The sequence below is a fragment of the Entomomonas moraniae genome (assembly GCF_003991975.1).
GTDB lineage: Bacteria > Pseudomonadota > Gammaproteobacteria > Pseudomonadales > Pseudomonadaceae > Entomomonas > Entomomonas moraniae.
On record NZ_CP029822.1, the window covers coordinates 2,705,545 to 2,763,215 of the forward strand.

Sequence of the window (57,671 nt, forward strand, 5' to 3'; positions counted from 1 at the left end):
GAAAATTGCGAGCATAAAAAGTACGCAGAAAATTACGAGTGCGATGGAAAAGGTTGCCGTGAGTAAAATGCGTAAGGCGCAATCATTAATGGCTGCTGGTCGTCCTTATGCTGAACGTATCTACCAAGTAATCACTCACTTAGCGAATGCCAATGCAGCTGATTATCATCCTCCATTTATGGTTGAGCGTCCTGTAAAACGTGTTGGCTATATTGTCGTATCAACTAACCGTGGTCTTTGTGGTGGATTAAATATTAATTTATTCAAAGAAATTATCAAAGATTACCATAAGTGGCATGATCAAAATGTTGAGGTTGAGCTTTGCGTAATAGGCTCTAAAGGTGTTAGTTTCTTTAATCACTTAGGCTTTAAAGTTGTAGCTGCTGTCACAGATATTAGTGAGCAAGCTTCTATTAAAGAGTTAGTTGGTGCAGTAAAAGTGATGTTAGATGCCTTTGACCAAAAGCGTGTAGATAGGGTCTATTTGGCATGTAATGAGTTTATTAATACAATGACTCAAAAGCCAAAATTATTGCAGTTATTACCATTGCCAAAAACAACAGCAACAGCGGAAGATGAGAAGTTGCATCAGAAATTAGTTAATGGTCATTGGGATTATATCTATGAACCTAATCCACAAGAATTACTTGATGCATTATTGAAGCGTTATATCGAGTCTGTTGTTTATCAAGCAGTGGTAGAAAATGGCGCTGCGGAACAAGCTGCTCGAATGGTTGCAATGCAAAATGCAACGAATAATGCTGATGATCTTATTAGTGGGCTACAGCTCATTTATAATAAAGCTCGTCAGGCAGCTATTACGCAAGAAATTACAGAAATCGTTAGCGGTGCAGCTGCTGTATCGTAAAAGTTTATAAATTCAGAGGATATCCAGCTATGAGTAGCGGACGTATCATTCAAATTATCGGGGCAGTTATTGATGTGGAGTTTCCACGTGATACTATTCCTAAAGTTTATGACGCATTGAAAGTAGAAGGCGTTGAGACAACATTAGAGGTTCAACAGCAATTAGGTGATGGCATTGTTCGTTCCATTGCAATGGGATCTACTGAAGGGTTGAAACGAGGTCTTGATGTAACAAATACCGGTGCGCCAATTTCTGTACCTGTAGGTGTTAAAACCTTAGGACGTATCATGGATGTTCTTGGTAACCCTATTGATGAACAAGGCCCTATAGGTGAAGAAGAACGCTGGAGTATCCATCGTGAGGCTCCCTCATTTGAAGAACAAGCAGGTGGTAATGAACTACTTGAAACAGGTATCAAGGTAATTGACCTTGTTTGTCCTTTCGCCAGAGGGGGTAAAGTTGGATTGTTCGGTGGTGCGGGTGTTGGTAAAACTGTAAATATGATGGAGCTTATCCGTAATATTGCAATGGAACACAGTGGTTTCTCTGTATTTGCTGGAGTGGGTGAGCGTACTCGTGAGGGTAACGACTTCTACCACGAAATGAAAGACTCAAACGTACTTGATAAAGTGGCACTTGTGTATGGGCAAATGAATGAGCCACCAGGTAACCGCCTACGCGTTGCATTAACAGGTTTAACGATTGCTGAAAAGTTCCGTGATGAAGGGCGTGATGTATTATTGTTTATCGATAACATTTATCGTTATACACTCGCGGGAACAGAGGTATCGGCACTATTAGGTCGTATGCCATCAGCAGTAGGTTATCAACCTACATTGGCAGAAGAGATGGGGGCTTTACAAGAACGTATTACAACAACGAAGAAAGGTTCTATTACCTCAATTCAGGCGGTATATGTTCCTGCGGATGACTTAACAGACCCATCACCTGCAACAACGTTTGCCCACTTGGATGCAACGGTCGTATTATCTCGTGATATTGCTTCTTTAGGTATTTATCCTGCGGTAGATCCATTAGACTCTACTTCTCGTCAGCTTGACCCTCATGTTATCGGTCAAGAGCATTATGATGTGGCTCGTGGTGTACAATACGTATTGCAACGCTATAAAGAGTTAAAAGATATTATTGCTATTTTGGGTATGGATGAATTATCTGAAGACGATAAGTTATTAGTAGCTCGTGCACGTAAGATGCAACGTTTCTTATCACAACCGTTCTTCGTAGCAGAAGTATTTACTGGCTCTCCTGGTAAGTATGTACCTTTAAAAGAAACAATTCGTGCTTTTAAAGGTATTTTGAATGGTGATTATGACCATCTACCAGAGCAAGCGTTTTATATGGTAGGTACTATTGACGAAGCCATTGAAAAAGCTAAGACCCTATAATGGGGTATGCCCATAGCATTAATATGGGCATCAATTCGAGGTTATAGGTATGGCAACGATTAAATGTAGCATCGTAAGTGCAGAAGAATCATTATTTGACGGTACAGTTAAGCGTGTAGTAGCACATGGTGGTATGGGGGATTTGGGAATTTTACCTAATCATTCTCCTTTACTAACGAATTTGTTACCCGGTCCTGTACGTATTGTCAAAGAAGATGACACAGAAGAGGTATTTTATATTTCTGGTGGCTTTTTAGAAGTGCAGCCTTTTGAGGTCTTAGTGTTAGCGGATACAGGTATCCGTGCTGAGGATTTAGATGAAGCTGCGGCTAAAGCTGCAATGATTTCAGCTGAGAAAGAGTTGAATAATAAAGTATCTGAGCAAGATTACTCTAAGACTGCGTTAAGTCTTGCTCAAGCGGCTGCACAATTACGAACAATTGCTGAAGTTAGAAAAAAGTTTAAGTAGGCTTTTTGTGGTTTGCTTGTAAAAGGGTAGCTTAGGCTGCCCTTTAATTTTTGGGAGATAAGCGATGTCATTAGAAATCATAATTCTTGCCGCAGGTAAAGGAACACGTATGTGCTCAACATTACCTAAGGTCTTACATAAAATCGCCGGTAAATCAATGTTAGGCCATGTGATCGAATGTGCTAGAAAGTTAACTCCACAAAAAATACATGTTGTTGTAGGGCACGGTGCTGAACTAGTAAAAGAGCAGTTTGTAGCAGACGATTTGAATTTTGTTATTCAAGAGCAGCAGTTAGGAACTGGCCATGCCGTTGCTACAGCAGTGCCATATGTTAACGCTGATAATGTACTAATTTTGTATGGTGATGTTCCATTAATTGAAGAAAATACCCTGAGAGCGTTACTCCAAAAAGTACAAGTAAAATCCCTTGGTTTACTGACGGTGACTTTAACCGACCCAACGGGTTATGGACGAATCATTCGTGATCAGAAGGGAAATGTTGTTGCAATTGTTGAGCAGAAAGATGCGAGTGAGTCACAGAAGCAAATAACAGAAGGGAATACAGGTATTTTGGCATTACCATCAGAACCTTTAAAAAAATGGTTAAGTCAGTTATCGAACAAAAATACACAAGGTGAGTATTATTTAACAGATATTATTGCAATGGCAGTTGCGGATAGTTATACAATTGTAACGAATCAGCCCCAATCAGAAATGGAAGTACAAGGGGCTAATGATCGAATTCAACTGGCGCAACTGGAGCGTTTTTATCAATTAAGGGCAGCACAACAATTGATGAAACAAGGGGTGAGCTTGATAGACCCACATCGTTTTGATTTAAGGGGCGAGATTGTTGTTGGCTCTGACATAGAGATAGACATTAATGTCATTCTAGAAGGCAAGGTTGTTATTGAAGATAATGTATCAATTGGCGCTAATTGTATTATTAAAAATTCTATTTTAAGAAAGGGTGTTGTGATTAAGCCAAATAGTCACATTGATGGTGCTATATTAGGTGAGGAAAGTGATGTAGGCCCCTTTGCTCGATTACGTCCAGGAACAATTTTGCATGAAAATACACATGTTGGCAATTTTGTTGAGCTAAAAAATACGTCTCTAGGTAATTACTCAAAAGTAGGGCATTTAACCTATTTAGGAGATACGGAAGTAGGTAGTTATTGCAACATTGGTGCGGGCACGATTACTTGTAATTATGATGGTGTTAATAAATATAAGACCATATTAGGGAATGAGGTTTTTATTGGTTCTAATAGTTCATTGGTTGCACCTGTGGTGATAGGCGATGCTGCAACGACCGCTGCTGGCTCAACTATTACGCGCGATGTTGCGGCCAATAGTTTAGCCATTGGACGTGCACAGCAAATTCAAAAGGACAATTGGCAAAAACCAAAACCCAATAAATAACAATTTAATATATCCTTCAGCTGATAAGCTGAAGGATATGTTGTAGAGGCTTGAGAGGTTAAGAAATAGGTAAAATAATTTCGACCATAAACCCTTCCTCTTTATGGTTATTGAAGAGAATTGTACCCCCATGGCTTTCGATAGCCCGCCGACTAATGGCTAACCCGAGACCATAGCCTTTAGCGGTTTGCTCAGGCACTCTAAAAAAGGGCTTACTCAGCTCTGCAAGGTAGTTATCAGTAACGCCAACGCCATGATCACGAATGGAAATGTGGACATTATCATCTTCCTGCCATGCAGTTATTTCTATTGCTTTGTCTTCGGGATTAAAGCGTAATGCATTTCGGATTAAATTATCTAGCGCACGCTCTAAACGATCTTCCCATCCGTGCACAATTAAATCATTAGGAATAGATAAGATAATTTTTTGCTGCGGCGCGATAATCTTTGCATCTTCTTGAAGTTTGTTTAATAGTTGATATAGCTGTAGAGTTGTTTTATTACCAGGAACACTATCGAGTCTTGCTAATATCAGTATTTCACTGATCAATGCTTCTAGACGATCGCACTCAAGGGATAACCGATCAGAAAGTTTAGCCCTATCTTGTTCATTTGATCTTTCAAGCAGAGCCGCAGTTATTTTGAGTCGAGCAAGAGGGGAGCGTAGCTCATGAGAAACGTCACGTAGCAATTGACGTTGACTATCAATAAGCGCTTGCAAGTGTTCACCCATCAAGCTAAAGTCTTTGGCAAGTAAACCAAACTCATCTTTTCGATTAGATAGTCGAGATAAACTATTTTTTTGGTATTCTGTTCTGCCCAAATCATTAACAGCACCTCGTAGTTTTTTTAGTGGACGCGTGACAGATAATGTAAGTAAGAAACTAAAAATAGTTAAAACAATAACAGTGATCACAATACCACCCAATGGAAACCAAAGGCTATCTCGTTGCCAATCCATGAGCTCTGCTCTAGGAATCCGGTAAATGAAAAGATAGCTTAATTCCGTTTCAGGGCTTGTATATTCTTGGGTAATTTGGCGCCACGGAGGTATTCTTGAGCCAATAGGTTTTGGTTTATAGTGAGTAGGATGTATATTACCGGTTAAGTTAGTGCCTAGCTCGGTAAATACTTGGATATCAATTTTATATTTTTGTTGATAATGCTTAATTAAATTTTTTGCGGAGGCTATTTCATTTTCTTCATGAAAGCTGACCCATTTTTGTGCAACTCCTTGAATTGGTGGGAAACGATTGATTAGCCATGCGTCCTGATTAAATAAATATCCAAGGAGCATTGAGGAGCCCGCTGCAACAGAGATAGCCAGCCAAAAACTAATAAAAATTCGCCAAAAAAATGAGCGCATATAAATAACCTATATAATAAAAATGCCCACATACAAGGTGGGCACTCTATAATTAAGAAGAGTATTAGTTTTTAGCTTTATTGGCTTTCCAATCTTGAAACTCTTGCCACTCTTTCATACGTTCATCACGTCTTTTTTTGTTTTCATCAAAGGTTTTTTGCTGTTCAGGTGTTAAGATGGCACGTATAGCTTTACTTGTTTCTTCACGTGTTTGGTTGAGTTCATCGCGCATTGCTTTCTTTTCTGAATCAGAAAGTTTATCTAGATATTTTTTTGTAATATCTTGACGTTTTTTATGCTGTTCTTGCATGATTTCTTGCATTTTTGCATGCTGTTCAGGTGTCATGTGTTGTATACCTGCCGCATGGGGACCCATTCTCATAGCAGATTGCATATGAGTACCAGGACCTGACATTCCACATGGCATAGGTGCTGATGAGTTATGAGCTACAGGTGGTTCTGCCATTACTAATAAAGGAATACTGGTGGTAAATAATAGGGCGGGGATAAGTTTTTTCATCATCGTTTCCTTCTGAATTTCTGTTTAAGTAATTTCTTGTGTATCAGTATAACAATTTAAAAGTCAACCACAGTCAAAGTAAAGTAAAGTAAATGTAAAGAATGTTAACCGTTATAATAATAACCGCGGCTACGCAACGATAAAATACGTTGACTGCCATCAGAATGAGGGCCTAGTTTTTTGCGTAGATTACTAATATGCATATCTAAACTACGATCATAAAGCGTGAGTTTTTTCCCTAATGCCAGTTGAGTAAGTTCAGATTTATCTACGGGCTCCCCCGGTTGTTTCAGTAATGCTTCAAGTAATCTGCTTTCTGATACGGTGAGTGTTATTTCTATGTTATCAATAATAGCTACTCCCCGAACAGGGCTAAAGGTTAAATCACCAAGTTCTAATTGCGAGGGAGTGGCCGCTATTGTGTGAGTACGCCTTAAAATAGCTTTCAGCCTTGCGGTAAGCTCTCTTGGGTCACAGGGTTTAGGGAGATAATCATCGGCCCCAAGCTCTAAACCTAAAATTCGGTCAAGGGGTTCGCCACGGGCAGAAAGCATTAATACAGGTAATTCTGGATGATTAACCCTTAATATTTTTAATAGATCAAGGCCATTGCCATCGGGTAACATGACATCGAGTATAACAGCATCAGGTAAGGTTTGTGATAATAGATAATCTTTGGCCTTCTGAGTGGTGTGGCAGGTGTTAACCTCAAACCCCTCTTGTGATAGCCAATGATTTAAAAGTTCACAAAGCTCTTCATCATCATCTATTAATAATAGTGTATTCATTGGCAATATTTAAGGTAGTACTTTTTTAAACGGTTTAATTGTCACATTGGCATAAACACCTGCATCACAATAAGGGTCTGCATTAGCCCACTCTTTGGCTGCCTCAAGAGATTCGAATTCAGCTACTACGAGGCTTCCTGTAAAGCCAGCACTACCTGGGTCGTTGCTATCAATGGCTGGATGAGGGCCTGCTAATATGAGTTTACCTTGGTTCTTCAAGAGTTCTAAACGCGCTAGGTGAGCAGGGCGGCTATTTAAGCGTAGCTGTAAGGTGTCGGGTTTGTCTTGTGCTATGATTGCATAGAGCATATTACTTTTCTCCATTATTAGAAGAGGGTTCTTCTTTTATATGCTTTGATAAATAAATAGCCTGACCAATCATAAAAATAATGGTCATTGCAAGGCTACCGAATACTTTAAAGTCTACCCATATCTTATCAAAAGTAAAGGCAACAAAAAGATTAGCTCCTCCACAGATGATAAAGAAAATCACCCAAGCGATATTTAATTTACGCCAAATAGAATCAGGTAAGTTGATGGCCTTTCCCATAAGGCGTTGAACAATAGGTTCTTTCCCAATAAATTGGCTTCCTAAAAAGGCTAAAGCAAATAGTCCATTGACGATAGGTGCTTTAAGTTTGATAAACGTTTCACTATGAAATACCAGTGTTAAAGTACCCAGTAATAAGCAAGCTACAAGAGTGATGATTTGCCCATTATCAAGGCGTTTTTGTTTAATAAAAAGAGCACCATAAACAATAATGGATACAATAATTAATACAGCGGTAGCACTATAAATTCCACCGAATGTAAAACTATAACCAAAGAGCTCAACAGAACGGGGCGCTATTTTAAAAACAATAAAAAACAGGATGAGCGGAATAAAATCTATAAACTGTTTCACAAAACACAATCCAAATGGGTTTAAAACAGGCATAATAGCAAACTTAACTATATTCTTGATAGATTATAAATATTTTGTTGTTATTTTATGAAGCAAATGATTGATTTACATTGCCATAGTACAGCCTCTGATGGGAAATTGAGTCCCACAGAAATTGTTTTACGCGCAAAAAGTAAAGGTATTAGCCTATTATCATTAACGGATCATGATACGATTGATGGTTTAACGGAGGCTATTGGCGCGGCAAACTCGACAGGTGTTCAACTAGTCAAAGGCATCGAGGTATCTTGTTTATGGAATAACATTAATATCCATGTGCTTGGTTATTGTTTTGATGTTGAACACGAACCATTACAAGCGTTATTGACTACGCTAAAAAAAGCACGATGGACGCGTGCTATAGAAATAGCACAAAGGCTTCAAAAAAAGGGTATTTCTAATCTATTGGATAAGGCCATTACTCACCAAGGTCAGCAGTTTACCAGTAACAATGGACCAGGGCGTCCCCACTTTGCCAAGGCAATGGTCAGTGAAGGCTATGTAAGGACTGAAAAAGAAGCCTTTCAAAAATGGCTAGGCAGTGGAAAAGTTGGTGATGTGAAGCAATACTGGCCAAGTTTGGATGAGGTCGTAAGTGTTCTGCATAGTAGCGGTGCATGGGTAAGTTTGGCGCACCCCCTACATTACGCTATGACGCGTACGAAGCTTTGTAGTTTGTTACGTGAGTTTATCGCTTCAGGAGGATATGCATTAGAGGTTGCTAATGGATTCCAGCCAGCAGAGCAAGTGGGGCGATTAGCTAATTTAGCCAGAGATTTTGGCCTTTTAGTCTCGGCAGGAAGCGATTTTCATTATCCAAATCTTTGGGGCGAGCTCGGACTATATCGATCAATTCCGCAGGATTTAACACCACTTTGGACAAAGTTCAGCGTATAATAAAGGCTAATTAACCATTGAGAGCAATCCCATGAGCCAATTTTTCCAGATTCATGTGGAAAATCCACAACCACGTCTGATTAAACAGGCCGCTGAAATTATTGAAAAAGGTGGTGTTGTTATTTATCCAACGGACACCACTTATGCGTTAGCTTGCGCTATTGGTAATAAAGCGGGTATTGAGCGTATAAGACAGCTTCGCCAACTGGATGAGAAGCACAATTTTACATTGATCTGTCGTGACCTTTCTGATTTAGGTATCTATGCCAAGGTCAATACATCGGCCTTTCGCTTATTAAAAACCTACACACCTGGACCCTATACATTTATTCTTGAGGCTACCCGTGAAGTTCCAAGAATATTAATGCACCCTAAACGCCGTACCATAGGTTTAAGAGTTCCTAATTTTCCTATTACTCAAGCATTATTAGGTGAGTTAGAGCAACCATTATTAACAACCAGTTTAATTATGCCCGGCGACAGCTCACCCATGACAGATCCATACGAAATAAGGGATTTATTAGAAAAGCGAGTAGACCTTATTATTGATGGTGGCATGGGAGGATTTGAAGTTTCGACAGTGGTGAGTTTGGTAGAAGATACACCAGAAGTGATTAGGGAAGGGTTGGGTGATCCAACACCCTTTCAATAGCAATGACGGTGACTAATATCCATTTGGGCAATCCTCAGCTTCCCCTTGCGTTAGTCTATGGTGAAGCAGTAGTTGATGTTCCACAAGATCTTTATATTCCGCCTGATGCACTGGAAGTCATTCTGGATGCTTTTGAAGGGCCGCTTGATCTATTATTGTATTTAATCCGCAAACAGAATATTGATATTTTAGATATTCCTGTGGCTGAAATTACCAAACAATACATGACCTATGTAGAACTAATGCGTGCCACAAAGTTAGAGTTGGCGGCAGAGTATTTATTAATGGCAGCAATGTTAGCCGAAATTAAATCGCGTATGTTACTGCCTCGTCAAAATATTGCAGAAGATGAAGAGGAAGATCCACGAGCGGAGTTGATTAGGCGACTACAAGAATACGAGCAAATAAAAATAGCGGCAGAATCGTTAGATGAGCTTCCTCGTCTTGATCGAGACATAAAAACTATTCAATTAGCGGCACCAGAAGCAAGAGCGCGTAAATTATTACCTGAAGTCACTTTGCAGGAGCTACTGTTAACCGTTTCAGAGGTACTAAAAAGAGCAGAGCTCTTCGAACAGCATCAAGTATCCAGAGAGGTACTTTCTACACGTGAGAGAATGACCGCTATTCTCGAAAAAATAACGGGTAAAGGTTTTGTACCTTTTATCCAGTTATTCCAAGCCGATGAGGGAAAATTAGGAATCGTTGTTACTTTTATGGCCGTTTTAGAGTTGGTTAAAGAATCACTCATCGACCTTATTCAAAATGAACCTTTTGCTCCCATTCATGTGAAGGAAAAAGTTGAGGCGGTACAGTATGAACCTGAATGACCCCGTTGAATTAGCTAAGCTATTAGAAGCCTTGTTACTTGCCCATAATCAGCCCTTAACCATTGAGCGGATAGTGGCTTTGTTTGAGGAAGATGAGAAACTAACCACTAATCAAATTAAAGCGGCATTAACTGCATTGGCTGAAAGTTGTCAGGGGCGAGCCTATGAATTAAAAGAGGTAGCTTCTGGCTACCGCTTACAAGTGCATAGTAGTTTCTCTCCCTGGGTAAGTCGATTGTGGGAAGAAAAGCCACAACGCTATTCCAGAGCTTTACTTGAAACATTAGCACTAGTTGCGTATCGCCAACCAGTGACACGGGGTGAAATTGAAGATATTCGTGGTGTAGCAGTGAATAGCCAAATTATTAAGACACTACAAGAGCGTGATTGGATACGTGTTGTAGGTTATAAAGATGTCCCTGGTAAGCCAGCTATGCTTGCAACAACCAAAGCATTCTTAGATTATTTTAATTTAAAAAGTTTAGAAGAGCTTCCAACGCTATCAAGCATTAAGCCTGTTCAAGAAGAGTTGCCAGTATTAGTTGATGAGTTAACCATGGCACTAGAGCAACAACCAGCATTAACTGAACCAGTAATAAAACAAGAACAAGAAAAGAGTTTTAAAGAATTACTCGATGAGTGGGATGATCTAGAGGAAGGGGTTAAAACAGACTTTTCAGATTTGATTGTGGTAAAGCCAGAAATACCTGAATAAATAAAAAAGCCGATTATTAAATCGGCTTTTTAAGCAACAACAAAAATTACTTACGAGTTGCTTTAGTTAACATACGTGCAGCACGCTCATTTGCTTCGTCAGCAGTTTGTTGAGCTTGTTGCGCAGCACTTAAAGCTTCTTGTGCAGTAGTTTGAGCTTGTTGAGCAGTAGCTTGAGCTTGTTGTGCAGTAGCTTCAACAGCATCAAGGCGTTCTGTAGTTTTGCTTGAACAACCAACAGCTAAAGCAGCAACAAGAGCTAAAGCAGATGCTTTAAGAATAGTATTCATTGTATATCTCCTAGTTTTTATTTATACAGCAATTTTAATTATCATCTATATTATTACTTAATATAAATGATGAATTGTATTATAGCCATAAAAAAAGCCAACCAAAAGGTCAGCTTTTAATTTTTCGCAAATAAATTATTTACGAGTAGCTTTAGTTAGCATACGTGCAGCACGCTCATTTGCTTCATCAGCAGTTTGTTGAGCTTGTTGAGCAGCACTTAAAGCTTGTTGTGCAGTTTGTTGAGCTTGTTGAGCAGTTTGTTGAGCTTGTTGTGCAGTTGCATCAACAGCATCAAGACGTTCTGTAGTTTTGCTTGAACAACCAACGGCTAAAGCAGCAACAAGAGCTAAAGTAGAAACTTTAAGAATATTTTTCATTGTAAATCTCCTAGACTAGAATTAAGTAAACCAATTGTATTATAAACGGCTTGTAGTAAAACTAAAACACATATTTATTAGCAAAAAGCCTAAATAAAAACGTTTTATTAAGACTCCTTGATCTTATAGATTAGATTTTTAAAAATCTATTATCTAAATCTACTAGATTAGGCTATTCCCTTTTAAAAAAGTTCCTAAGGGATGATTAAATGATTTATTAACTCATTAAACTGATCAATAATATATTTAGGTGAATAGTTTTTTAATGAGCTAGTTGGTTGAGCACCATAGCTTACAGCAATGCAGTCTATGTTGGCATTATTCGCCATTTGTAAATCGAACGAAGCATCACCGACCATTATTGCTTCTTTATTGGTAAGGCCAAACTGCGTTAATAGTTCGTGTAACATTTTAGGGTCTGGTTTGCCTGCTGTTTCGTCAGCACAACGGGTTGCATCAAAAAAATCAGCCAGCCCTAGCATATTTAAAATACGGTCTAGCCCTACTCGACTTTTGCCGGTAGCAACCGCTAAAAGAATATTTTCTTCTCTTAATTTTTGTAACGTTTCTATCACATTTGGATACAAATTAGGCGCCACTTTCTCTAAAAAATGAAAGTGTTTTGTGTAGTTTTCTAAAAAAATACGCAATTCTTCTTGAGATAACTCAGGGTAAAGTTGACCAATGGCGGTATCTAAGCGCAGTCCAATGATGTTTTTAACCGTTTGGTCATCCAGAATAGGCAAATTTAAATCTTTTGCAGCACCATGCACGCTGTTAACAATGGTACCGATGGAGTCAAGGATCGTTCCATCCCAATCAAAGATTGCTAACTTATACTTTGCCATTAAGGTGCTCCAATACATTTTCCCACATAGGCTCAACAGGTGCCTCAAGAGAAAGTTTATTATTGTCGGGTAGCGTAATAGTTAAGGCATAGGCATGTAAAAATAAGCGTTTGCCCCCCAAGTTACGAATCATCTTACTAAACTCCTCATCGCCGTATTTCGGGTCACCGGCAATCGCGTGGCCTGCATGTTTAGCATGTACTCTAATTTGGTGTGTACGTCCTGTAATAGGGCTGGCTTCCACCAAGGTGGCTATATCTCCAAAGCGCGTTAATACCTTAAACATTGTTAAGGCTTCTTTACCTTCAGGATTAATTTCAACCATGCGCTCGCCAGAGCGTAAGTTATTTTTTAATAAAGGAGCAGATACTTTCTTTTTGCTGTTTGGCCAATTACCACGGACTAACGCAAGGTAGCGCTTATCCACCCCATCCCCCCTTAATTGCGTATGTAAGTGGCGTAACATGCTGCGTTTTTTCGCAATCATCAAAAGCCCAGAAGTATCACGGTCTAAGCGGTGAACTAACTCTAGTTCTTTGGCATCGGGGCGTAGTTGACGAAAAGCCTCAATTACCCCAGCGCTCACACCGCTACCACCATGCACAGCAATACCCGCAGGCTTATTGACTACAATTAGCCCTTTGTCCTCATACACAATGGCCGCTTCTAATCGTTCTAAAATAGGTTGGGAGAAAGGTTCTTTCTCGGATCTTTCAGCTAAGCGTAAAGGGGGCACGCGAACAATATCACCCGTTTGTAATTTATATTCAGGTTTAATACGACCTTTATTAACACGTACCTCTCCCTTACGCAAAATACGATAAATTAAACTTTTAGGAACACCTTTTAGTTGTGTTCTTAAAAAATTATCAATACGTTGTCCTTCATAAGAAGAAGATACTTCTAACCACTGCACCGCAGTTTGATTGGGTGTAGTCGTTGAGGAGTCTGTCATAACGGTTACCTAAAAGCCAAATTAAAAAAACTATTTTAACAGTTTTTAGCGCATTAGTTTCCTATTTGAGTATGTTAAAATAGATAAATGATAGACGATATTTCTTTTCTTTTAGATTCTTTAAACGATGCACAACGCGAAGTCGTTGCGGCGCCGCTTGGCCAACAACTTGTATTAGCGGGAGCTGGCTCGGGTAAAACCCGAGTTCTTGTTCACCGTATTGCATGGCTAATGTATGTTGAGCAAGCCTCACCCTATTCCATTTTAGCGGTTACCTTTACCAATAAAGCCGCGGCTGAAATGCGAGGGCGTATTGAGGAGCTTTTAAAACAACCCACCCAAGGCATGTGGGTAGGCACCTTTCATGGATTAGCGCATCGTTTATTACGTACTCACTGGCAAGAAGCCAAGCTTATCCAAAATTTCCAAGTATTGGACAGTGATGACCAACTGCGCTTGATTAAGCGTGTTCTAAAAGATTTAAATATTGACGACCAGCGTTGGCAAGCCAGAGAAGTGCAATGGTTTATTAACAACAAAAAAGACCAAGGTGTGCGCCCAAGCAGCATACAAGTCTTTGGTGACCTCTACATATCTACCATGGTGCAAGTTTATCAAGCCTATGAAGAAGCCTGCGCGCGTGCAGGAGTAGTCGATTTTGCAGAGCTATTACTACGGGCACTTGATTTATGGCGTGATAATCCAGAATTGCTAGCTCATTATCAACAGCGTTTTAGTCACGTACTGGTGGACGAGTTTCAAGACACCAATGCGGTACAATATGCATGGTTAAAAATCCTTTCCCACGGTACGAAAAGCCTGATGGTGGTAGGTGATGACGACCAGTCTATTTACGGCTGGCGCGGTGCAAAAATTGAAAATATCCAATCCTTTACCAGTGACTTCCCTCAAGCGGGTACTTACCGTCTAGAGCAAAACTACCGCTCTACTAGCACTATCTTAAAAGCGGCTAATGCCTTGATAAATAATAATCAAGGTCGCTTAGGTAAAGAGTTATGGACAGAGGGTAACGAGGGAAGCGCTATTACCCTTTATGCAGGTTTTAATGAACAAGACGAAGCTCGTTACATACTTGATCGTATACAAAGTGCCCATAAAGATGGCTTTAATTACCAAGAAATAGCAATCTTATATCGCTCCAATGCACAATCGCGTGTACTGGAAGAAAACCTATGGCGTGAGGGCATCCCCTACCGTATCTACGGTGGTTTACGCTTCTTTGAACGGGCAGAAATTAAAAATGCGCTCGCTTATTTACGATTAATTCGCTCACGGCAGGATGATAGCGCTCTAGAGCGTATTATCAACTTACCTACACGGGGCATCGGTGAAAAAACCATAGACCAAGTCAGACAACTCGCTCGAGAGCTGAATGTGTCGCTATGGCAAGCGCTCAAAGAAATTGTGGCTAATAAAGGTGTATCGGCTAGAGCCTGTACAGCCCTTAATAACTTTATGCAGCTTATTAATCGCTTAAGCGATGAAACAGCACCCTTAAAACTCTCTGAACAAATTGATGTGGTAATTAAACAATCGGGTTTATTAACTTTTCATCAAGCTGAAAAAGGCGATAAAGGTGAAGCACGCGTTGAAAACTTACAAGAGTTAGTCAGTGCTGCCAGTGCTTTTGACCATGACCAAGAAATTGACGAAAATAATACCCCCCTTGGCGCATTTTTAGACCATGCGGCGCTTGAAGCCGGCGAAAAACAAGCCGGTGATGGTGAAGATTGTGTGCAGCTGATGACCCTGCACAATGCCAAAGGACTAGAGTTCCCTATTGTGTTCTTAACAGGTATGGAAGAGGGGTTATTCCCCCATCAGCGTAATTTAGGAGACATTGAACGTTTAGAGGAAGAACGCCGATTGGCTTACGTGGGTATTACCCGCGCCATGCAACAACTGACCTTTACTTATGCCGAAACAAGGCGCTTACACGGCAACGAGACCTATAACAAAGTTTCTCGTTTTGTCAGAGAAGTTCCTGTGGACTTAATCCAAGAGGTTAGATTATCAGGCTCAGTTAGTCACCCCATTATGCAGCAAAGCCCCAGTGAAAACACAGGGCTAAGCTTAGGGCAACGAGTACTACACCCCGTATTTGGTGAGGGAGTGATTCTGAACGCTGAAGGCTCAGGCGCACATACTCGTATTCAAGTGAAATTTGATAAAGAAGGCAGTAAATGGCTTATTTTAGCCTTTGCTAAGTTACAAGCGATTTAGAAAGAAAAGGCTAGTTTTATTATAAAAACTAGCCTTTATAAGAAATTGTTTATGAGGCTTTTAATACACTAGATCATAGCGAAAATCATGGGGTACATTACCAGCAACGCCATTGTCATATCTTCGATACTCTGCCAGTGGCGTGCCATCCTCTCCCCAAAATTGCCAAACCCCCTTAAGAAAACCATCTTTATTATGGTCTCCCTGAGCTCTTAGTTGTCCGTTGTCATACCAAAACTGCCAAAATCCTATACGGGAATGTTCTACATCTCCTTCGTATGCTTTTTGACCATTTTCGTACCAGTATGTCTCTCGGCCAGATGTTTTACCAAAAAAAGTACCAATGACATTTTTACAGGGGCTAAAACAAAAAAAATCATAGAAATTAAAATAATCAATGAACGTGTAATATTCTTCTTCACTATCAGTGAAGCCTTCACTGAGTTTAAATGTTTGCTGTTGGCGTAATTGACCATTTTTATACCAATAAGACCATAAGCCATACTGATAGCCATTTCTCATCTCACCTTGTTCTTGTAATTGGCCGTTGTCATACCACAAAGAGAAAAGCCCCTCTTTATTACCTTTATCAAAGTCACACTCAAGATAGGGTTGGCCGCTACTATGCCATTCGATCCAATGACCTGTGCCACAACCATGCTCAAAGATTATTTGAGAACATATGTTTTCAAAAGGGTGATACGAGGAGCAAAGCCCTTGTAGTTTATGCTCTAGAAAAAAGGCCTCTAATCGTGGTTTACCATCGGGGTACCAGACACAAAGCTTACCCTCAGCAAGGCCATGCTGATAAAACAGCTCTGATAGTTTTGAACCATCAGGATACCAACTGACCCATAAACCTTCTTTCTCTCCCTCATTGTATTCGCCAGAGAGATAGAGTTGGCAATTGTCGTGCCAATATTTCCATTCACCGTGGGGTAAGTTTTCTTTGAGATAGCCTTGGTATTTAATCTTGTTATTTGGGTACCAAGTTGTAGTAAGCATTAACCCCTGTTCTTTATCTTCAATAGTTTCTCGAATTTTTTGCCCACTTTCATCCCAGCCTGTTCTTATATCATCCGTGGTTTGATAAGCTATGCGCCCATTTTTATGCCAATCAAATCGCTTATAACTTGAAGGCTTATTTTCGGAACCACTCGTATAATCTAGAATACAACTTATTTGCCCGTCAGGGTAATAAAAGACTTCTTGTTTTATTCTTTCTTCCAGCTTATTACCATTAAAGTAATAATGAGTTGGCGTGGGTAATAAGGTTGACTCAACCGTACCATTTAGATAATAAGCCGTAATTTGATTATCTTTAATTGGCAATGCCTTGTAATAGAATTCTTTTTTTTGATGAGGGTAAAAGTATTTTTTATAGTCTTGTTTTAATAAAAAAGGATCGGTGCGTTTTTCACCGGTGGGGTAGAAGTCTTGAACGAGGTCGTAACCATCGACACTGTTTAGTTGTAAGATTTTCCGTGTAAGGCTGTTATTTTCATTTTTATGACTCATGTTTAAGGCTGACTATTCAGCTAGTGGTGGATAAAAATAAATATTCTATCATCCTAACATATCCAAAGACTCAGCGCTATCAAACCTACTCAAACAACAAATAATCCACAGGTACTCTATCGGTTAGCCATACGTGATTATCGGAGAGGTAAAACTTGTAGCCTGTGTTGTGCATGGCGAGGGCTTTTACTTTTAAGATAATCAATTTACCGTGGCGTTGCCCTACGGCAGAAGCGGTCTCTTCATCAGCGGAGAGGTGGACATGGTGGCGCGAACCGGGTTTTAAGCCTGTTTCTTTGATGGAGTCGATATAGCGTGTAGCGGTGCCGTGGTAAAGATACTCAGGGGGTGTTAGTTCTTTGTATTGAATTTCTACCATGCCGGTGGAGTGGCCTTGGGCAGCTCGAATGCTTAAGCCATCTTCTGAAAGGCTAAAGCGTTTTTTATCGGACGTAGCGACGACTTGTTCAATCAATGCTCGATTAAGTGGTTGGCCGTGTTCGTTGGCTTGGGTAATTAATAAGTCAAGTGCAACCCATCCCTCGCTATCCAAGGTAATGCCTATATCTTCTGGCTTATGGCGTAAAATATAGCTTAGGAATTTACTGGTTTTATCAAGCTGAGTAGACATTCTTTGATCCTTGCTTTGTTTATTTTATGTAGGAGTCCAATACTTTGAGTATCACTTCAAGGTCTTTTTCACGTTGGGCTTCGTCGTTTTCATGCACAATATGCACACTCAGATGGCCTTTGATAACCTCGCGCATTAGCCCATTTACCGCGCCTTTAATCGCCGCAATTTGTTGCAATACCGCAGTGCACTCATGCGGTTCATCTAACATTTTTGTTAGGGCGGCGACTTGCCCCTGTATTTTATTAGTACGGGCTTTTAGTTTCTGTTTATCACGAATGGTGTGTGACATGGTGAGATCTCAGCTAGGTAATGACAAGTTTGATTATAATCGTTTAATTATACCCGGGGGTAGTATATTTTACTGGGGGGGAGTATAATTTTTTCATCTTTACTGACGAAGAATTATTTTTATGAACGAATTCTCAACGCTTCTTCAACAAGGCAATGCATGGTTCTTTATCCCTAGTGCTATTTTACTCGGTGCACTCCATGGTCTTGAACCAGGACATTCAAAAACGATGATGGCAGCTTTTATTATTGCCATTAAAGGGACTGTTCGCCAAGCGGCAATGCTTGGGTTAGCGGCTACGGTGTCACATACGGCAGTTGTCTGGTTGATTGCTGTGGGGGGTATGTATGTTAGCCAAAAATTTACGGCTGAATCGGCTGAACCGTGGTTGCAGTTAATATCGGCGGTGGTTATTTTGGGTACAGCTTTTTGGATGTTTTGGCGGACATGGAGAGGGGAGCGCAACTGGCTACAAGAAATGGAAGAAGAGACGTCTCATCATCACTCCGATGAAGTAAAGCAGATCAATACGGATAATGGTGCAGTAGAGTTGTTTATTTTCGAGGAGGGGCAACCACCCCATTGGCGATTGCGTACACTCGATGGGCATAAATGGTTAGCGGCTGATGTTTCATTGGTGATAGAAAGAGCCGATGCACGTATTGAGGTTTTTCAATTTACCGATCGGGGGAATTATTTGGAGTCAACAATGCCCATTCCCGAACCGCATTGTTTTGATGTTCGTCTTTCGCTGGGTAATAATGAGCAGGCGAAAGTATATGATTTAATCTTTGATGAGCATGAACACTCTCATGATCATTCAGCACTTGAGGGGTTAGATATTCATTCAAAAGAGTATCAAGACGCTCACGAGCTGGCGCATGCCAATGATATTAAGCAACGCTTTACAGGGCAAACGGTCACCAATGGGCAGATTTTACTTTTTGGGTTGACAGGCGGGCTTATTCCTTGTCCTGCATCGATTACCATTTTGTTGATATGCCTCCAGTTAAAGGCTATTACACTAGGGGCTACGTTGGTGTTGTGTTTTAGCATTGGGCTGGCGCTGACACTGGTAGCTGTGGGGGTTGGTGCTGCACTGAGTATTCGTCATATTGCAAAGCGTTGGCAAGGGTTTAATACCATTGCTAAACGAGCACCTTATTTTTCCAGTGTATTAATTGCGGCGGTGGGGCTTTATATGGGCATCCATGGCTGGCTTGGTCTTGTTGGTTGATGTAATAGTTAAAGTAAATTTAAGTTAAACCGTGACGAAGTTTTTTTTAATATTCCTCATCGTTATGCTTTGCTTAAGCTGAGTGAAGCATAAAAACTGGTTTTGTAACGCTACGCTATTTTATAAAAAACTTGCTCCCTTTTATGTCTCCCCTTACAATAAATCCGCTATAGCAAAATCTATAGTGCGAGCTTGGTCGCTCGCCTCACGACAGACTGCCATTAGTTCTCTAATTGGTAGATACATTGCTTTGCCTAAAAAAATGGCGAGCTGTGTGCGGGACACTCTTCGGAGTGTGCCGATTTCTGTCGTGATCGGTCGACCAACCTGTGCACAGTTCCGCCTCCCTCTTTCTATAGCAAGGGGAGGTTTGATAAGGATAGGCAGGTACCGATTATGGTCAAGTGTGAAAAAAAACCTCTTTTTGTTCCATTAAGCCCCGCCTCGCAAGCCGTGGGTGAGAATGTGTTGTTTTTTAATGCTAATGCGTCGATGGATGCGGTGTATGAGTGCGCCAATGCAAGGTTTCAAGCCATTATTAATTTGTTGGATATGTTGCATGAGTTTAAGAGTTCATCACCCAATAATGCGGCGGTGGTTTCTAGTGTGGCCAGTTTTTTGTTGAATGATGCGAATACGTTGTTTGAGGAGTTAAGCGGTTTAGCGTTGAGTTATGATAAATCACAACTTGATGTGTAGGTTGGGCGTTTTTATTGTGTTGTGTATAAAAAAGCCCCAGTCGTTAAACTGGGGCTCTTGCGGGGTGTTTCTATAAAGTTAGGCGGTTGATTAGAACTTGTAGTTTAAGTTTAATTGACCTGCATATTCTTTATATTTGTTGTCGCCCCATGTTCCACCCACTTGTGCAGAAACACTGAATTTAGGTGTAATACTGCCCACTAAACCAACTTTGGTTTCATAGCGGTTATGAGGTACACCATTACTTAATTTCATGCCATTAAAGTTAATATCATTTTTGGCACTGTTGTTAATCCAGTTAAATTCTGCAAAGGGTTCAACAGGGTGTTGTAGTTGTATGTCTTTGGCTTGTATTCTAAGACCTACACGTGTTACTAAACCACTGCCTTTGCTGTTTGTTACATTGAGAACATTAGCTTTGTCGTAGAGGTTATCTGCATGGTAGTAGTTATAGGTTAATTGTGCTTGTGGTGTTGCTGTCCATTGTAGGTTGTCTTTAGTTCCTAACACTAAACCATAGCCAGTTTCAACGGATGTGCTCCATGTATTGCTGTCATATTTTTTGCTACCAGATACGTCTTTACCAGAGGTTTCGTTACGATACCAACCGTATTGGCTCCATGTATCAACATAAAGCCCTTTGTTTGAATCATCGTTTTGGAACCATGTGGCATAAACGCCTGCATTGTAACCTTTAACCTTTGAATCTGCTTTTGAATGAGTGTCTTCTACTGTGCTGGTGTTTTTATAATCACCGTATCCTGCCATTAAACCAACATGGAGGTTACCATCATTAAGTTTCCAAACACCAATATCACTACCCATTTGAACCATGTATAAGCGGTTTTTGTTGTTGATGCTATCACCTAAGCTACGGTAGCTACCATGAGTCATCTTGGTTCTCATCCACAAGGTGTTGAGTTGAGATGTATCTTGGCTAACAGGCATTACCAATAAGCGGTCTCTTAGTTGTTGGCTAAACATTTCTGTCGCTGCTGTTTGGTTAGCTAGGTAGCCACCAACAACAGGGTTGAAGTTGTTGTTTCTTAAGAACCAACTTTGTGAGGCTGCTCCACCCGCAGCATTTCCTTGGTATAGGCCGTATTGGTAAGCCCCATTCATGACTGGTCTACCTAGGGCAAAGGCATTGCTAGATGATGTACCGTTAACTGTAACGACTTCAATACCATTGCCTGTTAAATTACCATAGACTGAGTTGGCTGTTGGGTTCACGTAAACCTTTGTCGCGCCACCTGTACCTGTGGTTGCGTTATCTACAATTAGTCTATCGCTTGTACCTGTAGACCCGTTGAACTGGGTATTAACGATTAAACTCCCACCATTAGATACAAAGTTACCATTGCCACCATTGGTTACTTGAAGTGTGTTACCAACAAATGAAGGTGCACCTTGTGCATTGGTCGTTAGGTTAATAACGCCTGCGTTATCAAAATTAGCTACGTTGTTGAACGTGGCGGTTGTTATGGTACCTGTATTGTTTGTTTCAGCAAAACTAATGGTTCCTTTGTTATTAAAGGTGCCATTGGTACCAAAATTATTATCAATAGAGGATTTAGTGTTTGTTCCATTGAGGTTTTGTAGAACAATAGCCCCATTGTTGCTGAACGTAACAGCACCTGTACCGGTGAAGTTTGTATAACCTGTTATTTTATTGTAGTTGTCAATGGTTGTTGCCGCATTGCTTGTTCCAAAAATAGCTTGGTCGTTATCAGCACTGATGTCAGCGTAAGAGGTAAGTGTTTGATTACCTGTGGTGCTTGCCATATAGACTCCACCACCATTTGCGCCAGTCCCACCTTCAATTTTTGTATTGCCGAGGGTAATGGTATTGGTACCTGTTTGGGTGGTTGCGCTGATTGCTTGCCCGTTACCAGTGGCTTTTACTACATTGACGTTGTCAGAAACAACAATCGATGATGTCCCAGCTCCTGTTACTTGCGAACCGATTGTTTGCACTGAGCCTGTATCTGATTGCGCTGTGACAGAATTAATGTTATCTAACGTAATACTGGAATTAGCACCATTCGTTGCTACAGTATTTATAGCTGCCGCTTTACCTTGTTGGCTGACTGCGTTGATATAATCTGCATTGGTTATATTTACTGTGGCGCTGTTACCTACATTACCTGCACGAGCTAAAATCCCTATTGTTTGTTGGGCTGCTGTATTGCTTGCTGATGTTACGGCAATGTGTTTATCTGCATTATCAACGGTAATGGTGCTACTTCCATCGGTTACATTTGTTAGTATACCAATACCTTGTTTAGCATCAATATCAATATTGCCTGTGGTATTTATGTAAACATTACCTGTTGCGCCATTTTTATTGGCATAAATACCTTCAGTTTGTGCTGTGTCACCGCCTGATGTAGAGATGTCACCACCTTGATTTATAGTGATATTACCACCATTATTGGTATTGAGTGCATTTATACCATCAGCGTTGTTGCCTGTGGTTTGGATAATACCATTTTTAAAGTTGATTTCTGTACTTCCGGTACCACCACTGCTAGAGCTACCTATCGCTATACCATTGCTGCTGTTGATATTGATGGCGCTAATGTTGTTAATATCTATGAGAACATCACCACCTACAGCGTTTGTTTGGAAAAAGCCATTTGGCCCATTAGCACCTTGAGTAGCGTTGTTGCCTGTAACAGAGATGGTGCCGTTGGCATCATCATAGGTAATGATACCTTTTCCTTGAGTTTGGTTGTTTAGTGCAACAGCCGTACCAGCAGAAGCCCCTGTACTATCAAGGGTAATATTGCCTGAAACGCTTAATTTTTGATCATCGGTTGCAGTAGTGTCTGTAGCATTGACTATGATGCCGTTAGCATTCGCACCTGTAATAGTGATATCACCTGTGGATGTTACATCTTCTGTGCCAGCGTTTACTTTTATTGCTGTACCATTGCTACCTATTATATTTATTGTCCCTTGATTGATAACGGTTGCTTTTTTGAGAGAGCTATTGACATTCACACCTACTTTCGAACCTGATGCTTGTTCTGCATTAATAGTAATATTACCATTGTTTTGTAAGAATGCATTTTGTCGGGCATTTAAATTTAGTCCTGACATTGAGTTATTCGATGTAGTGGTGTTATTTAATGTGATTTGGCTATTTTGGTCTGTCGTAACACTAACTTCACGGCCCGCAGCAACGACACCATTTGAGCTACTTCCTGTGCTTACGTTTATGTTGCTACCACTTTGTAAGTTGATATTTACTTTACCGTTTCCAGTAGCTAAGTCTCCATAGTTTTCTGCTAATATTCCGTTTGTCCCAGAGGTGCTTGTGCTAGTGGAATTGATCGAGAGGCTACCTGCATTATTTACAGTGACAGTTGCATTAGGTGAATCTGAGCGTATATAAAGTCCAGTGGCAACACCGGCTGTTTGTACTGAAACAGTTGATTGGTCATCAACGGATAAAGTTAAGTCTCCATAATCTTGGCCCGAGAGACTTAATGTACCATTGTTACCACCGATACTAACGGCTGATGGCCATGATATGCCAGATAGTTGACCACCTGTTACCGATACTTGGGTATTTTTGACTTCTAGATTATTAGTAGCAGTACCCCCTTCTGCTATAGGCGAGGTTACAGTTTGATTTTCATAGACGACAGTATTTGTTGCCGCTGATGAGGTGTTAGTGAAAGTGAGGGGCGATAAAGAAATCATAACAATAGATATTGTTAATTTGTTTAGACTATGGCGCATGTTACTCTCCATCGTGTCGACCACGAATATCCGTATATAATGTAAAAGACTAGTATGATTATACTAAAGTATAAAAAAGGAAAATATTATATCGTTTTTTGTTTTTTGTGTAGTAAAAATTGAGAGTAAAAGGGGCTATTCTTACTTTTTTAAGATACTGGTTTGGCTTTTGTTCATTTTTGAGTTTTTATTAGGGATGATTTAGAGCCATGAATATTAAACTTGTTATATAAGTGCCTAAAGCAAAATAATTGTTTTAGTATTATTAAATAGGGTCTTGTTACGTTTGGTATAACGAGACCCCGCGAGGTTATTATTTTATGCCTTGTACGGCTACCTCTAAGCGATAAAGTGTATTGCTTCCTGTGATATAAGCAACGTTTTTACCATTGGGAAGCTGGTTGAAAATGATATTAGCAACGGTTGTGGGGAGTTTTATGCTGCCTATTTCCTTACCATCCGGCGCGAAAATATGAATATATTCTCCACCCGTTACCCAGATATTACCTTTCTCATCTACTGCGATTCCATCAGGAACACCTGTGGTGATATTGGCCAAGTCTCTACCATTGGAAAGGTTTTTGTTATTGTCTATATCGTAAGCGACAAGGTGATGACGTAGTGAATTGTCGTTAGGGTTGTGACCAAGTTGTGAGTCGGCTATATAGAGTGTTTTTTGGTCTGGACTTAAGGCTATGCCATTAGGTGTTTTTACTTCTGGGGTATTTAAGCGAACAATTTTTTGTGTTTCAGGATTGTAGCGATAACTAAATTCACCACCGGCTACTGGGTTACCACCGTAACCTTCTTCTTTCTTAAGTATGCCAAAGGTTGGGTCAGTAAACCAAATTTCGCCCTCTTTATCAACAATTAGGTCGTTGGGACTGTTGAGTTTTTTATCTTCATATAAGTCAACTAATACACGCCATGAACCATCTGTTTCTTGTCTCTCAATAGCTCTTTTTCCGTGGGATGCTGCAAGGATATGTCCTTTGTTATCCATCGCATGCCCGTTGTGGAATTGAGCAGGGTAGAGCCACGTTGTGGTGCCTTCTTTTTCGCTCCATTGTAAAACACGGTTATTGACAATATCGCTCCAGATAACACTGTTATCTTTTAATACGAGCGGGCCTTCACTCCATTTTGCGTTACTCTCTAATATCTCTAATTTCGCTTGAGCTGGAATCAGTTGTTGCAGTGCCTCTGAAGTTTTAGTTGCTACTTTAAAATCAGCTGTGGGATGAGTTTCTGCGAATGCTTGTGATGATAAGCTGCCAGCTACTACTAGAGCGAGTAATCCTTGTTTAAACATTGTGTTTCTCTCCATTGTCAATTTTATAAAAATAGTATAACGAATAATATTAACAACCTGTTGTTTAATAGGGCTAATTTTATTTCATTATATGATTTTTATAAATGGATACTTCTAATCTATTGGCTATTATAGTACATTAATTAAAACGATCGTTTATTGGTGGGATGTTATGCAAGTAAAACGTAAAGATTTAGAAAAAGCGGTTGAAATAGATATTCTTTCCTCAAGTCAGGCAGAGTCTTTATGGTCTTTTTTAAGAGCTCAAAATAAGGATATTCCTAGTTTTCAGATGACGCATATTCTTTACTATTTTGGTGGTATGATTGCTATTGGTGCTATGTCTCTTTTCATGACATTAGGATGGGAACGCTTTGGTGGTTTTGGTTTGTTTGTTATCTGTGTGATATACGCCATTTTGTTAATTATCCTGACAGAGGTGTTTTTAATACGTCAGCTAGTCATTCCCGCAGGTATTTTTGCAACATTGGTTGTGGTGTTGGTGCCATTAGCTGTTTATGGTTTGCAAGCCAGTTTGGGTTATTGGGACGATCATACAAGTTATCGCAATTATCACCGCTATATTGATTGGCGTTGGGCGATTATGGAGTTGTCTACGTTAGCCATTGGTGTGTTTATGGTTTATCGCTATCGTTTGCCTTTTTTGGTTATGCCTGTTGCTGTTACTCTTTGGTATATGAGTATGGATTTAGCGCCATTATTTGTACAATTATTTGGTTGGGTGCATGCAAAGGATGATTTTTTTGGTAGTTATTGGGAGTTAAAACAAAATATCTCTCTATGGTTTGGTTTATGGATGATAGCCGTTGCTTTTATTGTCGATATTAAAAATAAGACATCTAAAGATTTTTCTTTTTGGTTGTATTTTTGGGGTGTTTTAGCATTTTGGGGGGCTTTGAGCTCAATGCATTCAGACAGTGAATTAAGTAAGTTCTTTTACTGTTGTATTAATGTCCTGATGATTTTTGTAGGGGCGATGATCGGTAGAAAAGTATTTGTTGTATTTGGTGGGTTAGGGGTCGCTTTTTATTTGGGGCGTTTGTCCTATGTTGTTTTTGAGGATAGTATCTTATTTCCCTTTGCATTGACGTTTATAGGTTTACTCATTGTCTCTATGGGTATTTATTGGCAACGCCATGAGGAGCGAATACATCATGTGCTGAAACAAATTTTACCTCTACAGTTAAGGATATTGCTGGAGAAGAGTAGTATGAATTAATTCTACATGAATAAATAAGGCTAGGTCAGTTCGATAACATCTAGCCTTGTTTTATGATAGAAAAATTAATGAGCTTGCTCCTATGATAAGCAATTCCTACCTGATTAATTAAGTATTTGTTTAAAGAGTGGTTCTAAAAACTTTATTCCATAGTGACTTAAATGATTATCATCGAAATATAAAGGTTTGTTGTCATTCGTTAAGAGGCATTCTTTGCCATTAGGGCATAAATAAGGAACAGGATCGAGTAGTTGAATGCCACAATCACGTTTTGCCTGTTCCATGACTTCTATAACAAACAAGCTTTCTTCTTGATATTTTTTAATAGAAGATTTTAATGATATGTTTTTAGATGTGATTAAAGAAATAGTCATTTTTTTAGGAACATTGTACTCAGGCGTTGGAATAGGCTTTAGAACATAGACAGGTCTAATCTTTGCTATATCGCACATTGTTTTAATATAGGCCTCACGATATTGCTTTTTGAAGTCATCCAAGTCATTTGCAGGATGGGTAATATAAAATAATTGATCTTTATCTTTAAAATAAGAAGTTAGATAATTAATAAAAATCACCGGTGTATTTTGATAGTTGTCTTTATTTTCTAATAAAGAAACTTTATCTTTAATGAAATTTTCACAGCTCGCTCTTGGTTGATAAAAATGCACACCCTTAATAATAGGACAAGCCATGCTTGCCCAGTATAATGCGCTCCCTTTTGTATTGGTTTCATAGATTGCAGGGAATAAGGCGCCAGCATGGCTATCACCAAGAACAATTAGTTTTATGGGGCCATTTCCTTTTCGGCATTCTGGAAATGAGGAAGTATAGTGTTTATCTAATAAACATTGTTTTGTTATTTCGGTATTTTTGTGTGCAACAATGTCATCGATTGATCTAAATGTATCTGAGAATAAAAAGTTATTTCTTGCTAGCTTGCTGTGTTTTACAAATGATCCCATTGAAGCGGCTGATATCAGTACAAATAAGATAATAAGTAAATATTTAATGACTTCAAACAGTTTGTTTGCTTTTAATTTAAAGCGTATTTCAATAAAGTAATAAGAAACTAAACCCAGTAAGAAAGATACTAAAATTCCTATCATTACAAAAATTGCATTTGTTAAATAACCGGTGATGTATAAGAGCACAGCAACTGGCCAGTGCCATAAATAGACAGAGTATGAAATTTTTCCTATGCCTTGAGCTAACGGATTATTAAGGATCATATTATCTTGCATAGAGTAAAGTACAAGCACTGAACCTATGATAGGAATGATTGCTAAAGAGCCTGGCCAATGTTTATTGGTTAGAAAAATAATAGAACCAACAATAATGGATAAACCAATCCAATTGAGAGTTTTTTTGTATTTTTCGTTTATATTTAATGGATATAAAAATACTAATCCGCCTGCTAGCATTTCCCAAGCTCGAGTTGGTAATAGATAGAAAGCAGCCGCAGGGTTGATGGGTGTGTAAACCACAGATGTAATAAAAGAGCTAACAGCGATAAAAGCGAGTATTTTTTTAGTTAAGGGTAGTCGAAAGAGCTTTATTAAAACTAAAATAATGATGGGATATAGTAAATAAAACTGCCATTCTACGGATAGTGACCATGTGTGTAGTAGCCAGTTTTCTTGCGCTATAGTGCCAAAATAATCAGTTTCTTTGTAAAAAGCTAAGTTGGAAATAAATAAGATAACTTTTCTAACGAGTTGCATTAGTTCTCTATAATCAGGTGTTAACAAATAAAAGTAACCCATAATTATAAAAAATACGCAAAGTACGGCGAGTGCAGGTATGATTCTTCTAGCTCTATGTAAATAGAAGTCAATTAAGGAAAATTGCTCTTTTGCTAAGCGAGTAAAAATAATACTGGTCATTAAATAGCCAGAGATAACAAAAAAGATATCTACACCAGAAAAACCGCCAGAAAAACCAGTTATTCTAAAATGATATAAAACTACGGCTAGTACAGCAAATGCTCTAAGCCCATTAATATCTTTCCTAAATCGCATTTACTACTCCGTAATTAAAAAATTTGAGCATAATCTTTTTATTGTTAATGGGCTTCATCCCAGTTATTGCCGATGCCTACATCGACAACTAACGGTACAGAAAGTTCTGCTGCTTCTGCCATAAGCATTTTTATTTTATCTGAGATTGATTGTGTTAAATCTTCGCGAACCTCTAATACAAGTTCATCATGTACTTGTAGAATGACTTTTGCATCAATTTTCTCTTGTTGTAGCCATGTGTCTACGTTGATCATTGCACGTTTGATGATATCGGCAGCTGTTCCTTGCATAGGGGCATTAATAGCGGTACGTTCTGCTGCTCGGCGAGTATTAGCATTGCTTGATTTGATGTCGGGTAGGTAGAGGCGACGCTTGAAGAGAGTCTCCACGTAACCTTTTTCTGCTGCTGATTCTCTTGTTCTCTCCATATAAGAAAGAACACCAGGGTATTGGGTAAAGTATTTATCAATATATTCTTGTGCTTCTTTTCGATCGACACCTATTTGTTTAGCTAAACCAAATGCGCTCATGCCATAAATGAGCCCAAAGTTAATGGCCTTGGCTTTACGGCGTTGGTCTGCAGTAACTTGATCAACACTAACACCAAACACTTCGGCGGCGGTGGCTTTATGAACATCTAGGCCATGTTTAAATGCATCCAGCAAACCTTTGTCTTGTGCTAGGTGTGCCATAATTCTAAGTTCTATTTGTGAGTAGTCAGCAGCGAGCAGTTTGTAGCCTTTGGGCGCAATAAATGCTTGGCGAATACGACGTCCTTCAGGTGTACGAATGGGAATGTTTTGTAAGTTAGGATCGCTGGAAGACAAACGCCCTGTAGCAGTAACTGCTTGGTGATATGAGGTATGAATACGTCCTGTTCTTTGGTTGATTTGCTCAGGTAAGCGGTCTGTATATGTTGATTTTAATTTACTTAAACTACGATACTCCATAAGGACTTCTGGTAACTCATAGCCCTGTAAGGCAAGCTCAGCTAATACGGCTTCTGCAGTCGACGGTTGACCCGTGGCTGTTTTACTGATAACAGGTAGCCCGAGTTTAGTATAGAGAATTTCACCAAGCTGTTTGGGTGAGCCCATGTTGAAAGTTTGCCCTGCTAATTCAAAGGTTTTACTTTCAAGTGCAATCATTTTTTCGCCAAGCTCTTGGCTTTGCGTGGCTAGTAGTTTAGCGTCTACTAATGCCCCATTGCGCTCAACTCTTGCTAACGCTGGGATGAGTGGGATTTCTATGTGGGTGAGTACTTCTGCTTGATTAGGCTCTTGTTGAAGTTTGGCCCAGAGTGTTTCGTGAAGACGTAAGGTGATATCTGCATCTTCTGCTGCGTAAGGGGCTGCCTGTTCTAGACTGATTTGGTTAAAGGTGAGTTGCTTAGCGCCTTTACCTGCAATATCTTCAAATTTAACGGTTTGCTCATTGAGATAGTTGTTGGCTAGTGTATCCATATCATGACGTGAACCCGTAGCATCAAGGATATATGATTCCATCATAGTGTCATATTTGACACCTTGTACATCGATATTGTAATGATTTAATACATTGATATCGTATTTAGCATGTTGACCTACTTTGGCTTTGTTGGGGTTTTCTAAAATAGACTTTAGTTTAGCTACAACATCATCACGCGATAGCTGTTTTGGTGCTCCCATATAGTCATGGGCAACAGGAATATAGATAGCTTGATAAGGCTTTATAGAAAAGGATAAACCGACTAACTCGGCTTGTTGTGCATCAACACTGGTTGTTTCGGTGTCAAACGCAATGAGTTCAGCCATGTTCAGCTTTTCAACCCATGCATTGAGTGTGGCTGTATCGGTGATCATTTGATAATCACGTACATTAGATACTTCTTTTTCTATAGGCTTAGTTTCTTCGTTTAAAAAGATTTCACCTTGTTGCATTTTTACTTGCTGTTGCTTGGGGGTTTTACGAAGAAGTACATCAAGCCATTGTTTAAACTCTAATACTCTGTACAGTTCGATCAACGTTGTAGCATCTTCTTCCGAGCGATTAAGTTCGTTGATGGTGATATCTAATTCTACATTGGTTTTGATGGTAGCTAATTGATAAGAAAGGTAGGCCATTTCTTTATGCTCCTCTAACTTAGTGGGCAGTGATTTTGCCCCACGAATCGGTAAGTTAGGAATTTGGTCTAAATGGCTGTAAATTGTATCCAATCCACCGTGTAAGCCTTGGATCAGGCCAGCAGCTGTTTTTTCTCCTACCCCTGGCACACCCGGGATGTTGTCAGATTTATCGCCCATGAGTGCTAAAAAGTCGATAATAAACTTGGGCTCAACGCCAAATTTATCAACTACACCTTGAGGATCTAGCCTTGTACCTGACATTGTATTGACGAGTGTGATTTTATCGTTTACAAGCTGTGCCATATCTTTATCACCTGTTGATATAACCACAGGGCGCTCTGTTTTTTCAGTCGCAATAGCAAGTGTTCCTATGACATCATCCGCCTCTACACGATCCACGCATAATAGAGGAAACCCCATGGCTTTAACACATTGGTGTAAAGGTTCTATTTGTGAGCGCAAGTCATCTGGCATGGGAGGACGATGTGCTTTGTAATCGGCAAATAACTCATCTCGAAAGCTACCCCCTTTGGCATCGAAGACGACGGCGATAGGGCTGTCAGGGTATTGTTTAACAAGGCTTTTCAACATGTTAATTACCCCTTTTATTGCACCGGTAGGCTGGCCATTGGCGGTGGCTAACGGAGGAAGTGCATGGTAAGCTCGATAAAGATAAGAGGAACCATCAACTAAAACGAGAGGGGCTTGTGACATAAAATGACCTTTGCTCTATTATTTTAAAATGTGTATATGGAGCTATTATAAATGATAATAGCTAGGTATTGAGCATAAATCCGTTTTGTTTTTTAGTATTAAGTGGTGTAAACGTGTAATAGATAGAGAGTTAATGTAAATCAATAAAGATTACAATACAAATAAAGGTATCGAAATTTTTTTTTACATTATTTTAATTGTTGGTAAAATAGCCGTCAATTATGTCACAGGCCTTGTATATGAAAAAAACTCTTCTTTCGTTTAGTCCAATTATTGTTGCAGTAATTACCATGCTGATTCCAGCACCAGAAGGCCTTAGCCCTCATGCGTGGTATTTTTTTGCAATTTTCCTCGGTTGTGTGGTGGGGCTAATTTTAGAACCATTACCCGGTGCTGCGGTCGGTTTTATTGGTGTGGCTGTGATTGCACTATTCGCTAACTATGTTTTATTTAGTCCGGAACAATTGGCTGAGCCTGGCTTTAAGTCAGCGAATAAGGCATTTGAATGGGCTGTTTCAGGCTTTACAAACTCAACGGTTTGGTTAATCTTTGGTGCATTCATGTTTGCCTTGGGTTATGAAAAAACAGGGTTGGGGCGTAGAATTGCTTTAATATTGGTTAAATCATTAGGTAAGCGTAGTTTAACCTTAGGGTATGCGATTATGATTGCTGATGTGGCACTTTCTCCTTTTACCCCTTCTAACACAGCGCGTAGTGGCGGCACTATTTATCCAATTATTAGCAACTTACCTCCTCTTTATGGTTCTAAGCCTAATGATCCTTCAATGAAGAAGATCGGTACGTTCCTTATGTGGACAGCTATTGCTTCAACCTGTGTAACGAGCTCATTGTTTTTAACTGCTCTTGCCCCTAACTTATTAGGTATTAGTATTGCAACTAAAACAACGGGTATTACTATTACGTGGATGGAGTGGTTCTATGCTGCTGCACCTGCTTGTATCTTGTTGGTTATTATCACGCCTTTCTTATGTTATATGTTTTGTCCTCCAGAAATTAAGTCAGGAGATGCAATTCCAGACTGGGCTGCTACAGAGCTTAAAAAACTGGGTGGTTTAACAGCAAAAGAAGTTTTATTACTTGTGTTTGTTGTGATTGCGTTGATGCTATGGATTTTTGCAGATAAATATGTGGCTGCTGCCCTTGTTGGTATGCTTGTTATCTCCGCTATGCTACTTTGCAAAGTGATTACGTGGAATGATATTTTATCTAATAAAGCTGCATGGAATACATTTGCTTGGTTCGCCACATTAGTAGCATTGGCTGATGGATTAAGTAAAGTGGGCTTTGTTGATTGGTTTGGTGGCTTAATGGGAGCCCATATTAATGGTTTCTCACCTATTATGGTAATGGTTATCCTCACCATTGTATTTTATCTGTTGCATTATTTCTTTGCTAGTACGACAGCCCATGCCACAGCGTTATTACCTGTTATTTTAGGTGCTGCTAGCCATGTGCCAGGGCTTGATATGCATACATTCTTATTGATTTTATTACCTACATTAGGACTTATGGGAATTATTACTCCGTATGGTACTGGTCCAAGCCCTGTTTATTATGGTAGTGGTTACTTACCAAGTAAATTATGGTGGTTGTTAGGGCTTGTATTTGGTTTACTATTCTTGGTTGTTTGGTTAGTTATTGGTGTACCTTGGGTACTATTTATTGCTTAATTGCCATAACTAGTAAAAAGGGTCAATATTAATTGACCCTTTTTTTATGACCGATAAAAATATTAGTCAATAAGTTGGCCTTGGTATTCCTCTTTAAATTGTTGTAATGAACTACTTACAACAGTTGCCGCACCATCAATTAACGCACAGCGACCACTTCTAGGTAGCAAAGTACAAAGACTTTCTAATGCATGTAAGTCTGTTTGAAGTCCAGAGCCTGTATCAATGCGGCGTAATAAACGAGATAGCTGATAGGTTCCTGTCTTACAAGAAGTACATTGGCCACAAGAGCCAGCAGCAAAGAAGTCAACATACTCCGCTACTTTACGTACAATGCTCGTTCCTTCAGAGATAACAATCATTGCTCCTGTACCAAGGCTAGATCCTTTGGCTTTTAATGAGTCAAAGTCCATGCAGACATCTAAGTCTTCATTGGTAAGGAGTGTATTCGAAGGCCCCCCAGTGAAAACGGCTTTAAAAGGAGATGAGCTTAGCATACCGCCGCCATAATTAAAAACCAACTCACGTAAGGTTGTACCCATTGGTAACTCATAAAGACCAGGTTTTAATACATCACCTGACAGGGAGAATAGCTTGGTTCCTGATGCATTGCCAATACCAAGCTCGTTATACCATTTTGCACCATTTTTTAGAATATGAGTGACCGTTGCAAAGGTTTCTACATTATTAATCAATGTAGGCATACCATGAACACCGCTCTCAAATGGATAAGGAGGTTTTTGGCGTGGGAAAGGGAAACCGCCTTCTACAGTAGAAATAACCGCCGTTTCTTCTCCTCCAATATAACGTCCAGAGCTTTTGACAATTTTTAACTCAAGAGGTCTTTTTAAGTAGCTTTCTATTTCTGTAAACAATGGGTTCTTTATCCATTGTTCAACGGCTTTAGACATCGACTCAATAGCATCTGCTTGGTGTGGATTGATATAAAGATAAACATGATTAGCGTTAGTTGCTATGGCAGCAATTAATGCACCTTCAATAATTTGATGAGGTGTTTCTTTTAATAGATAACGGTCTTTAAAAGTTCCAGGCTCATCTTCATTCCCATTACAAAGAATGTATTTTTCCTCGTTGATTTGGTCAGCAACCGCTTTCCATTTTCTATAAGTTGGGAAGCCAGCACCGCCCATACCACGTAAATCAGAATTTTCAATTATATTAATAATACTATCTGGATCTTTTAATGCGTTTTTTAGGCCAAGTCCACCATGTTCGCTTAGCCATTGATTAAGATCTGCACCAATACGTGTTTTGGCAGTTAATAATACAGGTTCAAATGTCATAATCTTATCCTAGTGGCTATCGTTGTTACTTTTTACTGAGTGTTTAGTGCGAGTTCTTAAGCTGATTTCTTTATGAAAATCAAAGTTGCCATATTCAGGAAATAAAATCGGCCCGTAAACATCCGTAGGTACATTAGATAAGATCAACTCACGTTGCCAGTTGTAAAGATGGAAAAGTCCTACTTTAGGTGCAGGGTATTGGTTAGCTGTTAATGCAGCATGTTCACCTGCACGACGCCCAAAGGTAATAATTTCTTGTAAGGCGTTACCCATCATACGGTTACGACCATGGATACCACCGCTCATTTCCCCAACGCAATAAAGGTTAGGAACAGTCGTCATACCATTTTCATCAATCACTACGCCACCATTTTGATAATGCAATGTAGGACGTACCATGACAGGTTCTTTAGTTAAATCGATATCACATTGTTTACCTAAATGACTAAGGCTGACTAAACGATCTTTTAAAATACCCGGATTACGACGTTCTAAATCCGGTACATCTAAGAATACGCCAACCTTTCCTTCTCTCTCAACACCACGGCCTTCCGCACATTCTCTTAATATGGCAGAGGAAACAATATCTCTAGGTAGGAGTTCATCAATAAAGCGCTTACCTTCACCATTGACCAAGTAAGCACCTGCGGAGCGTGCAGCTTCAGAAATAAGACCACCTAAACGGAATGATGGCCAAGCGACACCCGTTGGATGGTATTGGTATGAGTCTATTTCACGTAGTTTAGCACCAATACGGTAAGCTAAAACCATACCGTCAGCCGTGGCGCCATAGTGATTAGAAGTTGGGAAGTTATTAAGATGTAAGCGTCCTGTACCTCCTGTGGCCAAAATAACTTTACTGGCTCGTACTAACATAAAGCGGTGGGTGCTTAAATCATAAACAACGCCACCTACACAGTTACCATCTTCATCAGAAAGTAGTTCAACGAGTGGGCAACGATTCCATACAATAATGCGTTCGTCGAGCTCAACAGCTTCGCGTAGTACACGCATCATTTCAACACCTGTATAGTCTTTAAAAGACAAAATACGTGCGCGTGTTGCTCCCCCCGGTTTTTTTCTTAGTAATTTGCTAGAAAGGGATGATGTATCTTCTCGATCAAAGCTCATGCCTTGCTCAATTAGCCAACGAATAGTTTTTGGTGCTGAGATAGCAAGTTGTGCAACCAGCTTTTTATCAGCACATAAATGGCCTGCTTTTAATGTGTCTGTATAGTGGGTTTGCGGGCTATCATCTTCACCTACGGCGGCTTGAATGCCTCCTTCCGCCATGACCGTGTTACTGTCACCAATTCTAAGTTTTGTAGCTAAAATGACTTTACGCCCTGCGGCTGAAACTTCTAATGCGGCAGCGCAGCCTGCCCCACCAGCCCCAACCACTAATACTTCGGTGTTGATGACTAAAGCACCCGCTAAGTCGGCATCGGTAATGGGGGCATTACTTTGTAAAAGTTTTGCTAAAGTTGTTGGGCATGCATCACCTTTATTTGCACCAACTACTAGTTTTTGTGTGCTGCCTTCTTGATAGTCAGGATGATATTTTTTGAGTAGTGATTGTTTATCTGTAAGCTCTGGGGGAGAAGCATAATCAGATTTTCTTAAATTTGCTAATGCTTGTTCGTACGCTATACCAGCCATAATTCCTCCTACTTAATTTCTGCATCAAGATCAATGGTCATTTCACCAGAGTCAATCTGATGTAAGCGGCGTAGTAGGTCGCTTGGACGCAATGTCATGGCTGTTGTTAGGCGTCTAACATAAGTACCTAAGTGATTTGGTGAAATCATTTCAGGGCAAGCAATGGTACAAAGATTACACATAATGCATTCATTAAAAATAGCTGCTGCATTTAAATCACCCTCAGCAGCCATATTGACGCCTTTTTGTACTTCAAGGTGTTTAGGGCAAGCATTATCACATCCGCCGCAATGTCTGCAGTGTTTTGCTTCAGGAAATACTTCATTGATACGTTGGAGGATATTCCAACTTTTACCTTCCCAGTCATTTGTTTTATAAACATGCTGACGATGATTAACTGGAAGGTGGTCTAAGAAGCTGACTTGTAGACCTTCTTCAACTTTTGTTTCACAGGCCAAAGTAGAGATTATTTTTTTTTCATCTTGTCGTCTTACTAAAACCCGACAAGAGCCACAAACGCCTTGGCCAGAACAGCCAATATTGTCTGTGACCGTTTCACCCGACTTCATGACGGCCTCTAAAATAGAGCATCCTTCATCGGCTTTTAATTGTTTACCATTAACGACTAAGCTAACACAGTTATTTTCTTTCATGATGATCCTAGAATAATGAATCAAATTTTAGTTATACACCCTGCTACTATACGCGATATTAGTTATTTAAATAATAAGTCTAATTAACTAAGGTTATTTTTTTGTAGAAAAAAGTAAATTTATTGATATTAAACAAATATTTTTACAGACGAGGTTTGTGTTAGGCAGACGGTTGCTATTCTAATTTTTTATAACTAATGACTATAGCATTTGACTGTATAATATTCTAAAGCGCTATTCAGCAATAAATTTATCAAAGTAAAAGAAATAAAGTACTCGTTACAATCGATGATACAATTGTTGTTTATGTGGGTAGTCTTGTTTGATGAGATATATGCTGTTGAGGTCATAAAGAAGAAAAATATACCCAAATAGTTTAAGCCGGCTTAAATGATAAAAAAGCTAGCTACCTTAAATGAAGTGCTAGCCTTTAATGGTCATTAGACATTAAAACTTATAGTTAACATTCAACTGCCCTTGATAGTTACTAAAGCTGTTATTACCCCATTGACCCCCCATTTGAGCTGATACACTCCATTGTTTGTTAATGTTGCCCTGTAGTCCTATTTTGGCTTCTAAGCGATCTTTAGCAAAACCATCTTTGTAGGATTTTCCATTGAAGTCAAGCTCGTTCTTAGCCGTAGTGTCTAGCCAGTTAACTTCTATGAAGGGTTCTATCAGGTCTTTTTGTATACCACGAGCATGGAAGCGTACACCTAGGCGTGTGTCTAGCCCACTGGCGTTGTTGTTGGTGATGCTGAGGTTGTTTTTGTCGTGTTGGTTGTCTGCATCGTAGTGGTTGTAGGTAAATTGTGCTTGTGGTGTTGCTAGCCATTGGTAGTCGCCACTCTCGGTAAGTGGTATGCCATAGCCAAGTTCAACGGAGTTGCTCCATACGGTGCTGTTGTATTTTTTTGTGCCTTGTTGGGCTTCACCTGAGATTTCATTACGATACCAGCCCATTTGGCTCCAGAGGTCTACGTATAAGCCTAGGTTGGTGTCTTGGTTTGCGAAGTAGGTGCCATAAACACCGGTGGTATAGCCTTTAACTTTGCCATCTGTTTTGGTGCCAGTACTGTCTGATTTGTTGGTATTTTTGGCATCACCATAGCCTGCCATCATGCCGAGGTGGAAGTAGCCACCATTGTCAAGAGCCCAGACGTTTAGGTCTCCTCCCATTTGGAGGCTGTAGCTACGGTTGCGGTTGTTGAGTTGCCCATGAACGCTGTCGTAGCTTCCGTGGGTCATTTTGGTTCTCATCCAGAAGAGGCTTTTGGATGCATCGTTGTTTTTGCCATCTGAGGAGGAGATGAGTCGATCAAAGAGGGTTTGTTGGAACATTTGGACAGCGGCTGTTTGATTCGCTAGGTAAGCACCTATGGCTGGGTTGTATTGGATGATACCATTTCCACCAGCGTTGCCTTTGTAGTAGCTTGATAGATACCAGCTGTCATCGCTTTGACCTTGACCAAGAGTATACTCATAAGCACCTGCGACCACTGGGCGGCCTAGTTGGAATGCATCACTAGAGGAGGTTCCTTGTACTTCAACTACTTTGATGCCATTTCCTGTGGTGAGTTGTCCTAAATTCGCTGTACTGGCAGTTGGTGTGATATAAAGATTTGTTGCTCCACTGCTTGTGGTCACATTGCCATTGACGATGATAAGATCACTGGTTCCTTGACCACCGTTGCTGGAGGCATCATCTAATAGTGTGTTTAGGTAGATGCTACCCCCATCTGAAACATAGTTACCATTGATAGTAAATGTATCACCAACAAGGTTATTGGCTCCGGTAGAGTTTTTACCTGTTAAATCAATAATGCCTGAGTTGTTGAGGGTGGCTACATTGAATATAGCATTGGTGGCTGTGCCATCGAAGTTTTCGTCAGCAAATTTGATGGTGCCTGCATTACTAAATGTACCGCCACTAAACTCGTTAGTTATGGTGTTTTTTGTAGTACCATCAGCGCCAAAATTTCGCATATTCCAGAGGCTACCAGCTTCATTATTTAATACAAGTTGTGCTTTTCCTGTTGAGGTAACATAACCTGTTATTTGTCCTTGGTTATTAATGGTTACTTGATTCCCAGTATCAACTTTAATCGCTGTGTCATTACCCGAATCGATAGTAACATTGTTACCAATATTTACGGTATAAGAAGCATTGGCATTATTGTTAGTTGAAAAGTAAAGCCCTGCTGAGTTATAGACAGAAGAGTCACCGTAACCACCTGATAGTTTAACGGAACCTGTTGCACTATTGTTGTAAGAGCCAATAGTGGCTTGGCCATTATTGCCACCAGAGGTGATAGCAAGGGCTGATCCCAAACCTGATTGAACATCAACATCTATTTGATTATAGCCGCTATTGCCTAATTTTACATTTGCAGCATTGCCATAGTTAATAACGCTTATGCCATGATGTAAGTTATTGGTAACATTATTAGCATTAGTGGTAATATCTAGTGAGGCACTATTGATATTAGTGTCTACTATACCTCCTCCAGTTATATCAATACCTGTACCTCCATTCGTTTTAATTGAGCCCGTTGCATCAAAATTAACCCAAGTATTGGTTGTGTAAAGATGGATAGCGTCAGCCCCTGTTCCATTGGGTGTATCGATAGTGATATTTAAATTATCGTGGAGATTATAGTGGCCATTGCCATTAGACTGAAAGATAATACCTTTACCTGCTTTATCACCGCTCAAATTAATAATGTTATTGCCAGTGGCATTAAGTGTTTGAGTTCCATTATTGTTGCCAGCCCATACATTGACAACACTGTTATTGTAGTTATTTAATGTGATGTTTGAATCATTCAAATTGACCGTGACGGTATTATTGGTAGCAGGTATGTAATAACCCTTGTCTAAATTATTAAGATCAACGGTTTCAGGATTTTTATTACTTGAACACGTATAACTTGTAGTATTTTCTGTACAAGTCATGCCATAACTAAAAATAGGGGTAATCCCTAAAAAACCAATTAATATTTTGCTAAACATACGCTACAACCTATAATATCAAATATAAATGCGGGTAAATCAACAGTTGATAAATATGGCTATGGAAGCGAAAGTGGATTTACCTTTTGACTAAAAGCTCGTGATTTAATTTAAATTCCATTTAACTAATAAGATTTATTAAAAAGTAAACGGTATATTATGTGATATTCACTGCACTTTTATAATTATACTACTAATAATTAGATTATATTTAATAAAAGACAGATTTTTATGGATTTGTGATGAATATTGTGTTGATTTTAATAAAAGGCTAGCAAAACACTAGCCCTTTTGTTTTATTATTTTTTATAGTTAGCAACTGCTTTTTTAATTTCTTCTTTAGCTGCGTTAGAATCTTCCCAGCCTTCTACTTTAACCCATTTACCTTTTTCTAAATCTTTGTAGTGTTCAAAGAAGTGCTTAATTTGATCAAGAAGGAGTTTTGGTAAATCAGTGTATTCTTTTACATCATTATAAAGAGGTGTTAATTTTTCATGAGGCACAGCAACTAATTTAGCATCACCACCAGCTTCATCAGTCATTTGCAACACACCAATAGGACGTGCACGAATAACAGAGCCAGCAGCAACTGGGTAAGGCGTTACAACTAATACATCTAATGGATCTCCATCGTCTGCTAGTGTATTGGGAATATAACCGTAGTTAGCAGGGTAGAACATGGGAGTTGCTAAGAAACGATCCACAAATAAAGTGTCAGAATCTTTATCGATTTCGTACTTGATAGGTGTGTGATTAGCTGGGATTTCAATAGCTACATAGATGTCATTAGGAACGTCTTTTCCTGCTGGGATATTGCTATAACTCATTAGAGTGCTCCGAATTAATATAGGCTGTTAGATAAAAATATTCGATTAGAATGTTTCACTATTCTAATCAATGTTGTCTTAATTGAGGGTAATTTTAACGCAAAATAGGGCTGTTCGGTAATTATATTATTGCCATTTGCTATTCAAGATTAATCTGGTAGGTGATCCATGGGGTTTTTTTGGCTATTTTATTGTGAAAAGCTTGGGCTCTCAGATTAGTTTCTTTTGTTTTCCAACGAATGAATAGCCAGCCTTTTTCTTTGCCCAGTTGTTTTAAGTTATCTATCAGTTGCGGAGCTATCCCTGTGCCACGATAAGCTTCAGTAACAAAAAAATCCTCTAAATAGCCTGTTAGCCTGCCGTTGAGTGGTGAGTAAAGTTCTTGCGTATGCGTTAAGCCAACAAACTCATCATCAACGATGGCAACAGAGCAAAAGATTTTTTCTTGTCTTATCCAATTCCAAAGAGTAGTAATACTATTATAATCGATAGTCTTTCTACCACAAGATTTGATATAGCCTGTATAGAGCGTTAGCCATTGCTCATAATCTTGTGGTGCTATTGTTCTGATAATAGCATTAGTCATGAATAACCTTTAGCGTACGATAATGCCTTGTTCAGCCATAAATGCTTTTGCTTCTGGAACAGTGAATTCAGCAAAATGAAAAATGCTGGCTGCAAGTACTGCATCAGCCCTACCATGAATGATTCCATCCGCTAAGTGTTGTAAGTTGCCGACACCACCTGATGCAATGACGGGGAGTGTAATGGCTTCACTAATTGCACGTGTAACGCCTAGATCAAACCCATTTTTCATGCCATCTTGATCCATACTAGTGAGCAGTATTTCGCCAGCACCTAAATCTTCCATCTTTTTTGCCCAAACAATAGCATCAAGTCCTGTTGGCTTACGGCCTCCGTGGGTAAATATTTCCCAACGGTCAAGTTCTCCTGCAGCAGAAACTTTTTTTGCATCAATGGCTACTACAATGCACTGTGAACCAAAACGCTCTGCAGCCTCTTGGACAAACTCAGGATGAAAAACAGCTGCTGTGTTTATTGAGACTTTATCAGCACCAGCATTGAGTAGATTGCGTATATCTTCAAGGTTTCTAACACCACCTCCAACTGTGAGCGGAATAAATACCTCACTGGCCATTCTCTCTACTGTGTGGAGAGTAGTATTACGGTTATCTACCGAAGCGGTAATATCTAAAAAAGTAATTTCATCGGCACCTTGCTCGTTGTAGCGACGAGCAATTTCGACAGGATCGCCTGCATCACGAATATTTTCAAATTTAACGCCTTTTACAACGCGACCATTATCGACGTCTAAACAAGGAATAATACGTTTTGCCAGTGCCATGTTAACTCCAGATTATTTTGCTTTGTACTTATCACACAATGCTTGGGCTGCTGCTAAATCTAGGGTGTCTTCGTAAAGTGCACGGCCTGTGATCACCCCTTTGATATTAGGTTGATTAGCATCCAGTAGTGCTTGGACATCGTCAAGGGTATGGATTCCACCAGATGCAATGATAGGGATCGATGTGGCTGCTGCCAGTGCTGAAGTGTGCTCTATATTGCAGCCTTGTAGCATGCCATCGCGACTAATATCTGTATAAATGATGGAAGAAACTCCAAAATCTTCAAAGCGCTTAGCGATATCTTCAACACGATGAGAGCTAATTTCTGCCCAGCCATCTGTGGCAACCATACCTTCTACTGCATCAATTCCCACAATGATTTTATCGGGGAAATTATTGCAAGCTTCTTTAATGAAGTTAGGGTCTTTAACTGCTTTAGTACCAATAATGACATAGTTAACCCCTGTCATTAAGTACTCATCAATAGTTTCTAATGAGCGTATACCACCGCCGACTTGAATAGGTAAGTCAGGGAATTTATGGGCAATCGCCTGTACAATGGGTGCACTAACAGGTTTTCCCTCAAAGGCTCCGTTTAAGTCTACGAGGTGTAATCTTTTACAACCAGCTTCCACCCATTTGGCTGCTACGGCAACAGGGTCGTCAGAGAATACAGTAACATCAGTCATTTTACCTTGGCGTAATCTAACACAGGCACCATCTTTTAAATCGATTGCAGGGATAACTAGCATAATTCACCTTTAAGTAATTTATTTATCAGGAGTGTGGTAGTCAGCCTACCAACGACCATCCCAAGTAACGAAGTTCTGTAATAATTGTAGTCCATTGGTATGGCTTTTTTCTGGATGAAATTGTACAGCAAAGCAAGAGTCTTTTGCGACAGCTGCTGAAAAATCAACACCATAATGTCCTGATCCAACCAGCTGTTGCTGGTTAGTAGTTTGGGCGTAATAGCTGTGTACAAAATAAAAGCGACCATTGTCTGGAATATTATGCCATAGCGGATGAGGTAGGTTTTGTTTAACTTCATTCCAACCCATATGCGGAACTTTTAAACGTTCACCATCCGTCTCATGTAGGTTCTTACCGAAAAATTTTACATCACCTGAGAAAAGTCCAATACCGTCAACACCACCATTTTCTTCACTGCTATCAAATAAGGCTTGCATGCCAACACAGATACCAAGAAAAGGGCGGGTACCGCTAATTTCTTTGACTAATGTATCAAATCCCAGTCGGCGTATTTCTGACATGCAGTCACGTATTGCCCCTACGCCCGGAAAAACAACGCGATCGGCATCTCTTATGAGATCTGTATCGCTAGTAATTAAAACGTGACCTGCACCGACTTGTTCTAAAGCTTTTGCTACGGAATGTAGATTACCCATACCATAATCAATAACGGCAACTGTTTGCATTATAAGCATCCTTTGGTAGATGGTACTTGTTCTGCCATTCTAGGATCTTGCTCAATCGCCATACGTAAAGCACGGCCAAAGGCTTTGAAAACGGTTTCTATTTGGTGGTGAACGTTCGCGCCACGTAAATTGTCGATATGTAATGTCACTTTTGCATGATTCACAAAGCCTTGGAAAAACTCCCCAAATAGCTCAACGTCGAATTTGCCGACAGTATCTTTAGTAAAAGGAATATGCATTTGTAAACCGGGACGGCCAGAAAAATCGATAACAACACGTGATAAAGCCTCGTCTAAAGGAACATAAGCATGACCGTAACGACGAATACCTTTTTTATCACCAATTACTTTATTGAGTGCTTCACCTAGCGTAATACCAATGTCCTCAACGCTGTGGTGATCATCAATATGAGTATCTCCAATACACGTAATATCAAGATCAATTAAACCATGGCGTGCTATCTGATCAAGCATATGCTCAAGAAAAGGGATGCCCGTATTAAATTTAGCTTTACCCGTACCATCTAGATTGATGGAGGCTGTTATTTTTGTTTCATTTGTATTACGTGTAACAGTTATGCTACGCTCAACCATTGTTGCTCCAACCAGTCGTATAAATATTTATTATAACGAAATGTTAAAATAAATACGCAATTAGACTAAAAAATATAGAATAATAAGGTTAACATACTATACTGTATAGCAAACCGCTTTGAAATGGAAAAAATTATGAAAGCAATAAAATATATCTGTTACTTTATTATAGGGATTGTCCTGTTAATATTGGCGTTGTTCGCTTGTTTAGTTCTCTTTTTTAATCCAAATAACTATAAGACTCAAATTGAAACGCTCGTTAAAGAGCAAGCCAATATAGAGTTAAATATTGATGGTGACATAAACTGGACATTCTATCCTTGGTTAGGGATCTCTATTCAAAACACGAGTGCGGCCAGTGTCGATACACCAGATAAGCCCTTTGCTAAAATCAAAGAGTTAGACTTATCTGTGAAATTAATGCCTTTATTTAAAGGCGAAATTCAAATGAATGATGTTAATATCAATGGCCTCACTATTGATTTAGAAAAGGATGCTAAAGGCAAGACAAATTGGGATAAAGTAGGCGAAACAGCAACAGCTGAAAATACCCAATCTACATCTGATAAGCCTGAAGAAAAGAAAAAAGAGGCTGAAACTAAAGGTACGAGCAGTATTAATTTAAATGTTAATAGTGTGACAGTTAACGAAACTAAAATTATTTATAAAGACGTACCCGCAGGTCAAGATTATCAAGTCAACAATGTGCATTTATCAACAGGGCCAATTGTTATTGGACAACCTATTATTATTAAATTAGGAGCTAATTTTAATAGTGCCCAGCCTAAATTATCTACTACTATTAATTTAGAAACTACTGTGGCTTACGACCTTGATGCTCAACGTTATGAGGCTAAAGACCTTAATCTAAGTAGCAACATCTCAGGTGATATGTTTAATGGTAAAACAGCTAAATTTACAGCTAGAGGTGACTTGTTAGCAGATCTTAAAGCGAATACGGCGGCGTGGAATAAGCTACGTTTAACGTTAGATGATCTAAAGCTAAGTGGTAATATTAATGCAACAGATATTACGGGTAATAATCCAGCGGTAAAAGGTGCGTTAACAGCAGATACTTTTAACTTGCGTACAGTGTTAGCGGACATTGGTATTAGCCTACCTACTATGGCTGACAGCAAAGCATTAACTCAGGTTGGATTTTCCACAAACTTATCAGGTTCAACCAAAGCAGTTGCTTTAAATGACTTAAAAATCAAGCTTGATTCAACAAACTTTACTGGAAGTGTTGCAGTTACAGATTTAGCAAAACAAGCGATTAAAGTTCAGTTAAGGGGTGATACTATTAACGTAGATAATTATTTACCCCCCGTGGTAGCGTCTAAACAGGACACAAAAACAACGACCACAACGACTGGGCAGGGTAAAACAGTAACGGTTAACCAGCCGGCATGGAGTACAGATCCTTTATTTGATCCTAAAAGTTTACAAAGTTTAAATGTTGATGCTGACTTTAGCATGGACCAACTCACTGTAAAAAAACTACCTTGGCAAAGTTTTAACGTGAAGCTCACGGCTAAAAATGGAGTGATCAATCTACAAAATGCAGGTGGTAAATTATTTAATGGGGCTATTAACGTAAAAGCATCTCTTAATGCAAGCACTAATACACCACAAATAACTTTACAGCCAACTGTAAGCAATTTAATGATTGAGAAATTATTGGCCAGCCAAGAAATTAAAGATGTCCCTATTCGTGGTATCTTTAATTTAAATGGTAATTTACATACAGCAGGGCTAAGTGAAGCCAGTTTAATTAAAAACTTAAATGGTACGGCTAGCTTTTTTGTTAATGACGGTGCACTAGTGGGTGAAAACTTTGAGTATCAAGTATGTAAAGCTGTGGCACTGGTTAGAAAACAAACACTAACTTCGCAGTTTAATCGTACAGAAACTAAGTTTAAGCAATTAAAAGGATCACTTAACTTTACCAATGGTATAGCAAGCAACCAAGATCTAACCATTGCTGTTGCTGGTTTTGATGCAAAAGGAAAAGGAACCTTTAACTTACAAACCATGATGGTAGACTATAAAATAGGTCTAGCGTTAACCGGTGAGCAAGAGGTAGGTGGTGATGCTGCATGTAAAGTAAATAAAGATGTTGCGGGTATTGATTTTCCATTGATTTGTAAAGGTTCTGTACTTGCAGGTGGTAATTTGTGTGGTATAGACTCTTCTGCGATAGGTCAAATGGCATTAGATGTAGGTAAAGCTAAAGCCAAAGAAGAAATTAATAAACAACTTGAAAAACAAAAAGAAAAACTAAACGAAAAGCTCGAAGAAAAATTAGGCGATAAAGCACCTAATGTGAAAGGGCTTTTAAAAGGTATTCTTAAATAGTGACTGAAAAGTCTTTTGCCCAAAAGGTGCTTGCGTGGTATGAACAACATGGACGTAAGCATCTTCCTTGGCAACAGGACATAACTCCTTATAAAGTTTGGGTTTCTGAAATTATGTTACAGCAAACCCAAGTTTCAACTGTTATCAACTACTTTTCACGTTTTATGGAAGCTCTGCCAACAATTAAATCATTGGCTGAGGCCCCTCAAGATGAAGTCCTACACCTATGGACTGGCCTTGGTTATTACACCCGAGCGCGTAATCTACAAAAAACAGCACAAATCATCCAGCATGAATATCAAGGAAATTTTCCTAATACACTAGAAGCCTTAATTAAACTTCCGGGTGTTGGCCGCTCAACAGCAGGAGCTATATTAAGCCTGAGCATGAACCAACGAGCAGCTATCTTAGATGGTAATGTAAAGCGTGTTTTATGTCGCTATTTCGCTATAGAGGGTTACCCCGGGGATGCTAAAGTTTCCAATAAACTATGGCAGCTAGCAGAAGATTTGACGCCTTATGAGCGTGTTAATCATTACACACAAGCCATGATGGATATAGGTGCTACTGTTTGCACACGAAGTAAACCAGTTTGCCTTATTTGTCCTGTACAAACCGATTGCCAAGCAAGAAAATACGCTAGTATTACAGACTATCCTCATCCTAAGCCCAAAAAAGAATTACCTAAAAAGCAAACGGTCATGCCTCTATTTAAGTGTCAAAATAGCGTACTGCTTTATCAGCGTCCTAATATAGGGCTTTGGGCTGGGCTATGGAGTTTACCTGAATTAGGGAGCTATGATGAGATTGAAAAATATGCACAGCAACAAGGCTTGCAAATGATTAAACTAAAGCCTTTAGAAAAATTAATACATACCTTTAGTCATTTTCAGTTAACAATAGAACCTTATCTTATTGAAGTAATACCAGCAATAAATGAGATAGCCGAAAGCAAAAAAATCTGGTATAACTTAATAGAACCACAACGTTTAGGTCTTGCAGCCCCAGTAAAAAAGCTATTAACAAAAGTAATTTAGAAAATAGGAGTACGCTATGTCTCGCATGGTTTTTTGCCGTAAATATAAACAAGAGCTAGAAGGGTTAAATACCCCCCCTTACCCTGGTGCTAAAGGGCAAGATATTTACGACCATATATCCAAAAAAGCATGGGACGAGTGGATTAAAGAGCAAACTATGCTTATTAATGAAAAGCACTTAAATATGATGAATGCAGAACACCGCAAGTTTTTACAAGAGCAAATGGATAAATTCTTCATGGGCGCAGATTATGAAAAAGCACAAGGATACGTTCCAACTAAAGGTTAAATAATTATTTTTTAATCTGACGCTTGACATTAGGTGCTAAAAACAGTTTAATAGCCACCCACAACGCTCGGATAGCTCAGTCGGTAGAGCAGAGGATTGAAAATCCTCGTGTCGACGGTTCGATTCCGCCTCCGAGCACCATATATAAAGCCTAGTTAATTGATTTAACTAGGCTTTTTTATTGATTAATGTTTTTTGTACCCTCTTATGTACCCCCATTATAAATTATTACCAGCTTTATTCTGGCCTAACATCGGGGTTATCCGCATCGTAGCGACGGGGCAAGGGGTGGTCTTTCATTAAGTTAGGAAATGTTATCCCTTTGTTTGCATCCAATTGTCTATCGAGTCCTACATAAAAAGCAGCTTGCTCTGGGGCAGGAATATAGCCTAAATTAAAAATAGGGGCTGGATTTTCTAAAAACATATTTGTTAGTACCATCATTCCATCTATGCTACCCAGTGATGCGGCTTTTTGATAGTAATAGGCGGCCAAAGCTTTATTTCCTTTAGCTATTTTATAAAACTGTGCTACTTCAATCAATGCCTTAGTATTGTCTTGTTTACCCGCACATTTAAAATATTGTTCAGCGATATCATAGCGTTGTTCTCCACGGGGTAAGCTAAAGGCATAGTAATTGCCCCTACTGGTCAAGGCTAATGGATAACCTAGCTCAACGGCTTTACCAAAGTATAAGGCTGCATTGGCATCACGCACGTAACCGTTGTTGATGTCCATGGCAAAGGTGTAATAACCCAGCGGGACTTCAAGCTTAACCATTTGATAATGTAAAGCAACCATTTTATCTATATCTTTTTTTACTGCGGTTGGATGATCGACTTCATCATTACGCTCATATTCACCAGTTTTGTAATGGCCTGCCAAATTATACATGGCTTTCCAGTGATTTTTTTCAATGGCCTTTTCATAGAGCTGAACTATTTTAGGTCATTCTCCCCAAGCATTCGCTTTTTCGAGTGCTACCGCTTCTTTAAAATACTTATCGGCTTCGGGGTCTAGGAGCGGGTTATGGTCTTTTTCTAAGGCACAGGTATAAGGAGGTGGTGGTGTGAACGCTTTGAGCGTATCGTTTTTTTTCTCACAGGCGATTAAAAAGATCGCACAGGTTATGATGAGTAACGATTTAATCGTAAACTTAAATATAATCTATATGTCTCAGGCTACGATAGGTTAGTTAAATAGCCTCTAGGCATTGTTTAGAATATCATTTCCAACATCCTTCTTTAGATGCTTGCCTTGTTCCATCACTGTAAAGCTGGAAACTACCACAAGAGTCTGTCACTTGAGAGCCAACAGGTGTTGCAGTAAGAATATAGCTTTTCCCGTTATTAGCTAATTGAATACTTAATTGATAATATCCATAATCGGATTTATTAGAACGTAAGCCTAATTCGCCTAATGAATCTGTGTATTTGTATTTGAAAGAATAATAACTCTCTTGGGTTCCTGCAGTATCTAATAATAGCTTCATTGCATCAGTACGATGTGAGCGTAATATATAACTTTGATAGCTTGTTATAGCAATACTGGCTAATATAGCCAATATGACTAAAGTAATCAGTATTTCAATTAATGTAAACCCTTTTTGTTTCATAGAAAAACCTTAGTTTTTAAATATACTATCGCCTTGGAAGATAACTCGATTAATCCGTATTCGATCAGGATTATTGATCATTAGTGGGATTTTTCCTTCATTATTTACTGCCATCGGATAATGACCACCTTGTAGAATACTTTTACTATCTAATAAGATACCACTAATAATTGGATTATCGACACTGCTACCTGTTCCATTTAAGTCGAATACAGGAAAGTTTGGAGCCTTACCTGTTGACGGATCTAAAGCCATCAACCAATATTTAGGAACTGGTTTGCAGGGATCTGAGGAATCCATTACCATTATGGTAAAAAATACAACACTTCCCATGTAGTAAGGTTGGTCTACAACTAGCTCGCCAACGGGTAAATCAATATAGAAGCCTTTATCCGTAGTTGTGATAGCGCCACCACTAATTTCTCTGACGGTATAGGAAACATTGTTTTTTGTTACGTATATTTTATCTGTAAGTGTTCTTACTTGAAGTTGGTCAATCGTAGTATTTTCATTGATTTCATTATTACCTTTAACAACTATACCGTAAATACTATTTCTAGCTGTTAAAGCACTCACAGAATCTTGCTGCTCGAAATATTTACCTGTTCCAAAGAGTAGAATATCCGTAGTCCGTCTCATTAAGCTTACTCTTGCAAGCTCTGGTGATGCAGTGATAGGTTGAACGTATTTAACTCCATCTATTTCTCTCGTTCCTGGGATATTAGTTAATAACTTATTTCCTTTTGGTGCGCTTGTCGAAACAGAATATAATGGATTGGAGATATAAAGCTCTCCTATAAGATTACCCGCATATAAGGTATTTCTTTCTATTCCAAAGTGGCTATAATCTGTATTATTACTTTTCATCCCCACAGCACCTGAGAAGCCTAAATCTTCACTATTAGGTGATGCTACAGGATTTATAGCACTTGTTAGTTTGCCTGTTGCTATTTCTATCGCAATAGTACTGCCCTTTGTATAGACAGGCTCATTATTCTCGGTTGTTGAGGTTGGGCCATATCCATTACCAAAAACAACATAGTCAGTTACAGTATCTCCATTGTATAAAGGGCCTATGATAGGTGCAGAAAGGATATAGCCTGGAATCTTACTATTAGAGAATAGTTTTGTTGCTGTATCACTATTAAAATCACCATACTCCCATAGGAGCTGAGGTTGTTGTGGATTTGTGACGTCTAATGCAAAAAGGCCTTGCCCCCCACGTCCTAATGTACCAACCAAAACTGTGTGCCATGCATTATTAAAGTAAACATCGTCCGTTACTAATGGACCATCAACAAAAAATCTATGTTTAGATGAGTTGCTAGTTGTCTGCTTGTTAGTGGCGCTGTAATCTTTATCTGATAGTAAGTTAAGCTTACCTGTTATCCCCGCGGGGATAAAAGCCCATTTTTCGTTGCCTTGCTGATCAAAAGCATGCAACATTCCATCATTAGCGCCTATATAAACATAAGTAGGTCTTTGTCTTTGTGCCTCTTTGAACTGAGAGTAGTTCTGACCACGACTATTCATGTAGTAAGAATTACCTTGAGGTGGTTTTATAGCCATTGGTGTATTGTTTACAATGTCTCCCAATAAGTAGCCTTTATAACGTTCTCTAAATAACGTACCTTCATTTTTAGAGCTGCCCCTTAGCCACTCTAAACGTAGCTTACCTAGTGCTTCTCCCGTGGGGGCATTTGGTATGTCAAGGGAGCGCTGTAAGTCTTCTTTTTGTTGTTTAGAGAGTCGATTGTAGTTGGCGGTGGTAAACTCAACCATTTTTCCTTGAATAGAGTCAAACCCTGTATTGATATATATAACTCGGTCAGAGCCTTGTGAGGTAGTGCTTGACTTAAGTTTTTCGTGGAAACCGATGCCATTTATTTTATTTCCATCGTTATCATATTGGTATTGGGTAATCATACCTATCCAACGAAGCGAGTCGAATTTTGTTTCGTAGTAATAAGCTTTACTATCTGCAATAGAACTATCACTTGATACAGTGATAGTCGTTGTCTCACTTTGTAAAGCTCCTGACATCATGATGTCATTACGTATTTTATCCCATATTAATAAGTTATTGTCCCATTTATAAATATCTTCAGCATTGTATATTTGACCTCTGCCATTCAAAGCAGCATGCCAACCATCTACAATCGTTTGTGCTGTTCCCCAATCATCGAGATTGGCAATAATCCCTTTAATATTGTCACACCCACCATAGTCAGCACCAACACGAAAGGCAACACACCAACCATATGCACCAGGAGTTACGGGCCAACTTAATATGCCTTTTAATAAGTCTTGATAAGAACCATTATATGTTCCTTGATCCCAGTTTAGATTATATGCAGCTGATTTTTTCATAATCCCACCCACACTTAATACATACGTGTTAACATGTTGCCATGTGGCTGGATCATTTTTAGGATTCCAATAGTTTTCGTCGTCGCTACCAGAGTCATCTCGATAGATAGGTGCTAAATTATTAGGCAAATCTGGCCTTGCATCAACTGCCCAACCTTCAAATGCATAATCTGAAAGTGTTTTCGCATATTTTTCTTTTTGAACATCGTCTTTATATGGTGGTCTGGGTGTATAAACTTTATCGTCAGGAAGTGTGTATGATTTATTAACGATTTTAGACGTTATTCCTGCTTTAAAACGAACATCTTTACTAAAGTCTTGATTGACGCTAGAGCGCGCACTACTGAACAGTATATTATCTTCTGCTTGGCCAAACTTTCCATGTGTAGCAATAAGATGCACTGTAGGACGACATCCATATTCTTTGCTATTTGCATTTCCGACTTCCTCGCGGTAAGGGCTCCAGGCACCTTTGATTTTAACATAATCATTCACACGCTTCATGGCAGCTCTATGAGGGTTATACTCCCCATCTTGTTTCATCAAACCGTGTAGAAATGTGTAAAAATCGGCTTTATGTTTTCCTTTAAAAGGAGCCAATGTTTGGCTAACACCGTAGCAGCGGTAAGGTTGGGCATTACTCCTAGTATAGCCATTTTTATCATCATTCGCATTAAATTGTGTTGAATAACATCCTTGGACTGATTGCCAAGTTACTCTAACATCTTCATCTAAGTCTGCCATTACAAAAGCCAATATTGTTTTAACACGATTCATTCTAGAGGCATAGTAAGCTAACCAATTTGAGTAATTTTGTTGTTCTTTAGCAGAGGATATTCTACCACCATCAATCCAACACTGTTTTTTGGTTCCTATTAGACTTTTATTCGTTGATAAACGAGGATCTGAGCCGCAACCTGCATCTGGATTCCATCGATAATAGTGGCTATTTGTTGTACTGTTATTTAAAGTCCATGTTTGGTAGGCTGTTTCATCCCAACCACGAGGTACCACCTTATTTAAATTCCATGCACCAACAGCACTATAATCTGCCCTTCGGCTTTGGTTAAAAATTCCAGTATATAAATAACCATCAACAGTTGCATTAGAAAAACTAAACTCTGGGTAACTAGTTCTTTTTAAAACACCATTATCCATAATAAAACGGGGTGGAACTTTATATTCATAATCAGGGTTATAAAATAGTCCATTATAATCTGGTGAAGCTAAATTATAATTGGGATCCCACGTTTCTTGTCCCTCAGGTGAGTGTGTATAGCCCATATTCAAAGTATCATCAATGGTGATAATTAAGTTCATTGGTACTGTTGACTTAATCGATAATGGTGTTTGTGATGGTTGAGCAGCCATAGAGATATAACTATACCCTAAAGAGTAGACGATCATGCTAACAATCAATTTATTATGAATTTTATTTGCGTACATAAGAATACTCTACTGTATATATATATCCAAAGTCACTTTCTTGAGCATCGGTACTAGGATTAGGACCAACAGAAAACATTTTTACTAAATAATCGCCAACGCCTTTTGTATCACAGCTATTAATACCTGATGTACTATAACCTTGTGTATTACAGCCTGCTACGATGTACCATCTAGGCTGCTCTGATAGGTAACCAATAGTGTTAGACCCTAAACCATACTGACGAGCATTACGTACGATACTGTTACTCCCTGTACTAGGGCTTGGCAATGCATATTTAGGTGTTATAGGGCAGGCTAGAACTTTATTTTCTGTTACTGCTCCTTTATAACAGTCATCACTATCAGTAATCTCTATTGTTTTATTATAAGCCGCCTGAAATGCTTCATTAATAGCCGAGACAGATGCATTCTCCGAGAGTATGTTGAGCTGAACGGAAGTGTTATAATTTGAACTTAATAATTGACTTTTGATAGCTGTTAAACAGAATATTAATAAGACAGCCAATATGACTAATGCAACAAATAATGTACTACCTTGTTGTTGTTTTCTCATTTCATTAACCCAAATGTTTTATTAACTGTCGTGCAAAGTTTTTTACTATTTGTAGAAAGCATTTCCATGGTATTTAATGGGTTTATGTAGCTACAATCTTCTTTTAAAACGTTTTTTCCAGAGCTCACCGTTAAACTGATAGAAACAGAGTTTTTAGCATCGATAAAGTTTAATGAATCAATGGAGATCTCTGATTCAGCAGTATAGCTTTTGATATCGCTTGGATTACTTTCGATAAAAGAGGTACAAACTAATTGACCATTTTGATCTGTGTTTAGCTTTGTAATTAACATTGCCTCTTTTTCAAAACTATTATAAATAGATGAAAAATAGAAAGCCCCGCTACAACTTAAAATACCTTGCATTTCTGCTTTACTACTGTTTGCCCCCCAATCTGGTCCACCATTATTTTTATCGTTGTAAATACTACTATTTGATGTAGGAGGTAAATAGTTTCGAACACACAGTATTTTATTATCTGTACTTACGGCTGTCGTTTGTCCAGCACTAAAATTACAATCATTTGTGCTTAACGCAGGAAAAATAGTTTCAAGATCATCAAAAGCAATATCAGAGAGTAGTGGCTCACCTTTAGTCATATCCCCCAGTGTTTCTGAGGGTACATAGCCAGTCCATTTTAAGCTATTTTTTATTTTACCTAAAATAAACTCAATTTCTTTCTCATTGTTCATTTTCGCTTCTGATATCTTAGAGCTTTTAAAAATACTGATAAAAAAATCGCTCAGTATCAGTAGCAAAAACATAGCAATTGTTACGGAAACCATTAGCTCTATTAGTGAAAATCCACATTGTTTTTTTATTTTTGTCTTCATGGTTGTATTGCTGCCTTAAAAAGCCTTATTCCAACGGCTGAATCATTCACACAGCTATTTATACTAGTGTAAGATCTATTAGATAAAGTATCGCATTCTTTACTATACCAAGCCATTTGAGCGAGTACTAAAGAGCCCGAGTTAGTGCAAGTTTCACCATTATTACTCTGACAGATAAAATAATATTTCCGTAGCAATGTATCATCAACATCCATTGTTTTAGAAATTTGTGAAGACCAGCAGCTAAGAAATGCAGTTGCTAATTCAGAGCTATTATTTGTTTGTGGATTACAAGCAGACTCTATAGAGGGAAAACTGTCATTAGCAGCTTTAAAAAAAGGGGAGTCACTATGTAGTACTTGATCAGAGTACCATTTGTAATTAGAGGTTGAAATCTCAGTAAATAAACTACTTATAAATTGTTCAGCTAAATATGATTGAGAGGTTTGAGTAACACGTGCATTATTTTTTAATTGCAGAACAGCCAGAGCAACAATGCTGACTGATATAATAACCAGTGTTACCAAAACTTCAATCAATGTGAATCCTCTTTCATGTCGATACATAATGAGGTTATTGAGATGCTTTACTGGCATTGTTTAAACTCCCCACCTTTACCTAAGCAAAAAGACTTCGCATCAATTATATTATTCAAAGTTATGGAAAACTTGACATGATCTAGTTCAGAATAATCAAATACTTGATAATATTTTGTTGTGTTTGTAGTCATAATATCACTTAATGAGGCACTGCTTGGTGCAATATTCTCACCATTTAAAATGAAGCCATTTGGATAAAAACAGATCAATGAATGACTAGCGCCTGATACATCACTTAGAATATCTTGATTACTCTGCAGCCTTAAAATTTGAGTTGTTTTAACAGTACTCTCTTCTGTTGGCTCTTGCTCTTTTAGATAATGTTCTTTCAGATATTGCCCTTGACTGTCTGTTGTTTTTTCTACACAGACATAGCGTTCTGTTAATATTGCTTTATTACGGACATAGGCAATAAAACCCTTGGATTCATTATAAAAGCTATCTGTGCTGTGTTTTCTAATCCAATATAACGATGAAATAGCTAATGTAATAATTATAGCTAATATAGTTAAAGTTATGAGCAGTTCCGTTAGTGTAAAGCCTTGTTCTTTATTATTAGACATCTTATTTCTGCACTTTAAGCTTAATAGAACAAAGTAAAGTCTTATGTGATTATGACGTTTCTTTATATCTATAATTATGTATCTCCATAATATTATTATAAGTCAAAATGCCAAATATGATAAGTATGTCCTTGTGACTTATTTCTCAATACAATTATAATCTGATTTAAATCAAACTACATTATTATGAGGGCCTTACATTATAAGGTTTTCTTAATTTATGAAGATAAGGAAATTATCGCCTAAGTTTAGTTTACATTAAAAGTTTTAGGGGCATAAACTTAATATTAAATCATGATCAATCCTTATACTTTCAATTGGTCAGAAACGATTCTTTAAAATAAATGAATGATCTTGTGATATATTAAAGTCTAATAAAATGTATAAGCAAACATTCATATTTAGATTATTTATTGGTTGTTCAATTTAAAAGTAAACAAGCTAAATAATTTGGATACTCCAGCCTGTTAAGTTTGGAGTAGTTCATGGGAAGGTGCTTTATATAAATAAGCATTTTGGTAGTGACATATGGAGCGAAATATATTTAAATGGTACGTTCTTTTTCTTTTCCCATACTTTTAATAAGTTTGTTGTTTGTTACTATTTCATTGTCTTCTCTCAACACGCAAACACCATTATGGCTAACTAAATACCATTTTTCAGTATGGCAGGTAGGCATTGTAGGTTCTAGCTATTTTGTGGGTAATTTAGTGGGTGCATTAGTTGCCAATTGGTTGATATCAAAACTTAATGTAAAAAAGACTTATGCAGGGACCTGTATTTTATTTGCGATAGCAACATTAGGGATGAGCTTGTCTATTAATCTTATTTGTTGGTCTTTTTGGCGTTTTTTGATAGGAATAGCATGTGCAATAACGTGGATTATTGTTGAAAGTTGTATTTTGGTGACCAGTAGAAGTAAAAATAGGGGCAGGATGTTTGCTATTTATATGACAGTCTATTATTTGGGTACTGTCTTTGGGCAGGGACTATTACGCTATTTTCCTAAAACTATTATATATTTTGCTTTAGTTGTTGTATTGCTGATGATTTTGGCTATTTTATTTATCTTTTTAACGAATTATCATTTACCAGTGAGAAAAAAGAAGATATTTAATATAAAACCTATGTTGATGTATCAACCAGCACGTTTAGGTTTAATCGGTTGTATTATTGCAGGTATGATTATTGGTGCAATTTATTCTTTATTACCTGCGTATTACGAGTATTTAGGATTTTCTGATGATCAAGTAGCAAATTGGATGATATTGGTGATTGCTAGTGGGCTTATTGCTCAAATACCTGTTGGGTATTTAGCTGATAAATATGGAACCTTATGGGTTTTGGTCGTTGATAGTTTTTTCTTTGTGTTTGCATGTTTTATGATTATTAATAATCATTTTGTTATTTTTTCGACGATTATTATTGGCGCAACGATTTATACCGTATATCCACTATCCATGGCTTGGGCGTGTAGCACTGTTAATAAACAAGATATTGTATTAATGAATCAGACGATGTTATTGGTTAATACTTTAGGTAGTTTAGTTGCCCCAGCTATTATTTCAATTTTTATGAATGAGTTTGGAAATAATTACTTATTTGTTAGTTTTATCGTTATTGCTTTGTATTTTATAGCCGTGCTTGTTTTGAATAGTAAAAAATACGCCATGGAGGCTTAATGAATTGCTAGTGATGTTCGTTTTTAATATAAGAAATGGTAATCAATGGTGGTATGTTTGATTTAGTTGATGTCATGATTGTTTTTATAAAAATTGTTTGTAGAGCTAGCTTAATTTAATTATCAAATAAGTGGTTGCTTATTAAAATCAATATGTTAACGAATGCTTACTAATTAAGCTTATGCTGTACAATTAATACTGTAGTACAATGGTCAAGTTCTTTGTATAAAGATCTATAAATTTATCAAATTAAAATAATAATAATTATTGTCTTATAATTATTGGAGATTGATTGTGAAATTATTAAAAGACCTACAAGAATCATTAAAGCCAAAAAAAAATTATCAATTATTTATTAATGGAAAATGGCAAGACAGTAGTGATGGTAAAACATTTACAACAGAAAATCCTGCAACAAACGAACATTTAGCCACACTTGCAGCAGCTACTAGAGAGGATGTTGATTTGGCTGTAAAAAGTGCATGGCAGGCCTTTCCTTCATGGTCTAAAACATCTCCTGCTGAGCGATCAGCAATCCTATTAAAAATAGCGGACTTATTAGAAAAAGAAACAGAACGCTTTGCAACGATAGAAACGTTGGACAATGGTAAACCTATTCGTGAAACAATGAGTGTTGATGTTCCAGCTGCAGTTGACCATTTCCGTTA

51 protein-coding genes, 1 tRNA gene and 1 pseudogene (2 of these 53 only partly in view) are annotated in these 57,671 nt (G+C 38.7%); 19 read left to right on the forward strand and 34 right to left on the reverse strand.

All coding sequences use genetic code 11. The annotated features are described in order from the left end of the window. The 4 genes from atpG to glmU form a co-directional block, all read left to right on the forward strand. A protein-coding gene (gene atpG / locus DM558_RS12550; RefSeq protein ID WP_127164313.1) for a F0F1 ATP synthase subunit gamma crosses the window boundary here: on the forward strand, window positions 1-868 show its 3' portion. The gene continues 26 nt to the left of window position 1, outside the view; only the last 868 of its 894 coding nucleotides appear in the window; the start codon falls outside the window, past its left edge; the stop codon is at window positions 866-868. Between the two features lie 29 nt (window positions 869-897). Continuing rightward, entirely contained in the window at window positions 898-2,274 is a 1,377-nt protein-coding gene (gene atpD, locus DM558_RS12555; protein ID WP_109704218.1) for a F0F1 ATP synthase subunit beta, read from the forward strand. Between the two features lie 49 nt (window positions 2,275-2,323). After that, window positions 2,324-2,743, forward strand: coding sequence for a F0F1 ATP synthase subunit epsilon (locus tag DM558_RS12560; RefSeq protein WP_127164314.1), 420 nt, complete (start codon window positions 2,324-2,326; stop codon window positions 2,741-2,743). 64 nt (window positions 2,744-2,807) lie between these two features. Next, entirely contained in the window at window positions 2,808-4,169 is a 1,362-nt protein-coding gene (glmU, locus tag DM558_RS12565) for a bifunctional UDP-N-acetylglucosamine diphosphorylase/glucosamine-1-phosphate N-acetyltransferase GlmU (protein WP_127164315.1), read from the forward strand. 58 nt (window positions 4,170-4,227) lie between these two features. On the opposite strand, the gene DM558_RS12570 is transcribed toward glmU, so the two are convergent. The 5 genes from DM558_RS12570 to DM558_RS12590 form a co-directional block, all read right to left on the reverse strand. Further along, a complete protein-coding gene (locus DM558_RS12570) occupies window positions 4,228-5,535 on the reverse strand; it encodes a sensor histidine kinase (RefSeq protein ID WP_127164316.1) in 1,308 nt (435 codons plus the stop codon). A 64-nt stretch (window positions 5,536-5,599) separates the two neighbouring features. Further along, window positions 5,600-6,058 carry a Spy/CpxP family protein refolding chaperone gene (locus DM558_RS12575; protein ID WP_127164317.1) on the reverse strand — a complete coding sequence of 153 codons (459 nt, stop codon included), beginning with the start codon at window positions 6,056-6,058 and terminating at the stop codon, window positions 5,600-5,602. Between the two features lie 101 nt (window positions 6,059-6,159). After that, window positions 6,160-6,843: a response regulator transcription factor gene (locus DM558_RS12580; protein WP_127164318.1), complete on the reverse strand. Its 684-nt coding sequence runs from the start codon at window positions 6,841-6,843 to the stop codon at window positions 6,160-6,162. 9 nt (window positions 6,844-6,852) lie between these two features. After that, entirely contained in the window at window positions 6,853-7,152 is a 300-nt protein-coding gene (locus DM558_RS12585) for a YciI family protein (RefSeq protein WP_127164319.1), read from the reverse strand. A 1-nt stretch (window position 7,153) separates the two neighbouring features. Further along, window positions 7,154-7,747: a septation protein A gene (locus DM558_RS12590; RefSeq protein WP_127164320.1), complete on the reverse strand. Its 594-nt coding sequence runs from the start codon at window positions 7,745-7,747 to the stop codon at window positions 7,154-7,156. A gap of 96 nt (window positions 7,748-7,843) precedes the next feature. On the opposite strand from DM558_RS12590, the gene DM558_RS12595 reads away from it, so the two are divergent. Genes DM558_RS12595 through scpB form a run of 4 tightly spaced genes read left to right on the forward strand, consistent with a single transcriptional unit; the run spans window position 7,844 to window position 10,880 of the window. Then, window positions 7,844-8,683, forward strand: coding sequence for a PHP domain-containing protein (locus DM558_RS12595; RefSeq protein ID WP_127164893.1), 840 nt, complete (start codon window positions 7,844-7,846; stop codon window positions 8,681-8,683). A 31-nt stretch (window positions 8,684-8,714) separates the two neighbouring features. Continuing rightward, the gene (locus tag DM558_RS12600; RefSeq protein ID WP_127164321.1) at window positions 8,715-9,335 is read left to right on the forward strand and encodes an L-threonylcarbamoyladenylate synthase; all 621 of its coding nucleotides are present in this window, start codon (window positions 8,715-8,717) and stop codon (window positions 9,333-9,335) included. Window positions 9,336-9,343: 8 nt separating this feature from the next. After that, entirely contained in the window at window positions 9,344-10,165 is an 822-nt protein-coding gene (locus DM558_RS12605; RefSeq protein WP_228411750.1) for a segregation and condensation protein A, read from the forward strand. Further along, window positions 10,152-10,880: an SMC-Scp complex subunit ScpB gene (gene scpB, locus DM558_RS12610; protein WP_127164323.1), complete on the forward strand. Its 729-nt coding sequence runs from the start codon at window positions 10,152-10,154 to the stop codon at window positions 10,878-10,880. Before DM558_RS12605 ends, scpB begins: the two co-directional genes overlap by 14 nt. Window positions 10,881-10,926: 46 nt before the next feature. Here the strand turns inward: scpB and DM558_RS12615 are convergent, their stop codons facing one another. From DM558_RS12615 to rluC, 4 genes are all read right to left on the reverse strand, one after another. Continuing rightward, complete coding sequence (locus tag DM558_RS12615) at window positions 10,927-11,169, reverse strand: Lpp/OprI family alanine-zipper lipoprotein (RefSeq protein WP_109704207.1); 243 nt, start codon at window positions 11,167-11,169, stop codon at window positions 10,927-10,929. Window positions 11,170-11,304: 135 nt separating this feature from the next. Continuing rightward, the gene (locus DM558_RS12620; RefSeq protein WP_109704206.1) at window positions 11,305-11,547 is read right to left on the reverse strand and encodes an Lpp/OprI family alanine-zipper lipoprotein; all 243 of its coding nucleotides are present in this window, start codon (window positions 11,545-11,547) and stop codon (window positions 11,305-11,307) included. 194 nt (window positions 11,548-11,741) lie between these two features. Continuing rightward, window positions 11,742-12,395, reverse strand: coding sequence for an HAD-IA family hydrolase (locus DM558_RS12625; protein ID WP_127164324.1), 654 nt, complete (start codon window positions 12,393-12,395; stop codon window positions 11,742-11,744). Then, the gene (gene rluC / locus DM558_RS12630; RefSeq protein WP_109704204.1) at window positions 12,382-13,350 is read right to left on the reverse strand and encodes a 23S rRNA pseudouridine(955/2504/2580) synthase RluC; all 969 of its coding nucleotides are present in this window, start codon (window positions 13,348-13,350) and stop codon (window positions 12,382-12,384) included. Before rluC ends, DM558_RS12625 begins: the two co-directional genes overlap by 14 nt. Before the next feature lie 87 nt (window positions 13,351-13,437). Here rluC and uvrD point away from each other — a divergent pair, with 87 nt between their 5' ends. After that, the gene (uvrD, locus tag DM558_RS12635) at window positions 13,438-15,594 is read left to right on the forward strand and encodes a DNA helicase II (RefSeq protein ID WP_127164325.1); all 2,157 of its coding nucleotides are present in this window, start codon (window positions 13,438-13,440) and stop codon (window positions 15,592-15,594) included. Window positions 15,595-15,654: 60 nt separating this feature from the next. Here the strand turns inward: uvrD and DM558_RS12640 are convergent, their stop codons facing one another. The 3 genes from DM558_RS12640 to rcnR all read right to left on the reverse strand — a co-directional run bounded on the left by DM558_RS12640 (window position 15,655) and on the right by rcnR (window position 18,035). Next, entirely contained in the window at window positions 15,655-17,112 is a 1,458-nt protein-coding gene (locus tag DM558_RS12640) for a toxin-antitoxin system YwqK family antitoxin (RefSeq protein ID WP_127164326.1), read from the reverse strand. Window positions 17,113-17,197: 85 nt separating this feature from the next. Then, complete coding sequence (locus DM558_RS12645) at window positions 17,198-17,743, reverse strand: RNA 2'-phosphotransferase (RefSeq protein WP_127164327.1); 546 nt, start codon at window positions 17,741-17,743, stop codon at window positions 17,198-17,200. A 19-nt stretch (window positions 17,744-17,762) separates the two neighbouring features. Beyond that, entirely contained in the window at window positions 17,763-18,035 is a 273-nt protein-coding gene (gene rcnR, locus DM558_RS12650) for a Ni(II)/Co(II)-binding transcriptional repressor RcnR (RefSeq protein ID WP_109704200.1), read from the reverse strand. Window positions 18,036-18,156: 121 nt separating this feature from the next. Between rcnR and DM558_RS12655 the strand changes: the two genes are divergently transcribed. Then, window positions 18,157-19,272 (forward strand): nickel/cobalt efflux protein RcnA, encoded by a 1,116-nt coding sequence (locus tag DM558_RS12655; RefSeq protein ID WP_127164328.1) that lies wholly within the window; start codon window positions 18,157-18,159, stop codon window positions 19,270-19,272. Between the two features lie 396 nt (window positions 19,273-19,668). Next, on the forward strand, window positions 19,669-19,971 hold the full coding sequence (locus DM558_RS12660) for a hypothetical protein (protein ID WP_127164329.1): 303 nt from the start codon (window positions 19,669-19,671) through the stop codon (window positions 19,969-19,971). Between the two features lie 90 nt (window positions 19,972-20,061). Here the strand turns inward: DM558_RS12660 and DM558_RS12665 are convergent, their stop codons facing one another. Further along, a complete protein-coding gene (locus DM558_RS12665; protein WP_164731461.1) occupies window positions 20,062-23,721 on the reverse strand; it encodes an autotransporter outer membrane beta-barrel domain-containing protein in 3,660 nt (1,219 codons plus the stop codon). 313 nt (window positions 23,722-24,034) lie between these two features. Continuing rightward, on the reverse strand, window positions 24,035-25,033 hold the full coding sequence (locus DM558_RS12670) for an SMP-30/gluconolactonase/LRE family protein (RefSeq protein WP_164731462.1): 999 nt from the start codon (window positions 25,031-25,033) through the stop codon (window positions 24,035-24,037). A gap of 172 nt (window positions 25,034-25,205) precedes the next feature. Here DM558_RS12670 and DM558_RS12675 point away from each other — a divergent pair, with 172 nt between their 5' ends. Then, the gene (locus tag DM558_RS12675; protein WP_127164332.1) at window positions 25,206-26,273 is read left to right on the forward strand and encodes a DUF2157 domain-containing protein; all 1,068 of its coding nucleotides are present in this window, start codon (window positions 25,206-25,208) and stop codon (window positions 26,271-26,273) included. 104 nt (window positions 26,274-26,377) lie between these two features. Here DM558_RS12675 and DM558_RS12680 read toward each other — a convergent pair whose 3' ends face one another. Both DM558_RS12680 and polA read right to left on the reverse strand, forming a co-directional pair. Beyond that, window positions 26,378-28,291, reverse strand: coding sequence for an acyltransferase family protein (locus DM558_RS12680; RefSeq protein WP_127164333.1), 1,914 nt, complete (start codon window positions 28,289-28,291; stop codon window positions 26,378-26,380). Window positions 28,292-28,335: 44 nt separating this feature from the next. Beyond that, the gene (gene polA / locus DM558_RS12685; protein WP_127164334.1) at window positions 28,336-31,110 is read right to left on the reverse strand and encodes a DNA polymerase I; all 2,775 of its coding nucleotides are present in this window, start codon (window positions 31,108-31,110) and stop codon (window positions 28,336-28,338) included. Window positions 31,111-31,349: 239 nt separating this feature from the next. Between polA and DM558_RS12690 the strand changes: the two genes are divergently transcribed. Continuing rightward, complete coding sequence (locus tag DM558_RS12690; RefSeq protein ID WP_127164335.1) at window positions 31,350-32,801, forward strand: anion permease; 1,452 nt, start codon at window positions 31,350-31,352, stop codon at window positions 32,799-32,801. Window positions 32,802-32,863: 62 nt separating this feature from the next. On the opposite strand, the gene DM558_RS12695 is transcribed toward DM558_RS12690, so the two are convergent. The 10 genes from DM558_RS12695 to hisB form a co-directional block, all read right to left on the reverse strand. After that, window positions 32,864-34,105 (reverse strand): complex I 51 kDa subunit family protein, encoded by a 1,242-nt coding sequence (locus tag DM558_RS12695; protein ID WP_127164336.1) that lies wholly within the window; start codon window positions 34,103-34,105, stop codon window positions 32,864-32,866. Window positions 34,106-34,114: 9 nt separating this feature from the next. Beyond that, window positions 34,115-35,764, reverse strand: coding sequence for an FAD-dependent oxidoreductase (locus tag DM558_RS12700; protein ID WP_127164337.1), 1,650 nt, complete (start codon window positions 35,762-35,764; stop codon window positions 34,115-34,117). A gap of 8 nt (window positions 35,765-35,772) precedes the next feature. Further along, window positions 35,773-36,417, reverse strand: a complete 645-nt coding sequence (locus DM558_RS12705) for a 4Fe-4S dicluster domain-containing protein (RefSeq protein ID WP_127164338.1) — start codon at window positions 36,415-36,417, stop codon at window positions 35,773-35,775. A gap of 447 nt (window positions 36,418-36,864) precedes the next feature. Next, a complete protein-coding gene (locus DM558_RS12710) occupies window positions 36,865-39,429 on the reverse strand; it encodes an autotransporter family protein (protein ID WP_127164339.1) in 2,565 nt (854 codons plus the stop codon). A 299-nt stretch (window positions 39,430-39,728) separates the two neighbouring features. Next, the gene (ppa, locus tag DM558_RS12715; protein WP_109704188.1) at window positions 39,729-40,256 is read right to left on the reverse strand and encodes an inorganic diphosphatase; all 528 of its coding nucleotides are present in this window, start codon (window positions 40,254-40,256) and stop codon (window positions 39,729-39,731) included. A gap of 139 nt (window positions 40,257-40,395) precedes the next feature. Next, window positions 40,396-40,842, reverse strand: a complete 447-nt coding sequence (locus DM558_RS12720; protein ID WP_127164340.1) for a GNAT family N-acetyltransferase — start codon at window positions 40,840-40,842, stop codon at window positions 40,396-40,398. A 9-nt stretch (window positions 40,843-40,851) separates the two neighbouring features. Beyond that, window positions 40,852-41,622, reverse strand: a complete 771-nt coding sequence (hisF, locus tag DM558_RS12725; RefSeq protein WP_127164341.1) for an imidazole glycerol phosphate synthase subunit HisF — start codon at window positions 41,620-41,622, stop codon at window positions 40,852-40,854. 12 nt (window positions 41,623-41,634) lie between these two features. Beyond that, on the reverse strand, window positions 41,635-42,375 hold the full coding sequence (hisA, locus tag DM558_RS12730; RefSeq protein ID WP_109704185.1) for a 1-(5-phosphoribosyl)-5-[(5-phosphoribosylamino)methylideneamino]imidazole-4-carboxamide isomerase: 741 nt from the start codon (window positions 42,373-42,375) through the stop codon (window positions 41,635-41,637). 45 nt (window positions 42,376-42,420) lie between these two features. Further along, a complete protein-coding gene (gene hisH / locus DM558_RS12735; protein ID WP_127164342.1) occupies window positions 42,421-43,062 on the reverse strand; it encodes an imidazole glycerol phosphate synthase subunit HisH in 642 nt (213 codons plus the stop codon). Next, window positions 43,062-43,655, reverse strand: a complete 594-nt coding sequence (gene hisB, locus DM558_RS12740; RefSeq protein WP_127164343.1) for an imidazoleglycerol-phosphate dehydratase HisB — start codon at window positions 43,653-43,655, stop codon at window positions 43,062-43,064. Before hisB ends, hisH begins: the two co-directional genes overlap by 1 nt. Before the next feature lie 135 nt (window positions 43,656-43,790). Between hisB and DM558_RS12745 the strand changes: the two genes are divergently transcribed. From DM558_RS12745 to DM558_RS12760, 4 genes are all read left to right on the forward strand, one after another. Beyond that, window positions 43,791-46,013 (forward strand): AsmA family protein, encoded by a 2,223-nt coding sequence (locus DM558_RS12745; RefSeq protein ID WP_164731463.1) that lies wholly within the window; start codon window positions 43,791-43,793, stop codon window positions 46,011-46,013. Continuing rightward, complete coding sequence (gene mutY / locus DM558_RS12750; protein ID WP_127164345.1) at window positions 46,013-47,050, forward strand: A/G-specific adenine glycosylase; 1,038 nt, start codon at window positions 46,013-46,015, stop codon at window positions 47,048-47,050. The genes DM558_RS12745 and mutY overlap by 1 nt, the downstream gene beginning before the upstream one ends. A 16-nt stretch (window positions 47,051-47,066) precedes the next feature. Next, complete coding sequence (locus DM558_RS12755; protein ID WP_127164346.1) at window positions 47,067-47,339, forward strand: oxidative damage protection protein; 273 nt, start codon at window positions 47,067-47,069, stop codon at window positions 47,337-47,339. A gap of 65 nt (window positions 47,340-47,404) precedes the next feature. Continuing rightward, window positions 47,405-47,480: transfer RNA gene (locus tag DM558_RS12760), tRNA-Phe, on the forward strand. Between the two features lie 96 nt (window positions 47,481-47,576). Here DM558_RS12760 and DM558_RS12765 read toward each other — a convergent pair. The 8 genes and pseudogenes from DM558_RS12765 to DM558_RS12795 form a co-directional block, all read right to left on the reverse strand. Further along, entirely contained in the window at window positions 47,577-48,233 is a 657-nt protein-coding gene (locus DM558_RS12765; RefSeq protein WP_228411751.1) for an SEL1-like repeat protein, read from the reverse strand. A gap of 331 nt (window positions 48,234-48,564) precedes the next feature. Continuing rightward, window positions 48,565-48,954, reverse strand: coding sequence for a type IV pilin protein (locus DM558_RS12770; RefSeq protein ID WP_127164347.1), 390 nt, complete (start codon window positions 48,952-48,954; stop codon window positions 48,565-48,567). Window positions 48,955-48,963: 9 nt separating this feature from the next. After that, window positions 48,964-52,770, reverse strand: a complete 3,807-nt coding sequence (locus DM558_RS12775) for a pilus assembly protein (RefSeq protein WP_127164348.1) — start codon at window positions 52,768-52,770, stop codon at window positions 48,964-48,966. Beyond that, complete coding sequence (locus DM558_RS12780; protein ID WP_127164349.1) at window positions 52,757-53,326, reverse strand: pilus assembly PilX family protein; 570 nt, start codon at window positions 53,324-53,326, stop codon at window positions 52,757-52,759. The genes DM558_RS12775 and DM558_RS12780 overlap by 14 nt, the downstream gene beginning before the upstream one ends. Beyond that, window positions 53,323-54,018 (reverse strand): hypothetical protein, encoded by a 696-nt coding sequence (locus DM558_RS12785; RefSeq protein WP_228411752.1) that lies wholly within the window; start codon window positions 54,016-54,018, stop codon window positions 53,323-53,325. The genes DM558_RS12780 and DM558_RS12785 overlap by 4 nt, the downstream gene beginning before the upstream one ends. Before the next feature lie 60 nt (window positions 54,019-54,078). Further along, a pseudogene (locus DM558_RS16075) lies at window positions 54,079-54,159 on the reverse strand (PilW family protein); the annotation flags it as partial. After that, complete coding sequence (locus tag DM558_RS12790; RefSeq protein ID WP_127164351.1) at window positions 54,156-54,755, reverse strand: prepilin-type N-terminal cleavage/methylation domain-containing protein; 600 nt, start codon at window positions 54,753-54,755, stop codon at window positions 54,156-54,158. The pseudogene DM558_RS16075 and the gene DM558_RS12790, both read right to left, overlap by 4 nt. Further along, window positions 54,746-55,321, reverse strand: a complete 576-nt coding sequence (locus DM558_RS12795; RefSeq protein ID WP_127164352.1) for a prepilin-type N-terminal cleavage/methylation domain-containing protein — start codon at window positions 55,319-55,321, stop codon at window positions 54,746-54,748. Before DM558_RS12795 ends, DM558_RS12790 begins: the two co-directional genes overlap by 10 nt. Before the next feature lie 548 nt (window positions 55,322-55,869). Here DM558_RS12795 and DM558_RS12800 point away from each other — a divergent pair. Then, a complete protein-coding gene (locus tag DM558_RS12800; RefSeq protein WP_127164353.1) occupies window positions 55,870-57,003 on the forward strand; it encodes an MFS transporter in 1,134 nt (377 codons plus the stop codon). A 294-nt stretch (window positions 57,004-57,297) separates the two neighbouring features. After that, window positions 57,298-57,671 carry the 5' end (the start) of an aldehyde dehydrogenase family protein gene (locus DM558_RS12805; RefSeq protein ID WP_228411753.1) on the forward strand. Its footprint extends 1,114 nt past the window's final position, so the window shows 374 of its 1,488 coding nt (coding positions 1-374); its start codon is at window positions 57,298-57,300; its stop codon lies beyond the right edge, outside the window.

What these genes read in the sequence shown, in the direction of transcription:
- atpD (WP_109704218.1), top strand. Translation starts at nt 898, where the DNA reads ATGAGTAGCGGACGTATCATTCAAATTATCGGGGCAGTTATTGATGTG.
- DM558_RS12560 (WP_127164314.1), top strand. Translation starts at nt 2,324, where the DNA reads ATGGCAACGATTAAATGTAGCATCGTAAGTGCAGAAGAATCATTATTT.
- glmU (WP_127164315.1), top strand. Translation starts at nt 2,808, where the DNA reads ATGTCATTAGAAATCATAATTCTTGCCGCAGGTAAAGGAACACGTATG.
- DM558_RS12570 (WP_127164316.1), bottom strand. Translation starts at nt 5,535, where the DNA reads ATGCGCTCATTTTTTTGGCGAATTTTTATTAGTTTTTGGCTGGCTATC.
- DM558_RS12575 (WP_127164317.1), bottom strand. Translation starts at nt 6,058, where the DNA reads ATGATGAAAAAACTTATCCCCGCCCTATTATTTACCACCAGTATTCCT.
- DM558_RS12580 (WP_127164318.1), bottom strand. Translation starts at nt 6,843, where the DNA reads ATGAATACACTATTATTAATAGATGATGATGAAGAGCTTTGTGAACTT.
- DM558_RS12585 (WP_127164319.1), bottom strand. Translation starts at nt 7,152, where the DNA reads ATGCTCTATGCAATCATAGCACAAGACAAACCCGACACCTTACAGCTA.
- DM558_RS12595 (WP_127164893.1), top strand. Translation starts at nt 7,844, where the DNA reads ATGATTGATTTACATTGCCATAGTACAGCCTCTGATGGGAAATTGAGT.
- DM558_RS12600 (WP_127164321.1), top strand. Translation starts at nt 8,715, where the DNA reads ATGAGCCAATTTTTCCAGATTCATGTGGAAAATCCACAACCACGTCTG.
- scpB (WP_127164323.1), top strand. Translation starts at nt 10,152, where the DNA reads ATGAACCTGAATGACCCCGTTGAATTAGCTAAGCTATTAGAAGCCTTG.
- DM558_RS12615 (WP_109704207.1), bottom strand. Translation starts at nt 11,169, where the DNA reads ATGAATACTATTCTTAAAGCATCTGCTTTAGCTCTTGTTGCTGCTTTA.
- DM558_RS12620 (WP_109704206.1), bottom strand. Translation starts at nt 11,547, where the DNA reads ATGAAAAATATTCTTAAAGTTTCTACTTTAGCTCTTGTTGCTGCTTTA.
- DM558_RS12625 (WP_127164324.1), bottom strand. Translation starts at nt 12,395, where the DNA reads ATGGCAAAGTATAAGTTAGCAATCTTTGATTGGGATGGAACGATCCTT.
- rluC (WP_109704204.1), bottom strand. Translation starts at nt 13,350, where the DNA reads ATGACAGACTCCTCAACGACTACACCCAATCAAACTGCGGTGCAGTGG.
- uvrD (WP_127164325.1), top strand. Translation starts at nt 13,438, where the DNA reads ATGATAGACGATATTTCTTTTCTTTTAGATTCTTTAAACGATGCACAA.
- DM558_RS12640 (WP_127164326.1), bottom strand. Translation starts at nt 17,112, where the DNA reads ATGAGTCATAAAAATGAAAATAACAGCCTTACACGGAAAATCTTACAA.
- DM558_RS12645 (WP_127164327.1), bottom strand. Translation starts at nt 17,743, where the DNA reads ATGTCTACTCAGCTTGATAAAACCAGTAAATTCCTAAGCTATATTTTA.
- rcnR (WP_109704200.1), bottom strand. Translation starts at nt 18,035, where the DNA reads ATGTCACACACCATTCGTGATAAACAGAAACTAAAAGCCCGTACTAAT.
- DM558_RS12655 (WP_127164328.1), top strand. Translation starts at nt 18,157, where the DNA reads ATGAACGAATTCTCAACGCTTCTTCAACAAGGCAATGCATGGTTCTTT.
- DM558_RS12660 (WP_127164329.1), top strand. Translation starts at nt 19,669, where the DNA reads ATGGTCAAGTGTGAAAAAAAACCTCTTTTTGTTCCATTAAGCCCCGCC.
- DM558_RS12665 (WP_164731461.1), bottom strand. Translation starts at nt 23,721, where the DNA reads ATGCGCCATAGTCTAAACAAATTAACAATATCTATTGTTATGATTTCT.
- DM558_RS12670 (WP_164731462.1), bottom strand. Translation starts at nt 25,033, where the DNA reads ATGTTTAAACAAGGATTACTCGCTCTAGTAGTAGCTGGCAGCTTATCA.
- DM558_RS12675 (WP_127164332.1), top strand. Translation starts at nt 25,206, where the DNA reads ATGCAAGTAAAACGTAAAGATTTAGAAAAAGCGGTTGAAATAGATATT.
- DM558_RS12680 (WP_127164333.1), bottom strand. Translation starts at nt 28,291, where the DNA reads ATGCGATTTAGGAAAGATATTAATGGGCTTAGAGCATTTGCTGTACTA.
- polA (WP_127164334.1), bottom strand. Translation starts at nt 31,110, where the DNA reads ATGTCACAAGCCCCTCTCGTTTTAGTTGATGGTTCCTCTTATCTTTAT.
- DM558_RS12690 (WP_127164335.1), top strand. Translation starts at nt 31,350, where the DNA reads ATGAAAAAAACTCTTCTTTCGTTTAGTCCAATTATTGTTGCAGTAATT.
- DM558_RS12695 (WP_127164336.1), bottom strand. Translation starts at nt 34,105, where the DNA reads ATGACATTTGAACCTGTATTATTAACTGCCAAAACACGTATTGGTGCA.
- DM558_RS12700 (WP_127164337.1), bottom strand. Translation starts at nt 35,764, where the DNA reads ATGGCTGGTATAGCGTACGAACAAGCATTAGCAAATTTAAGAAAATCT.
- DM558_RS12705 (WP_127164338.1), bottom strand. Translation starts at nt 36,417, where the DNA reads ATGAAAGAAAATAACTGTGTTAGCTTAGTCGTTAATGGTAAACAATTA.
- DM558_RS12710 (WP_127164339.1), bottom strand. Translation starts at nt 39,429, where the DNA reads ATGTTTAGCAAAATATTAATTGGTTTTTTAGGGATTACCCCTATTTTT.
- ppa (WP_109704188.1), bottom strand. Translation starts at nt 40,256, where the DNA reads ATGAGTTATAGCAATATCCCAGCAGGAAAAGACGTTCCTAATGACATC.
- DM558_RS12720 (WP_127164340.1), bottom strand. Translation starts at nt 40,842, where the DNA reads ATGACTAATGCTATTATCAGAACAATAGCACCACAAGATTATGAGCAA.
- hisF (WP_127164341.1), bottom strand. Translation starts at nt 41,622, where the DNA reads ATGGCACTGGCAAAACGTATTATTCCTTGTTTAGACGTCGATAATGGT.
- hisA (WP_109704185.1), bottom strand. Translation starts at nt 42,375, where the DNA reads ATGCTAGTTATCCCTGCAATCGATTTAAAAGATGGTGCCTGTGTTAGA.
- hisH (WP_127164342.1), bottom strand. Translation starts at nt 43,062, where the DNA reads ATGCAAACAGTTGCCGTTATTGATTATGGTATGGGTAATCTACATTCC.
- hisB (WP_127164343.1), bottom strand. Translation starts at nt 43,655, where the DNA reads ATGGTTGAGCGTAGCATAACTGTTACACGTAATACAAATGAAACAAAA.
- DM558_RS12745 (WP_164731463.1), top strand. Translation starts at nt 43,791, where the DNA reads ATGAAAGCAATAAAATATATCTGTTACTTTATTATAGGGATTGTCCTG.
- DM558_RS12755 (WP_127164346.1), top strand. Translation starts at nt 47,067, where the DNA reads ATGTCTCGCATGGTTTTTTGCCGTAAATATAAACAAGAGCTAGAAGGG.
- DM558_RS12765 (WP_228411751.1), bottom strand. Translation starts at nt 48,233, where the DNA reads ATGTATAATTTGGCAGGCCATTACAAAACTGGTGAATATGAGCGTAAT.
- DM558_RS12770 (WP_127164347.1), bottom strand. Translation starts at nt 48,954, where the DNA reads ATGAAACAAAAAGGGTTTACATTAATTGAAATACTGATTACTTTAGTC.
- DM558_RS12775 (WP_127164348.1), bottom strand. Translation starts at nt 52,770, where the DNA reads ATGTACGCAAATAAAATTCATAATAAATTGATTGTTAGCATGATCGTC.
- DM558_RS12780 (WP_127164349.1), bottom strand. Translation starts at nt 53,326, where the DNA reads ATGAGAAAACAACAACAAGGTAGTACATTATTTGTTGCATTAGTCATA.
- DM558_RS12785 (WP_228411752.1), bottom strand. Translation starts at nt 54,018, where the DNA reads ATGAACAATGAGAAAGAAATTGAGTTTATTTTAGGTAAAATAAAAAAT.
- DM558_RS12790 (WP_127164351.1), bottom strand. Translation starts at nt 54,755, where the DNA reads ATGCCAGTAAAGCATCTCAATAACCTCATTATGTATCGACATGAAAGA.
- DM558_RS12795 (WP_127164352.1), bottom strand. Translation starts at nt 55,321, where the DNA reads ATGTCTAATAATAAAGAACAAGGCTTTACACTAACGGAACTGCTCATA.
- DM558_RS12800 (WP_127164353.1), top strand. Translation starts at nt 55,870, where the DNA reads ATGGTACGTTCTTTTTCTTTTCCCATACTTTTAATAAGTTTGTTGTTT.